Source organism: Streptococcus ovis DSM 16829 (genome assembly GCF_000380125.1).
GTDB classification, from domain to species: domain Bacteria; phylum Bacillota; class Bacilli; order Lactobacillales; family Streptococcaceae; genus Streptococcus; species Streptococcus ovis.
On the sequence record NZ_KB904562.1, the window covers coordinates 1 to 56,944 of the forward strand.

A 56,944-nucleotide genomic window follows, 5' to 3' on the forward strand; every position below is an offset into this window, starting at 1 on the left:
GTATAAGAGCATCTTTGTTCGTTTTTTGTTTTAGTGTTCAGAGTATGGTCCCTAGACCACTAGTTATGTTCTATATAAATCTGCTTCGCAATAGCATCGGGTATCGCTAACTGATGATTGGCATATTCAATGGTATGGGTTTGCGCAAACGAATCAATATCTGTTAATTCAATTTCAGTGCCAATTGTTAACTGGTGACCTTCAAGATATTTGAGGAGTTCAAATTCATCATGAACTCGACGAATGGTGAACTTTCCTAAAGAAGTTGCCTGAAAAAGCGTTTCATGATGTTTTTCAGCTAAGATTTCACCTTTCTTGGGAATAGTTCCGCCATGTGGACAAAAAGTAGGAAAACCAAGATTTTCTTCTAAGCGATCAATAAAGAAATTAGAAACGGTATGTTCTAGAATTTCTGCTTCTGTGTGAACTTCGTCAATGGTGTAGCAAAGTTGTTGCAACAGGAAAAGTTCAATAAGGCGATGCTTACGATAGAGATCGGACACTAGTAGGAGTCCAGCTTCAGTTAGTCGATAGCCTCGTGTGCCATTTTTTTCAACAAGCTTTTCTTGGAGTAATTTCTTTGTCATTTCAGAGACAGAAGGGGCAGAAACTTTCATCTTTTCTGCAATTTTTTTATTGCTGATTTTTCCCTCCATTTCTCCGATTTCGTATATAATTTTGAGATAGTCTTCTTTATTTGGTGTCATATGTGCTCCTTTTTCGTTCTCATTATATCAAAAAAATACAGAAATAGCTTGACAGGAAGACTTGAAAAGGATATACTAATCTTAAAATTATGGAAACCTAATAAAATAAAATTAAAAGGAGAAGAGATGAAAAAAATCTACACCCTATTAACCATGTTATTTCTTAGTTTATCACTTGCGGCTTGTGGCAGTTCACAAGCAAAAGATGATAGCAAATTGGATGTGGTTGTAACCAATTCGATTCTTGCTGATATGACAAAAAATATCGCAGGTGACAAAATTAATTTGCACAGTATTGTACCAATTGGACAAGATCCTCATGAGTATGAGCCGCTTCCTGAAGATGTAGAGAAAACAACCACTGCCGATCTTATCTTTTATAATGGCATCAATTTGGAAAATGGAGCTCATGCTTGGTTTACAAAGTTGGTCAAAAATGCTGATAAGAAGGAAAATAAGGATTACTTTGCCGTTAGTGATGGTATTGATCTGATCTACCTTGAGGGAGAGAGTGAAAAAGGTAAGGAAGATCCACATGCCTGGTTAAATCTTGAAAACGGGATTATTTATGCACAAAACATTGCCAAACATTTGAGTGAAAAAGATCCTGATAACAAAGCGACCTACGAAAAGAATGTTGCTGCCTATGTAAAAAAATTAACCACTTTAAATGAAAAAGCGAAAACAGCATTTGAAGCAATCCCTGAAAATAAAAAAGTGATTGTGACAAGTGAAGGTTGCTTCAAGTACTTCTCTAAAGCTTATGGTGTACCTTCTGCTTATATCTGGGAAATTAATACAGAAGAAGAAGGAACACCTGAACAAACGACTTCTTTGGTGAAAAAATTGAAGGCAGGCCCAACTCCATCAGCTCTTTTTGTTGAATCAAGTGTGGATGATCGCCCAATGAAGACAATTTCACGCGAGACTGGTATTCCGATTTACGCACAGATTTTCACTGATTCTATTTCAGAAAAAGGTGAAGAAGGAGATAGCTATTACGCAATGATGAAATGGAATTTAGAAAAAATTGCAGAAGGCTTAGCAAAATAATGTTAAAGTAGAGCAAGGAGTTTCCTTGTTCCGCTTTGTTTAGGAGGAAAATGAGATGATTAGACTGGATCATGTGACAGTAGCGTATTCACAAGAACGCCCTGCGTTACACGATATATCCTTGACCATAGAGGAAGGAAAAATTGTAGGAATCATCGGACCAAATGGAGCTGGTAAATCGACTCTTATGAAGGCTATTTTAGGGTTGATTGATTCTAAAGGGCAAATTGCTCAATGCGATGGTGATGAGGATTTACATGGGCGAATTGCCTATGTAGAACAGCGTAGCCAAATTGATATTCACTTTCCGATGACAGTCAAGGAGTGTGTCTCTTTAGGACTCTACCCTAAAGTAGGACTATTTCGCCGTTTAGGAAGAAAGGAATGGCAAGAAGTCGAGAAAGTTCTAGATACAGTAGGTCTCCTAGATTTGCAAGAACGCCCGATTACCGATTTATCAGGAGGTCAATTTCAAAGAATGCTCCTAGCTAGATGTTTGGTACAGGATTTGGATTATTTATTTTTGGACGAACCTTTTGTTGGGATTGACTCTGTTAGTGAACAGATGATGGTTCATCTCTTAAAGGATTTGAGTAAGAATGGCAAGACAATCGTCATTGTTCACCATGATTTGAGTAAGGTAGAAGAGTATTTTGATCAGCTGATTTTACTCAATACTAAATTGGTTGCGTATGGTCCAGTTCAAGAGGTATTTACACCGGATTACCTTCGGGCAGCCTATGGAGAATTGATTTTTTTAGATAGGAGTGGAGCAGCATGCGATTTATAGAGGGGTTAACTCAATATCATTTCCTCCAAAATGCCTTGATTACAGCAGTCATCATTGGAATTGTGGCAGGAGTATTGGGATGTTTTATCATTCTACGTTCAATGTCTTTGATGGGAGATGCAATTTCACATGCGGTATTGCCTGGCGTAGCACTCTCTTATATTTTTGGAGTTAGTTTTTTTGTTGGAGCCATACTTTTTGGGTTGTTAGCTTCCATCATCATCACCTTTATTAAAGAAAACAGTGTCATAAAAGGAGATACAGCTATCGGGATTACCTTTTCATCATTCTTAGCCTTGGGAGTGATTTTAATTGGTATAGCCAATAGTTCAACAGACCTTTTTCATATTTTGTTTGGGAATATTTTAGCAGTACAGGATAGTGATAAGTGGCTGACGCTGCTGGTGTCAGGCTTGGTGGTAGCAGTGATTACTTTCTTTTTTAAAGAATTACTTTTGACTTCTTTTGATCCTACTTTGGCAAAAACAATGGGAATGAAAGTCCAATTTTACCATTATCTGTTAATGACTCTACTGACTTTGGTAGCTGTGACAGCGATGCAAAGTGTGGGGACCATTTTAATTGTTGCTTTGTTGATTACTCCCGCTGCAACAGCTTATCTCTATGCTCATAGTCTAAAATCAATGGTGTGGATGGCTGCGTTTTTGGGAGCCTTTACCTCTGCTCTAGGCTTATTTATTGGCTACACATTCAACATTGCAACAGGATCTAGCATTGTGCTTACGGGGACTATCCTGTTTGCTATCGCGTTTGTTTGCTCACCAAAACAGTCATTTTTTAAGAAAATAAAATAAAAGACTTCGCTGCACGAAGCCTTTTTGTTATGACATTTTATCGGTATACTCTTCAAAGTGATCGACAGTATTGTTATCTGTCACAGCTACCACCCATTCATCCTCATTAAATATATAATCAGGAGTGAGTTGGATTTCTAAAACTTTTGTATATTTACTGCGGTAACCGATAATATTCATTAGGTAATTTTGGCGCAGTTTTAATTCTCCTAAAGATTTTCCAATCCATTTGGCTGGTGCGTTGAATTCAATAATAGAGACATATTCATCTAATTCAATGACATGGGTTGTATCATCATGAAGAAGATGTTTGGCTAGGGAAATTCCAGTCTCTCGTTCAGGTGAGATAACACGGTCTGCCCCAATTTTGAGTAAGACTTCTCTGGCAGTCTTGCTTTTTACTTTGGCTACTACTTTAGGAATACCGAGAGTTTTACAGTGAAGGACGGCTAGGACACTTGATTCAAGACTGCTTCCTGTTGCGACGACAACCGTATCACAGGTGTCAATTCCTGCTGCTCGAAGAAGGTCTTTATCAGTAATATCTCCAACGATCCCCCTTGTTAAGATTCCTTCTAGTTGGTTAATCTGGCTTTCGTGATTATCCACTGCGATGATGTCACAGTGGTATTTACAAAGGGTTTTGGCAATGCTGGTACCGAATACTCCCAGTCCCAAAATCCCGATAGTATGTTTTTGCATAATTGCTCCTTCAAATAGTTTTTAATAGATTGGAAATCGTCACCCTAAACGATCATGGAAGATTTAGCATATTGGAGGGCGGCTGATTTTGGTGGATTTTTTGCAGAGAGGCTAATAAGAATGGACATTGGTCCGATTCGGCCGAAGAACATGAGGGCCATGATGATAAATTGTCCTCCCATTGTTAAGGTAGGAGTCAAATTGGCTGTAACGCCGACTGTTGCGAGGGCGGACATGGTCTCAAAGATTAAAAATAAGAGAGGGGTTTCAGAGTCGGTAATACTGAGAGCAAAAAGACCTACTAAAAATGTCGAAATGAAGACAATAAAGACGGCTAAGGCCTTTCGTGTAGTAACAGTATCAATGGTCCGTGACATAAAATTGGTATGTGGAAGTCCCATGACCTCACTTTTCGCATAGAGAACAAGAGTCAAGAAGGCTGTGATTTTGATACCACCGGCTGTACCGCCAGGTGCTCCTCCTAGCATCATCTGAAAAATATATAATAACAAGCTAATGGGTCTTGCCTTCGTATAATCAATCGTTGCGAATCCTGCTGTACGCATGGTGACGGTTTGGAAAAAGCTGGCTAGAATTTTGTGGCCAAATGAAAAATTTCCAATTGTGTCAGGATTAGTGAACTCAGTGATGAGTGTTAACAGAGTTCCAATTGATAGGATAGCAGCTGTTAAACCAAGAACAACTTTTGTATGAAAACTTAATTTACGAACTCCGTCTTTCTTTCGCCATTGATTTTGGAAATCAAACCAAACGGAGAATCCGAGCCCTCCCATGATAATCAGGGATGCAATGACGAGATTGATATAGGGATTTTTTACAAAATCTACTAGACTAGATGCGCCTAGGTTATCAAATCCCGCATTACAGAAGGCGGAGATAGCTAGGAAAATGGATGTGAAGATTCCTTTTCCTAGACCTAATTGAGGGATGAAATGGAAAGAAAGAAGGAAGGCACCTAAACCTTCGATAAAAAAAGTAAAAGCAAAGACAGAAGTAATAAAACCCTTAAAATTTCGAGTATCTTCACGACTAAAACTTTCCTGAAGAGTCGCTAAGTTGATAAAGCTTAATTTGCGCTGGGCTTGCAGAGCGATTAACCCAATGAAACTAAGGAGACTGAGTCCTCCAATTTGAATTAAAATCATACAAAAGATTTGCCCAAGTGCTGTATAGGTGCTGGCAACGGGTACTGTGAAAAGTCCTGTTACACAAACCATGGAGACGGTCGTAAATAAGTGGTCCCAGTAGGTTGCTTCTGAGCTAGGCAGTTGTGAGATAGGAAGTGATAGCAATAGGGATCCAACAAAAATCACCCCAGCAAAGCTCCAAACGATTCGTTGAAGGGGCGTTAATGAAATGTTAAAAAAAGACATAAGCCTCTCTTTTCTCTAAAATAAAATATGAAAATATTGTATCACAAACTAGAAAAAAGAAAAGAAAAAACTGCTAAAAAAGCAGTTTTGACTGAAGTCTTAATCTTCAGAATGTTTTTGGCGCATTTTAACAACGATATGCATGAACAAACCGAAGAAAAATCCACTTATGAGGCTGCGAATCAATTGATAAGGATTTAGTAGAGTTGTTAAGAAATTGGTTCCATCAAACCAAAATTCTGTTAAACAAGCCCAAAGGTGCATGAAGCTTCCAAAGAAGAGACCACTCTTTAGCCCTGCGTACTGTAGTTTTTGCTGCTCTTTTTCAGTTAGTTCTTCTTTGTCAAACTCAGAAACTTGTGCTTGACGCCCTTTCCAAATCACAAATCCGAATAGTCCTATTAAAATAACTTCTAGTAGGATTGGATAGACGATAGCTATTGTTTTAGGATAACGATAACCTAGGATTAAGGCGATAGCATTGCCAATTAAGAGTAACCAACTCATCCAGATAAAGGCGATATTTCCTATTTTATCTACTTCACGGCGTTTGTATTCGTCTAAGGGACCCGTAATCCCATAAAAATGCTTGATAAGTTTATCTGTCACTGTTTCTTTTTTCATACTGTATCTCCTATTTTAATGATGCTTTACGCCTTGCGAATAACCCAATCAGCAGAGGAAGAAGGAAGTAGGGAAGGTAGGAACTTCCTAATAATCCAGTAATAGCTCCGGATGCTAGTCCTATGAGGCTACAAAATAGAACAGTTTTCATTGTTTCTTGTTTCATAATAGTTCTCCTATCAATTCCAAAATAAACTATTGAGATCGGTATCCAGAGATTCTGCCAGTTTGATACACAGGTCCAACGAAGGGTTGTACTTGTCATTTTCAATCATATTGATGGTCTGCCGAGAGACACCAATCTCTTTGGCAAGAGCAAGTTGGGACTTGCCTGTTTCTAGTCGAAATTCTTTGACGCGGTTCATCCGTCACCTCCGCTATGTCTATTATATGCGACACTTTGGTTTAAAATTTTTTGGCACGTCTGCCAAAAATGTCAAATATATTTGATAGATATAGTATAGCATATTTTTGGAGTGTGTCAATTATATCTGACACATTTTTTGAAAAAGTTTTCACCGATGAAATTTAAGGGAGTTTTTTTAAAATATGGTATAATGAATAGATATGACGAAAGAATTTAATCACACAACGGTTCTCTTACATGAGACAGTGGACATGCTAGATGTGAAACCAGACGGTATCTATGTAGATGCGACACTAGGTGGAGCGGGGCACAGCGAGTATTTATTAGGGAAATTAAATGAAAACGGTCATCTCTATGCTTTTGACCAAGATCAGACGGCAATTGATAATGCTCAAGTCCGATTAGCTCCGTATATTGAAAAAGGAATGGTGACTTTCATAAAGGACAACTTCCGTAATCTCAAATCGCGTCTAGGTGCATTAGGTGTGACTGAGATTGACGGAATTTGTTATGACTTGGGAGTGTCCAGTCCACAGCTTGATGAACGAGAACGTGGCTTTTCTTATAAAAAAGATGCGCCACTAGACATGCGAATGAATCGAGAGGCCACATTAACGGCTTATGACGTAGTCAATACCTACGATTATCATGATTTGGTGCGGATTTTCTTCAAATATGGAGAAGACAAATTTTCCAAACAAATTGCTCGCAAAATTGAACAGGCCCGTGACGTGAAACCGATTGAGACGACGACAGAATTAGCTGAGATGATTAAATCTGCTAAGCCTGCAAAGGAACTGAAAAAGAAAGGGCACCCTGCCAAACAGATTTTTCAAGCAATCCGGATTGAGGTCAACGATGAGCTAGGAGCAGCAGACGACTCCATCCAACAAGCGATTGATTTGTTAGCGTTGAATGGACGGATTTCCGTCATTACCTTCCATTCATTGGAGGACCGGTTGACCAAGCAATTATTTAAGGAAGCAAGTACAGTAAATGTACCAAAAGGGTTGCCTTTTATTCCAGATGATTTGAAGGCGCCGTTAGAGTTGGTTAATCGGAAGCCGATTTTACCAAGCGATGAGGAACTTGCGGCGAATAACCGGGCTCATTCTGCCAAACTGAGGGTAGCTAAAAAAGTTCATAAGCTAAATTCGCAACACTAATTTAAAAGAGGGACTTCCTATGTTACAAGACAAGAGACAGGATACAGCGATGCAATTGATTGAGGCAAAGATTAAAACCTTTAGCCGAATTGAAAAAGCATTTTATGGCAGTATTGTTCTGACAGGAATTATTTTAGCCGTGGGCATTGTATTTATGCAAACCCGCTTATTACAGGTCCAAACAGAGATGGCCCAAATCAATCAAGAAATCAGTGCCAAACAATTAGAACTCGATGATGCCAAACAGGCTGTTAATGAAATGGTGCGCAAGAGTCGTCTTCTTGAAATTGCGGAGAAGGCAGAGTTGACATACAATAATGATAACATTGGAGTGGCGGAATAAGATGGCCAGTAGAAAAAATAAATTTTTAAGATATGTCTTGAAAAACCGTAGGCTTCCGCATCAAAATAGAAGGCGTGTGGGCCAAAGTCTGATTTTATTGAGTGTGTTTACGTTCTTTGTTTTCTTGATTAACTTTGCAATTATTATTGGGACAGATAGCAAGTTCGGTCAAGATTTGTCAGAAGGCGCTAGAAGAGTCCATCAAACAACGATGACTGTGCAGGCGAAACGAGGAACGATTTATGATCGTACAGGGATTGCAATTGCTCAAGATTCAACGACCTATACGATTTATGCTATTATTGATCAAAATTATGTGTCTGAATCCAATGAAAAATTGTATGTCGAACCCAGTCAATTTGGTCAGTTAACAGATATCTTAAAGAAAAAATTAGATGTCGATAAAGAGTTTGCCCAAAAACAATTGAGCCAGAAAAATCTCTATCAAGTCTATTTTGGACCTAAAGGGAAAAATATTTCTTATAGTGACATGATGGCACTGCAAGAAGAGATGAAAAAAGCTGGGATTAAAGGGATTGGTTTTGATACACAACCAGGGCGGATGTATCCTAATGGGAACTTTGCAAGTTATTTTATTGGACTTGCACAGTTGACGGATAATCAAGACGGCAGTCAAAGTCTGCATGGACAAACCGGTGTCGAGGCAGCTTTGAATACGATTCTTTCAGGGCAAGACGGGAAAATCACTTATGAGAAAGATAGCTATGGGCGACTTGTTCCTGGAACAGAAAAAGTAGAAAAGAAAGTGTTAGATGGTCAGGATGTCTATACGACCATCTCAGCGCAGCTGCAGAGTTCCTTAGAAACCAATATGGATATCTTCTTTTCTGAGAAGACCAAGGGGAAATTTGCGAATGCTAGTTTGGTTTCTGCGAAGACTGGTGAGATTTTGGCAACGACTCAACGCCCAAGTTTTGATGCAGATACAAAGGAGGGGTTACAAGACAAGAACTTTAATTGGAGCACCTCACTTTTTCAAGGGAATTTTGAGCCAGGTTCGACTATGAAGGTGATGACACTGGCCTCCTCAATTGACATGGGGATTTTCCAACCTAATGAATATTATACAAACTCGACTTACACTATTGCGGATGCTAAATTTAACGACTGGTCTGTCAATGCAGGTCGTGATCCACAAACCATGACCTTTGCGAATGGATTTGCCTTTTCAAGTAATATTGGAATGGCGATGCTACAAAAGAAAATGGGGGATGAGACTTGGCTGAACTACCTTAGTAAGTTCCGTTTTGGTTACCCAACACGTTTTGGTATGAGTAGCGAATCCTCAGGCCTATTTCCTGCTGATAATATTGTGTCCATTGCTCAAAGTTCATTTGGACAGGGGATTTCTGTGACCAATGTTCAAATGTTGCGCGCATTTTCAGCTATAGGAAATAAGGGGGCAATGTTAGAACCAAAATTCATCTCTGCCATCTATGATGCTCAGAATCATGCAGCTCGTATTTCGAAACCAGAAGTAGTAGGGCATCCTGTTTCAGCAGAAGCAGCCGATGAGACATTGAAGTATATGATAACGGTTGGAACGGACCCCTATTATGGAACACTTTATGCTAAGGATGTCGGCCCTGTTATTCAGGTAGATGGATACGATATTGCCGTTAAGTCAGGGACAGCCGAGATTGCCAAGGAAGATGGAACAGGTTATAAGGAGGGAGCAAATGCGACGATTAATTCGGTTGTTGCAATGATTCCTGCAGAAGATCCAGAATTCATCATGTATGTCACCGTACAAGAGCCTGAATCATGGTCTGTTTTATATTGGCAAGACATCATCAATCCTGTTTTGAAGGAGGCGATGCTCTTAAAAGATAGTTTGAATTTAACTGAGCCTTCAAAGGATTTAGTAACTGTTGATACAGAAATCCCATACGCATTAGGGAATGTTGTTGGAGAGAATCCAGGCGATACGGCAGACGGGCTACGTAGACAGTTGGTACAACCAGTTATCGTTGGTAATGGAGATAAGATTAAGAAGGTTTCTGTTGAAAAGGGCTCGAATATTGAAGCCAATCAGCAAATTTTATTATTGACAAACCAACTGACTGAGGTCCCAGATATGTACGGTTGGACCAAGGCAAATACGGATAAATTTTCTCATTGGACAGGAATAGATATCACTTATAAGGGTGAGGGTGACAAGGTTGTCGCCCAGAGTGTAGACACAGGTTCTTCCATGGAGAAAACAAAAAAAATTACAATTACACTAGGAGAATAACATGCAATCTGCTATGCTAGCAGGAGCTGTTTCCTTTATAGGAACGGTTCTATTGATTCCAGTTTTTATTAAATTCTATCAGGCTAAACGTATCGAAGGCCAACAGATGCACGAAGATGTGAAGCAACATCAGTTTAAGGCTGGGACACCGACAATGGGTGGGACTGTATTTCTAGCAGTCTCAATCCTAGTCAGTCTCGCTCTTGCGAGTTTGTTCCACCAGCTGACGAGCGGTGTCCTTGCTATCCTCTTTATTTTGACCTTATATGGAGTGGTTGGATTCTTAGATGATTTTTTAAAGGTCTTTCGTAAAATTAACGAAGGGCTGAATCCCAAACAAAAACTTGCCCTGCAAATCGTTGGCGGCTTGGTTTTCTATTTTGCGCATGGTCATGCTTCTAGTGGCGGTAATTTGAATGTCTTTGGAATGGACATTCACTTAGGTGTTACCTATATCTTGTTTGTTTTGTTTTGGTTGGTTGGGTTCTCAAATGCAGTGAATTTAACAGATGGGATTGATGGTTTGTCTTCGATTTCAGTCGTTATTAGTTTAACAGCCTATTCTGTCATTGCGGTCATGCAGCAACAGTACGATATCCTTTTGGTTTGTATCAGTATGATTGGTGGTCTCCTCGGATTCTTTATTTACAACCACAAACCGGCTAAAATTTTCATGGGAGATGTAGGTTCTTTGGCGCTAGGTGGCATGTTGGCAACGATTTCCATTGCTCTTCACCAAGAATGGACCTTGTTATTAATTGGGCTGGTCTACGTTATTGAAACATCCTCTGTCATGCTCCAAGTAGCCTATTTCAAGTACACGAAGAAAAAATATGGAGAAGGTCGTCGAATCTTCCGAATGACCCCATTCCATCATCATTTGGAACTTGGTGGCTTATCCGGTAAAGGTGAAAAATGGAGTGAATGGCGAGTGGATGGTTTTCTATGGGGACTTGGCATTCTCATGTCTTGCCTGACCTTAGCGATTTTATATTTGTGATAGTAAACAGCAGTCATCTGCTGTTTTTTTTGATATAATGAACTGTACTAGAAAAAAGAGGAAATTATGAAATTTACAGAATTTACATTAAAAGAATACATTCAAGAAGCTCTAGCGGAGATTGGCTTTGTGTCAGCGACTGAGGTACAGGAAAAACTGATTCCCATTGTTTTAGCAGGACGGGGTTTAGTAGGGGAGTCAAAAACCGGTTCAGGGAAAACCCATACCTTTTTGATTCCGATATTCCAACAGTTGGATGAAAGTGTAGATCAGGTTCAGGCTGTGATTACTGCCCCATCGCGCGAGTTGGCAACGCAGATTTATCAAGCAGCACGCCAGATTGCGGAACATTCTGATATTGAAATTCGTGTGGCAAATTATGTCGGTGGAACGGACAAGGCACGTCAGATTGAAAAGTTGCAATCTAATCAGCCTCATATTGTCATTGGAACCCCGGGTCGTATCTACGATTTGGTAAAATCAGGTGATTTGGCTATCCATAAGGCAGGAATCTTTGTTGTAGACGAGGCGGATATGACCTTGGACATGGGCTTTTTGGAGACAGTGGATAAGATTGCTTCAAGCCTGCCTAAACAATTACAGTTTCTGGTCTTCTCGGCAACGATTCCGCAAAAATTACAGCCATTCTTGAAGAAATACCTGTCCAATCCAGTCATTGAACAAATCAAGACCCAGACAGTGATTTCAGATACCATTGCAAACTGGCTGATTTCGACCAAGGGTCGGGATAAAAATGCACAGATTTTGGAAATGACCAAACTCATGCAACCCTATCTGGCTATGATTTTTGTCAATACAAAGACGAGGGCAGATGAATTACACGCTTACTTGACAGCCAATGGTCTTCGCGTGGCAAAGATTCACGGAGACATTCCACCGCGTGAACGCAAGCGAATCATGAATCAGGTCAAGAATCTGGATTTTGAGTATATTGTGGCAACAGATTTGGCAGCGCGTGGGATTGACATTGAAGGTGTTAGCCACGTTATTAACGATGCTATTCCGCAAGATTTGAGTTTCTTTGTTCACCGTGTTGGACGGACAGGGCGAAATGGACTGTCAGGTATTGCCATTACCCTTTACCAGCCGAGTGATGATGCGGATATTCGCGAATTGGAAAAATTGAACATTAAATTCATTCCAAAAGAGATGAAAGACGGAGAGTTTAAAGATACATATGACCGTGATCGTCGTGTCCAACGTGAAAAATCACGAGAAAAATTAGATTTAGAAATGATTGGCTTGGTTAAAAAGAAAAAGAAAAAAATTAAGCCTGGTTATAAGAAGAAAATCAAATGGGCGGTTGATGAAAAACGTCGCAAGACCAAGCGTGTAGAAGCACGTGCTAAAGGACGTGCAGAGCGCAAGGCAAAACGCCAAACATTTTAAGGAAAAAGAGGGGCAAAAAGGCCTTTCTTCTTGCACGTATCCGGTCAGACTAAATTGTGTGCAAAAAAGACAAGATTTGGTAGACTATCAGTAGAAATAAGGAGTACTATGTTACAAACAATTTTAAGCCTCTATCTTCAAGGACTGGTCATCGCTACTCTTCTCGTCATTTTCCTCAGTGCTTGTTGGTTTATGATGCGAGTGGTAAAGGGGTTGGATAAAACAGTACGGGAGAGACGAGAAGCCCTCTATGATGTACTGATGATGAATGTTATGACAATCCCTATTGTTTCCTTTGGAATTGTTGGGATTTTGTTGATACTGAAGGCTTGGTAAATATTAGAATGGAGAAATAAATGTACGATACAATTATAATTGGCTCGGGTCCTGCTGGGATGACAGCAGCACTTTATGCAGCAAGAAGCAACTTAAAAGTTGCCCTACTGGAACGTGGAATCTATGGCGGTCAGATGCAAAATACAGCGGATATTGAAAATTATCCTGGCTATGCCAATATTTCAGGTCCAGAATTAGCAGAAAAAATGTACGAACCATTGGAAAAATTCGGCGTTGAACACGTTTTTGGACAAGTTGTCCGCATTGAGTCAGAAGGTTTGGTCAAGAAGGTCATCACAGAAGATGATACATTTGAAGCAAAGACCATTATTTTGGCGATGGGGGCGCAACACCGCTTACTTGGTGTTCCAGGAGAAGCTGAGTACAACAGCCGTGGCGTTTCTTACTGTGCAGTCTGTGATGGGGCCTTTTTCCGCGATCAAGACTTATTGGTTGTAGGTGGTGGGGATTCGGCTGTTGAAGAAGCGATTTTCTTGACTCGTTTTGCAAAGACTGTCACTATTGTGCATCGTCGTGATGAGTTGCGGGCACAAAAAGTTATTCAAGATCGTGCCTTTGCCAATGAAAAGATCAACTTTATCTGGGACAGTGTCGTCGAAGAAATCAAGGGTGATGAGCGTAAGGTTCAATCTGTGGTCATCAAGAATGTTAAGACAGGTGAAAAGGAAGAAAAAGCCTTTGGCGGTATCTTCATTTATGTGGGCTTAGATCCAATGTCAGAAGCAGTGGCAGATTTGGGGATTACAGATGCGCAAGGTTGGGTTGTGACCAATGAATTGATGGAAACGAGTCAGGCTGGTATCTTTGCTGTTGGTGACCTTCGTCAAAAGCATCTTCGTCAAGTGACGACTGCTGTTGGCGACGGTGCGATTGCAGGACAAGGTGTTTATGAATATTTAACACAATTGGAGGACTAAGATGGTTCAGTTTCATATTTATGACATTCAGAAGAACCCAGAAGGGATTGCTTTTGAGCAATTGCTAGACTTAAAAGCTGAGTTGACAGAGCGCAATCCAGAAATATTGGATGTAACTTCGATTAAGGCCGTAGGGAAAGTTCGTTTTGAAGCTGGTCTCTACTTTTTAGAATACCAACTCTCTTATAATTTGACGATGGCTTCTAGTCGTTCTCTCAAGCCAGTTCAGTGGTCTGAATCATACCCTGTCATGGAACTCTTTGCAACAGATGAAGATAGCCTCAAGGACCAGGAGTTGTTAGAGGCAGATATGGCGCTAGGTATTGAAGGAGAAACAATTGTTTTAGACGAAAGTGTCGCAGACAATATTTTGCTCAATTTACCTGTCAAAGTCTTGACCCCTGAAGAAGAAGCAGGAGATGACTTGCCGTCTGGAGAAAATTGGACAGTGATGATGGAAGAGGATTTTGAGGCTGCAAGTCAGAAAAAAAAGGAAGAAAATAGTCCATTTGCCCAATTACAAGGGCTATTTGATGAAGAATGAAACTGACAGAAAAATTGCAAAAACAATTGGTTCTGTGTATAATGAAGTAGATACGATATAAAGGAGAAATGATACATGACGAAAGCGAATTTTGGTGTAGTAGGGATGGCCGTGATGGGCCGTAATCTTGCGCTTAATGTAGAATCACGTGGCTATACAGTTGCGATTTATAATCGCTCAGCAAATAAAACAGAAGACGTTGTTGCTAGCAACCCAGGTAAAAAACTAGTGCCTAGCTATGATGTGGAATCTTTTGTACAATCGATTGAAACACCACGTCGTATTATGCTCATGGTGCAGGCAGGTCCTGGTACAGATGCAACAATCCAAGCGCTCTTGCCTCACTTGGATAAGGGCGATATCTTGATTGACGGAGGGAATACCTTATTTACAGACACAATCCGTCGTTCAAAAGAATTGGCAGATTCAGGGATTAACTTCATTGGTACAGGTGTTTCTGGTGGTGAAAAAGGAGCTCTTGAAGGGCCATCCCTCATGCCAGGTGGACAAAAAGAAGCATATGAGTTGGTGGCAGATGTTTTGGAAGAAATTTCTGCGAAGGCACCTCAAGATGGAAAACCATGTGTCACTTACATTGGCCCTAATGGTGCCGGTCACTATGTGAAAATGGTGCATAATGGTATCGAATATGGGGATATGCAATTGATTGCTGAATCTTACGACCTCATGCAACGACTACTTGGTTTGGATGCTGCTGAAATGGCTGACATCTTTACAGAGTGGAACAAGGGAGAATTAGACAGCTACTTGATTGAAATTACAGCCGATATCCTGACTCGTAAAGATGATGAAGATCAAGACGGCCCAATTGTTGATTATATCTTAGATGCTGCTGGCAATAAAGGAACAGGTAAATGGACAAGTCAGAATGCGCTTGATCTTGGTGTGCCATTGTCATTGATTACAGAATCTGTATTTGCCCGCTATATCTCAACTTATAAGGAAGAACGTGTTCATGCAAGCACGGTATTGCCTAGTGTAGAGTACAAGTATGAAGGGGATAAGGCTGAGTTGATTGAAAAAATCCGTCAAGCTCTCTACTTCTCAAAAATCATTTCATATGCACAAGGATTTGCGCAATTACGTGTAGCTTCTAAAGAATACGATTGGAATTTGCCATTTGCAGATATCGCTTCTATCTGGCGTGGTGGTTGTATCATTCGTTCACAATTCTTGCAAAAGATTACAGATGCATACAATCGTGAAGCAGATTTGGCCAACCTTTTGCTGGATGAGTACTTCTTGGATGTCACTTCTAAGTACCAACAAGCGGTACGTGACATCGTAACGATTGCGGTTCAAGCTGGTGTACCAGCACCGACCTTCTCAGCAGCGATTACTTACTATGATAGTTACCGTTCAGCTGATTTGCCAGCGAACTTGATTCAAGCACAACGGGATTACTTTGGTGCACATACTTACCAACGAAAAGATAAAGAAGGTACATTCCATTATTCATGGTATGACGAAAAATAAGCTATGGCGAAAAAGATATTAATAGCAGGAAAAGCACGAAATTTATCTCATTTTGTCTCTATGGAATTGCAAAAACAGGATTATATCGTGGATTATGCCTCTAACGGGGCAGAAGCTCTCCTGCTGGCACATGAGACAGATTTTGATCTGATTATCATGAGTTATCAGCTATCTGACATGACCAGTACTGCATTGGCCGAAGAATTAAATCGATTCAAGCCTGGAACTGTTTTGATCGTAGTGGTCGAAAGTGACGAAGCAAAAGAACACGGTCAAGAAATCGAAAAGTATGCGGTTTTCTACGTCATTAAACCCTTTGTCATTAGTGATTTAGTAGCGCAAGTGTCTGAAATATTTCGAGGGCGTGATTTTATTGATGAGACATGTAAACAAGTCAAATTGCATGCGGCTTATCGTGATTTGAAAATTGATTTTCAAAATCGGACGGTGTCGCGTGGACAAGAAATCATTAATTTAACGCGTAGAGAATATGACCTATTAGCAACTCTGATGGATAGTCAGGAAACGATGACCCGTGAACAGTTGCTGGAACGTGTTTGGAAATATGAGGCTGCAGCAGAGACGAATGTTGTGGATGTTTATATTCGCTATCTTCGTGGGAAATTAGATTTGCCTGGTCAAGAATCCTATATACGGACTGTCCGTGGTATCGGCTATGCTATGCGTGACTAGACAGCTAGAAACAAAAGAGGATTGGGAGACCAATTCTCTTTTTGCTAGTGCTAACAGTAATTCTTGGCTGACTTTTTAGGAAACATAAGGTATAATACCAAATAAGAAACTGGAAAATGGATGGAAGTATGAGAAGTTCAACGAAAGAAAAGTTCGTATTGATGATGTTTGCTGCAATTGTATTGCTGATTGTTTTAAATTACGATGGAGTATACAGTATACTTCAGACTGTTTTGGGAAGTATGAATTCTCTTTTTGTGGGAGCGATACTGGCCTTTGTTTTGAATGTTCCAATGAAAAAATTAGAAGAACAGGTTGGCAAAATTCGCATGTTAGAGTCTGCCAAGCGTCCGATTGCCTTGGCTGGGGTACTGGTGGCTTTTGCCTTGATTGTGACGGGAGTAGTCATGATTATTTTACCAACACTAACAGAAACGGTTTCTGAGATTGTCTCTGTTACCAACGAAGCCATTCCTAAATTAGCAGATGCTCTTCAAAATAGTGGACTTCTCTCCGATAAATTAGAAGCTCAAATCAATTCCTATATTTCTAAATTTACAGGTTGGAACAATCTATCTACTTACGTAACGGGCTTTTTATCTGGTTTGGTGACCAATGTAGGCGGTATTTTTTCAAATGTGCTAACAGTTGTTATGGCCTTCTTCTTTACCTTGGCCATTTTAACCAGTAAAGAACATCTGCAAGATATGACTATCAAGGTTCTTTATGCTCTCTTTCCTGAGAAGACAGTCAAAACTATCTGTTATGTGGGTGAAGTCATTATTGATACCTATGATAAATTTTTAATGAGTCAGATTGTAGAAGCCTTCATTATCGGTGTGTTGGTTTTTGTGTCTTATAGTTTATTTGGCATTCCTTACGCAGCCATGGCAGGGATTTTGGCCGGAGTTCTTTCTTTCGTTCCCTATATTGGTCCGCTTTCTGCCTGTTTGATCAGTGCCCTATTTGTTTCGGTGCAAAATCCTTTGCTGGCTTTAGGTTCTATTGTGTTGTTCCAAGTCATTCAGTTGATTGAAGGAAATGTCATCTATCCACGAGTAGTAGGACAGTCTGTTGGCTTGCCGACTTTATTCACGCTAGCAGCCGCCCTCATTGGGGGAAATCTCTTTGGACTATTAGGGATGGTCTTTTTCACTCCTATCTTTGCAGTGATTTATCGCCTAGTTAGAGAATGGACCTACAAACGTTTAGAAGAAAAATCTATTTCATTAGACTAAGACTGGGAGCATGCAAATTCCAACTTGCTCATACGGAAACTCAGTAAGTTAGCATCAGATTTATTCTGCGCGTGATAGCGAGCAAATAATGATACTTCCGCTGTGATGAAAATGTTAGAAATGTTGGATTTAAAACATGTCTGACATTCGGAATGTTTGAGACTTAAGGCTCAAACATTAGTCATGGAATTCCGTAGGAAGTCGCTGACGTCCGATATCACTTAAGAAAAGTATCAAAAACGACTTTTTTTGCAATCTGGGACTGGGAAACCAGTCTTTTTTGTCTGATTGCTCTTGCCTTTTCTTCTCTAACAAAGTATGGTACAATGAAGTGATAATGATAAAATGGGGGAGAGAAGATGCGTTGCCCGAAATGTAGTAGTTTAAAATCAAGTGTTGTGGATAGTCGGCAGGCAGAAGATGGCAATACCATCCGTCGGCGCAGAGAATGCGAAAATTGCCAATACCGCTTTACCACTTATGAACGGTTGGAAGAAAAAACACTGGTTGTTGTAAAGAAGGATGGCACTCGAGAACAATTTTCACGAGAAAAAATCTTTAATGGCATTATTCGTTCTGCCCAAAAACGTCCAGTTACAACTGCGGAAATTGAAGAAGTTGTCAACCGCATTGAGCAACAAGTGCGAGCACAGAGTGATGGCGAAGTCGAAAGCGATGTTATTGGGAATTTTGTCATGGAAGAATTGATGGATTTAGACGAAATTACTTACGTACGTTTTGCTTCTGTTTACCGTTCCTTCAAGGATGTCAGTGAGATTGAGAATCTCCTGAAACAAATCACTAAGGGCAACAGACAGAAAAAGCAGGATTAGCCAATGAGACCCAATCAAACGTATTCCTTTTTAGGAAAGGTGGCGATTGTTCCGGATGCTATCAGCCTCGTTCAATGTTACGAACCCATTATCGGACTGTCAGCCTTTGCTCTCTACCATTATCTTTGTGCAACGAATGATTCTGGAACTGGTCGCTATCGTTTTAGCTCAATTTTAAATCATCTGAATATCGGAATGCCTGTATTAGAGCAGTCCTTAGAAGTTCTGACGGCCATGAAGCTACTGAAGCTGTATCAGGCTGACGAGCATCTGACGATTGTGTTACAGGCTCCTCTTTCAAGCCAAGAATTTCTGAACAATGACCTTTATCGGGCGCTCCTTTCTAAGAAAATTGGGGAGTCAGCCGTCGAGCAAATGAAGGCTACTCTGCCAGATGCTCATCAAAATATTTCAAAGAATTTTTCTGATGTTTTTGATATCAAAGGGCAGGAACTAGGGAACCCTGAGTTTTCCAGTCCCCGTTTTGATATGGATGCCTTTCGTCAAATGATGGCTCGCCACCAATTACGCTTTCATGATGAAAATGAGGATACGATTGGTCTCTATCATTTAGCAGAGCAGGCGAATTGGACATGGCTGGAAGCTTACCAAGTGGCTAAAGAGACAGCTGTTGGACAAGAAATTTCTCTTAAGCGGATGAACGAAAGGTTGCAAAGCAAGAGTGAGCAACTAGCTTCAGCAGCATTTTCAGCAGGAGAACAAGCGCTGATTCGTGAAAGTAAGCGCCAAAAGCCATTAGAATTCTTAACCTTGATTAAGCAAGAGAAAAAGGCACATATACTAGCCTCTGAAAGAACCTGCTTGAAGGAACTGGCCATTTTGGGCTTGCTGGATGAGGTGATCAATGTCATCGTGTTCTATACATTTAAACAGGTGCAATCTGCGAATTTGAATGAGAAATATGCAATCAAAATTGGTAATGATTTTTCCTACAAAGAAATTCGGACTGCAGAGTCTGCTATTGAGGCTCTTCGAGAGAATAATCGACGTCCAAAAAAGCGGGCAACTAGTTCACAACAAGTAGAAGTAAGCAATGTTCCTGCGTGGAGCAACCCAAACTATAAGGATGTGACTACAGAGGATGATTTGTTAGAGCTGGAGAAAATTCAGCAGGAAATTTTAGCAAAGTTAGAGAAAGGAGAATGAGATGAAAGATATCCAAGACAATCTGAAGAGACAAATTGCCAGTCAGAGATCTTACCAAGAGCTGTGTCAAGAAATATTATCAGACACGGATATTTCTGATTTTATAAGTGAAAATCAGTTAACAGAAGAGAAAATTTCTTTGTCCATTTCTAGGTTCTTTGAGTATATTAAGGAGCGTGATAAGTTTTTAAGTCAAGACTCTACATACATTGCTAAAGGCTACAAGCCGATTTTGATTATGAACGAAGGATATGCGGATGTTTCATATGAAGAAACAGCAGAACTTATTGAGAATAATCGTCAGGAAGCTATCAAAAAACGTCTCAATCTTATTGAATTACCAACTAGTTTAAAGAATGCAACTTTAGTACCTAATCGACCTGATTCAGTTCATCTGACTAAGGCACGTACAGAAGTATTGTCTTTGGTAAGTGATTTTATTGGGAATATTGGGTCATATAACAATAAGGGATTTTATCTTTATGGTGATTTCGGTGTTGGAAAAAGTTTTATCTTAGCTGCTTTGGCTCATGATTTATCTGAAAAATATAGCTTAGCAACCACCATGATTCATTATCCTAGCTTTGCTGTCAATATCAAAAATGCTATTGCAACGAGCTCTGTCAAGGAAAAAATTGACGAGGTCAAGAAAGCTCCTATATTGATTTTAGATGATATTGGTGCAGAACAACATAGTTCTTGGGTCCGTGATGATGTTCTACAGGTCATCTTACAGTACCGGATGCAAGAAAATTTACCAACTTTCTTTACTTCCAATTTTTCTTTAGACGATTTGGAGAAACATTTTTCTTCAGGGAAATCGGGAGATGAAACGTGGCAGGCAAAGCGCGTCATGGAGCGCATTCGCTTCCTTGCAAAAGAAATTCATCTAGTGGGGGACAATCGTCGCCATCGTCCATAACAGTGAAAGATGGAGAAGTCCTGATGTTCACATGAGATGACCTACTATTTAGAAATGAAGAAATGGCTTGTTTTCAAACTGATAACAAGATGAATATTTAGAAAAAGGAGGAGCTATGGCTCTACCAACAATTGCGATTGTCGGACGTCCTAACGTCGGAAAATCAACTTTATTTAATCGAATTGCCGGAGAACGCATTTCAATTGTCGAAGATGTCGAAGGGGTGACCCGTGACCGCATTTACGCGACTGCTGATTGGCTTAATCGAAAATTCTCTATTATTGATACAGGTGGTATTGATGATGTTGATGCGCCTTTCATGGAGCAAATCAAGCACCAAGCTGAGATTGCTATGGATGAAGCAGACGTCATTGTATTTGTCGTATCTGGAAAAGAAGGCATTACGGATGCAGATGAGTATGTGGCTCGTATTCTCTACAAGACCCATAAACCAATTGTCTTAGCGGTCAATAAGGTAGATAATCCTGAGATGCGTAGTGATATCTATGACTTCTATGCTTTGGGACTTGGGGATCCTTATCCCGTTTCATCTGTTCACGGGATTGGAACAGGGGATGTCTTGGATGCCATCGTGGAAAATCTACCAACTGAATATGAAGAAGAAAATCCTGACGTCATTAAATTCAGTCTGATTGGACGGCCAAATGTCGGCAAATCCAGCTTGATTAATGCGATTTTGGGAGAGGAACGCGTGATTGCGTCTCCAGTGGCAGGAACAACGCGTGATGCCATTGATACCCATTTCACGGATAGTGAAGGACAAGAATTTACCATGATTGATACTGCAGGGATGCGCAAGTCTGGTAAGGTCTATGAAAACACCGAGAAATACTCAGTGATGCGTGCCATGCGTGCTATTGACCGCTCTGACGTTGTTCTCATGGTCATCAATGCCGAAGAGGGCATTCGCGAATACGATAAGCGGATTGCAGGCTTTGCCCATGAAGCGGGTAAAGGGATGATTATCGTCGTCAACAAGTGGGATACCCTTGAAAAGGACAACCACACCATGAAAAATTGGGAAGAAGATATTCGTAATCAGTTCCAATACCTGTCTTATGCACCGATTATCTTTGTATCCGCTCTGACCAAGCAACGCTTGCATAAGTTGCCTGAGATGATTAAGCAAATCAGCCAGAGTCAAAACACACGGATTCCATCAGCGGTCTTGAACGATGTCATCATGGATGCCATTGCCATCAACCCAACACCGACTGATAAAGGGAAACGCCTCAAGATTTTCTATGCGACACAAGTCGCAACCAAACCACCTACCTTTGTGGTCTTTGTCAATGAAGAAGAACTCATGCACTTCTCTTATCTACGCTTCTTAGAAAATCAAATCCGCAAAGCCTTTGTCTTTGAGGGGACACCGATTCATTTGATTGCAAGGAAACGGAAATAAAAAGGTCACATGACCAAGGAAAAAATCAAATGGTATACGACTCTGTTGATGTACTATTTATTGGTATATGGCGTGCTGCATTTAGTGGGTGCCATCACCTTATTAGTATTTGAACGTGGTTGGGGTGGTTTTGCCTATATCTGGGCTTTTTGGCTCCATGTTCCCTTGATGTTGTTAGGTGGTATTGTGTCTTTCCTAGGCAAGAAATTTCAGAACGCCTATATTTGGTTGCTAGCTTTAATTTGTTTTGTCCTGTCCAATGCTTGGTGGGTATATACAGTACTATACAATAGCGGTTCTACTAGACTGGTCTTGTTATTGGGGCTTACAACGATTATCCCGATAGTGGCCTCTTCCCAGCTATTTCGTCTAACAAATAAATAATCAATTCGCTATGAGAAAAAGAATTCTCATAGCTTTTTTCTGCCTTTTAAGTATGCTATAATAGAGGGATAGATTGGGGAGTAAATATGAGTAGATTAATGCCTGGTCGTATCCGACAAGAAGGAATTGAACTCTATGAAGCAGGGAAACTGGCTGTGGAAAAGGTGAAAGATCAAACAGTCTTTTTTGTTATAGCAGATGAGACGTTTCACTATAGTTTGGATGACAAGGAACTTGCCTGTTCCTGTATCATTTTTTCTCAAAAAGGCTATTGTCAACATCTTGCTGCCATAGAGTATTATTTACGTAATGATTCGAAAGGGAAAGAACTTATTGCTAGTCTGAAAGAAGAAGGTGAAATTCACCAAGAAACGGTTCGTAGAACCTATTTTGGTGGTCTGTTTCTTGATGCTCTGCTAAAACCTTTTTCGCCATTCGAAACAAAGTATCAATTAGGTGCAGAAGGGGCTATTGGACCTTATGATGAACAGATCGATTGGACACTGACCATTCGCCGTTTGCCTGATCAGCGTTCCTATATTGTGCGTGATATTGGAGCATTTTTAAAGGTTGTTCGTCAATCTGAAAATTATCAGATTGGGAAAAATTATTATGAGCCAATTTCGTTTGAAACGTTTGACGAGCCCAGTCAAGAGCTACTAGAATTTTTATTTCAACTTTTGCCAGAAAAATCAGTCATAGACCATGATGTCTTGTCCTATGGTGGAAGAACCTTGCGCTTGCCTTTGGCCTATTTTGAAGAAGGAGTGGATTTGCTTCAGGGACTGTCAAGTTTCCAATTTTCAAACCAACTGCACAACTATGACCACTTATCTATTTCACCTTACGATCCTCAATTGGGCTTTTTATCTTTTGGGGTCAAGGTGCATACACAGATGATTGAGATGGAAATTGTTGAGAAACCGACTCGTCTGGTCCTGCATGGTCAGTATATGCTGGTGAAAAATCGCTTGTATCGTCTGAGCCGAGTAGAGCAGTTATTGTTGGCGCAAATCAAAAAATTAGATGCAACAGGAGCTGGAACAAGAAAGGTTCAAGTTGATTTTCAAGATCAAGAAAAATTAGCCCTGTCTCTGTCGGAACTTCAAATCTTGGGTCCTGTTCAGGCACCTAAAAAATTTACCATTCGTGACTTTCAAGCACATTTCTACCTTTCTTTGGAGAAAACAGGATTGGAATTACAGACAGTGCTGAATTTTGACGGCTTCCGTGTTCGGGAGGAAGAGGTCCTTGAGAATCTTCCATTCACGCCTCATTACCACCATTTAGAAGAAATTTTTTCAGTTATAGAGGCAATTGGTTTTACTGGGAGATTGATAGCCCGGCGTCCTGCCCTAGACTCCAAAGAAATTTATTCGTTCTTCACCGCAAGCTTACCACGTCTACAGGCATTGGGAACGGTTGAACTTTCTGCTGAAATACAAGGACTGTACGTAGAAGAAAAGCCTCAAATTACTGTTGAACAATCCGCCTCTTTATTGGATATTACGTTTGATTTTGCAGGAATTGCAGATGATGAGGTGGCAGATGCGATGGCTGCTTTGATGGCGCAAGAAAGTCACTTTACAAGTAAGATGGGCTGTGTCCTAGTCTTTGATGACGAAACGAAAAAAATCAGCCAAACCCTGCAATTTTTAAGGGTGAAGCATGGGGGAAAGGGGCAGCTTCAACTTCATAAATTCGCCTCCTACCAGCTAGCACAAACGGTAGGAGATTACGGCAATATCAACCTATCAGAAGAATTTCAACAGATGGCCTATGATTTAACGCATCCAGAGCAGTATCCATTTCCTGAAGTGGAGGTAGCTGTTGCACTTCGAGACTATCAGCAACTAGGGGTCAAATGGCTTTCTATGTTAGATAAATATGGATTTGGTGGGATTTTAGCGGATGATATGGGGTTGGGAAAGACATTACAAACCATTGCTTTCTTGACCAGTCATTTGGAGGCCCAGTCACGTGTTTTGATTTTGGCGCCGGCAAGTCTCATCTACAATTGGCAAGAAGAATGTCAGCGATTCGCTCCGCAATTAGATGTAGCAGTGGTGTATGGGAACAAAGCTGAGCGGGAGCACTTGATTGCTGAAGACCATCAAGTGTTAGTGACCAGTTACGCTTCCTTCCGTCAGGATGTGGAGAGCTATAAGAAAACAGTCTATGATTACTTGATTTTGGATGAAGCCCAAGTCATGAAAAATGCTCAAACCAAGATTGCTCAACAGCTCCGCGATTTTGAAGTGAAAAATACCTTTGCTTTGTCTGGAACACCGATTGAAAACCATCTGTCAGAGATTTGGTCTATTTTCCAAATCATTATGCCGGGGCTCCTTCCAGACAAACACCAATTTGGGAAATTATCTGCTAGTGAAGTAGCTCGCACCATCAAACCTTTTATCCTCCGTAGACGAAAAGAGGAAGTATTGGTTGAACTACCTGACTTAATTGAAATCAATGTCCTAAATGAATTATCTGATGCACAAAAGGCGATTTATCTTGCCCAATTACAACAAATGCAAGCTTCCATTGCTGGTGCAAGTGAGGCAGAAATTAATCGTCGTAAAATCGAAATTTTATCTGGTATCACCCGATTGCGACAAATCTGTAACACGCCAAAATTATTTATGGATACCTACACTGGTACGAGTGGAAAACTGGATAGCTTGCGGGACTTGCTGCTACAGCTCAAAGAAGGAAATCATCGAGTGCTAATCTTTTCACAGTTTCGAAATATGTTGGACTTGATTGAAGAAGATTTAATCCATTTGGGCCTAAGCAGTTACAAGCTCACAGGCTCGACACCAGCAAGCGAGAGACAAGAAATGACGCGCGCTTTTAATGCAGGAAGTCGCGATGCCTTTTTAATTTCGCTGAAGGCTGGAGGAGTCGGATTGAACCTGACAGGTGCAGATACAGTTATTTTAGTGGATTTATGGTGGAATCCAGCAGTAGAAGCACAGGCCATCAGTCGTGCGCATCGAATGGGGCAAACGGAAACTGTTGAGTTTTACCGCTTGATTACCCGAGGAACCATTGAAGAAAAAATTCAAGCTTTGCAAGAGACGAAGAAAAATCTTGTTACAACGGTTTTAGATGGCAATGAAAGCAGAGCCAGCATGAGTGTTCAAGAAATCAAGGAGATTTTAGGGATTTCTTAGAAGAATACAGACCAAACGCTTGAAATATGCTATAATAATCTTTTGAAAGGAATACTTATGAGAAGAACAATATTTCCATTAGTAGCGGATGATGAGTTTGTAATTGGAGAAAATCCTCATATGGACTTGTATGATGAATCCGACCTCATTAGCAATATAAAAGGTCCTTATCAGGAGAAGGAGTATACATCTGTAGCACCCCGTCAGTCACATCAAATAAGGGATAATCATGTAAAAACATTAGAAGAAGATTTGTTGCCTCCTCTTTTTCAAGCAGAGGCAACGTCCTATTCTAGACGAAACAGGAAGCAAAAATCAAATCGTTCTCCATTTGTTGAGAATCGACCTTCTACTCAAAAAACACAAGGTCAATTGGCTCGTGAGCAAGCGCGTGAGGATTTAAAGAAAAAACGGTCCGCTGCGTATCTGAAAGATGACAATCCGACTCCTGTTAGAAGTCATCAGCATGAACCAACAGCATTTTTGATAAAGGATAAACCAACACATTGGATGGAATTGGCGAATCGTCTAAGACAGACAAGCTATATCTTAGCTGATTTACCAGCAACATATCCTTTAGAGAAAGAAGAACGGGAAAAAGAACCAGCGGTTCGTAAAAATTCCTATGATTTCTTGAAAACAAGTCAGGTCTATAATTATCCTGAACGCAAGATTCATCAGGAGCGACAATTCGCACAAGAATTAAATCTAACACATATGGAAGAGGAATAAACATGACTAAAACCTACCATTTCATCGGGATAAAGGGGTCAGGAATGAGTGCACTTGCGCTCATGTTGCATCAAATGGGACACCAAGTGCAAGGAAGTGATGTGGAGAAATACTACTTCACTCAACGTGGCTTGGAACAGGCAGGCATCACGATTTTGCCTTTTGATGAAAAAAATATTGGACCAGATGTTGAACTGATCGCAGGAAATGCTTTTCGTCCTGATAATAATGTTGAAATTGCCTATGCGGATGCGAAAGGGTATCCTTACAAGCGATACCATGAATTTTTGGGAGAATTCATGCGCCAATTTACCAGTCTAGGAGTAGCTGGAGCACATGGTAAAACGTCAACAACAGGTCTTCTTGCACATGTCATGCGAAATATTACAGATACTTCCTATTTGATTGGTGATGGGACAGGGCGTGGTTCTGCCAATGCGCAATATTTTGTCTTCGAATCGGATGAATATGAACGTCATTTCATGCCTTATCATCCTGAATATAGCATTATCACCAATATTGACTTTGATCATCCAGATTATTTCACTAGCCTCGAAGATGTGTTTGATGCTTTTAATGATTATGCGAAGCAAGTTAAGAAGGGGTTGTTTGTGTACGGAGAGGATGAACAACTTCGCCAGATTACTGCTCAAACGCCTATCTATTATTATGGTTTTTCAGATAACAATGATTTTGTAGCTTATGATTTGAAGCCATCTACGATGGGTTCTCAATTCAAAATTCGTCATGGAGAAGAAGAATTAGGAGAGTTTCGAATTCCAACATTTGGCAAACACAATGTCCTTAATGCGACAGCAGTGATTGCCAATCTATATGTTGCTGGCTTTGATTTGGCCTTAGTAGCAGAGCACTTGCCAACATTTGGCGGAGTGAAACGTCGATTTACTGAAAAAATTGTCAATGACACGGTTATCATTGATGACTTTGCTCATCATCCAACTGAAATCAGCGCAACAATTGATGCTGCTCGTCAAAAATACCCAAGCAGAGAAATTGTTGCGATTTTCCAACCCCATACTTTCACACGGACGATTGCTCTCTTGGATGATTTTGCAACAGCTTTGAATGATGCGGATGCGGTCTATCTTGCTCAGATTTATGGTTCAGCACGTGAAGTTGACAAAGGAGAAGTCAAGGTAGAAGACCTAGCTGCTAGAATTCATAAAAAAGGTGGGTTGGTAACAGTCGAAAATACGTCACCATTATTAGACCATGACAATGCTGTTTATGTCTTTATGGGGGCTGGAGACATCCAATCATATGAATATTCTTTTGAGCAACTTCTGGCAAATTTAGCCCATAATGTTCAATAAAAAATAGTAGCATCAGGCTACTATTTTTTATGGGTGAGAAAAGGCTTTCTTTTTTAAATAAAAAATGCTGGAAAAGCCTATAAAACAGGGAAATTCTTGCTTTTATATCGCTTTTAAGATATAATGAAAAGTAATTGTGTGAAAGGAGTTTTGTGTTAGTGAAAGATTTAGAATCAAAAGACACACAATCCCTCAGCTTTCGAGATCAGATATTGAGAGAGTTGGAAATGGGGAAAGAAAAAAGAGCTAAGTCGTTGTCCTCAACTGATGAGCCATTGGAAGTTAGTGAGGTGAATACAGAAGCGCAAACTACTGAAAAAGCACCTCTGAAAGAAGAAGTTTCTCCTAAAGACGAGACATCACATCCGATTGAGTTGCTCATTCCATCCTTCAGTCCTGCAGTTCCGAAGGAAAGGGAGCAAGAAGAAGATGGTGCAACCAGTCCCACCCTTCCAACGATTGATCCAGCTGACACAGAAGAGGTGGATTTGGAAGAAACAAGGGTTGAAACCAACTGGTCGCTAGAACCTCAAGAGCATCCATTAGAGGATACCATTGCAGCTCCTATTGTGACAACTGTGAAGGAGAGTCCTAGTTTGGATTCGGATGAAAAATTGGAGCGTCGTCGCCGTAGCCAACTCCATAAAAACAAACAAGAATCAGCTGCTAATCGCATCGTGATGACAGTTGTCGTTATTGTCCTATTTGCCCTAGCTTTTACAGGCTATGCAGGCTATTCATATGTAAAAGCCAGTCTGAATCCGATTGATTCTACAGCAACAAAAATAATTCAAGTGGAGATTCCAGAAGGCTCAACAACCAAGGAAATTGGCGATATCTTAGTAAAAAATAAACTCATCAAAAATGCAACGATTTTTAATTATTATGCAAAATTGAAGAGCTACAATAATTTTCAAAGTGGTTTTTATAATCTGAAACAGTCCATGTCGGTGGATGATCTAGCAAAGGCCCTGCAAGAAAGTGGGACAGCTGCTCCACAGGAACCAGTTGAAGGGAAAATTCTCATTATCGAAGGGTATACAATAGATCAGATTGCACAAGCAGTAACGGACAATGCCCAGACAGACAAGAAAAATGATAAGACACGTTTTTCAGCTGAAGAATTCTTGGCAACTGTTAAAAATCCAGATTTTATTGCGAGAATGACAGCAGCCTACCCAAGTCTGTTTGCCAGTTTACCAGCTGCTGACAGTGGTGTGAAATACCAATTAGAGGGCTACCTTTTCCCAGCGACTTATGAGTATAGTGAGAGCACAACCATGGAGCAATTGGTTGAAAAAATGATTGCTGCGATGGATGCGAATCTTCAAGGTTATTACGAGCCTTTGGCTGCAAAAGGTCTGACAGTTAATCAACTCTTAACCTTAGCCTCACTAGTCGAAAAAGAAGGATCAACTGATGAGGATCGTCGCAATATTGCAAGCGTCTTTTACAATCGTTTGAATATTGATATGCCTTTGCAGTCTAATATTGCTATTTTATATGCGATGGGCAAGCTTGGCGACAAGACTACCTTAGCTGAAGATGCAGCCATTGACACAAACATTGATTCGCCGTATAATATTTACGTGCATACAGGCTTGATGCCTGGGGCTATTGCAAGTCCAAGTTTGGCGGCTATTGAAGCAACGGTCAATCCAAATCAGACAGATTATTACTACTTTGTTGCTGATGTTACGACTGGCACGGTGTATTACTCAGCTACTGCTGAAGAGCATCACCAAAATGTTGAACAATATGTCAATAGCAAACTAAATCAGTAGAACTGGACCCAAAATTATGTGGTGGTGGCCACATAATTTTGTTTTAGTACTCATCATAAAAATAGAAATGGAAGAAAAAATTATGGCAGAAAAAACCTATCCAATGACTCTTGCAGAAAAGGAGCAATTGGAACAAGAATTAGAGACATTAAAATTAGTGCGTCGTCCTGAAATCGTTGAACGTATTAAAATTGCGCGTTCATATGGCGACCTTTCAGAAAACAGTGAATATGAGGCAGCAAAAGATGAACAAGCTTTTGTGGAAGGACAAATTTCAACACTCGAAACGAAAATTCGTTATGCTGAAATTGTAGACAGTGATGCTGTTGCTAAAGATGAAGTGGCAATTGGCAAAACAGTTACTATTCAAGAAGTCGGAGAAACTGACAAGGAAGTCTACCACATTGTAGGTGCAGCCGGAGCGGATGCATTTGCGAATAAAGTTTCTAATGAAAGTCCAATTGGTCAAGCTTTAATTGGGAAAAAGACAGGAGATACAGCTACTGTTCAAACTCCAGCAGGCAGCTATGACGTCAAAATTATCAAAGTTGAAAAAACAAAATAAGAAAATGGACTGGAGGGGACTTCAGTCTTTTCGATATTGAATGTAAAAATAGACAAAAATCATGAGTGAACAGAGGTTTTATGAAATTTAAAAACTATATCCATATTCCAGCAATGCTATCGCTGCTCTCTTCAATCACATTGGGGCTTCCTATCTCCGTAAAGGCTACTCAGACAACGGATCTACCATCATCAGCAGTTCTCAGTACTCCGACTTCCTCTCCACAGACAACTATTGCGGCACAGGGACAGCCTACTGAGAATCCGGCGGAGTACCTAGAGGTTACTAATGAGGGAATTATTGATTCTGATGACCAATTTCCAGTTCCAGATGTCAGCAAAACACCCTACCGGCAAATTGTGCACTTAAATGTCTTGCATGAAGACGGGAACTGGTATGTTGGTTCGGGTGCGATGATTGCGCCCAATTTGATTCTGACAGCTGCACACAATGTATATGATCGAAAAACTGGGAAATGGGCTACTTATGTGAAAGCCACCCCTAGTCGAAATGGTGGTGATAGGCTTCTATATGGGTCCTATGAAGCTGACAATTATGTTATTTTTGATGAGTATCGAACTCAATCACAAGAGTTAAGCGCAAATCAATACGATATGGCTGTCATTCGATTAAATCAAGCTGTCGATTCGCGTGTTGGTGAATTGCGCATTGCTAAGACATCGGCAGTAGGGCAGTATGTTCAGATTCCAGGATACCCATTTGAGAGTCCTCAAAAATTTGGTGTAATGTACACGATGTTTGGAGAAATCGAGCATATCGATCGTAAAGTTTTGCGCTATCGTATTGATACAGAGGCTGGTCAAAGTGGATCACCTGTTTTGAATGATGATGGTGACATTATTGGCGTGCACATTGCTGGATTTAGCTATGGTTCGGTTAATATCTATAATGGGGCACGAAAAGTAGATGAAGATACAGATGCGTTAATTGAAGCAGTCCATACTGGAATAGAAGTTGAAGGAGTAGCCAGCTATCAGCCCCTAGCTCCAAGGACTCCACCAACGACAACAGCAATGACCACTGAATTAACGACAAAAGTTACAACGACAAGTAAGTTGCAGACTGAGCCCTCTACAACTCAGTCTATGACAAGCGTGACCACTATAAGAGGAACTAAGGTTCCAACCACTGCAACTAAACCGACGACTTCTAGTCAATCAAGTACACCCCCAACTACAAGTCGGTTGACAAATGTTGTAACAACAGTAACAAGTCCAGCATCTAAATCGACTACACTATCAATTAGCAAGACAACATCGACGACGCAACTTCCAACAACAACGAGATTAAGTACTCAAGTAGCAACAAAACGTCCAAGTAAAGCTACGACTAAATTAGGCACAGTAGTAACTACAGTAACTACCAAACCGATAAGTAGGACGACCTCAAAAGTTGCTACAAAACCAACTACAAAAAAAACAACCACGACTGTGGTTCGTCCAAGCGTGAAAACTGAAGTGGTTTATCGCCTTTACCATTCCGGTATCAAACGTCACCTTTATACCAAGAGTTCTTATGAGGCCAAAGTCCTTTCTGGCCGTGGTTGGCGCTTTGAAGGGGAGAAATTCCAAACAGCGACGAAGGGAATCCCTGTTTATCGTCTCTACCATAGTGGCACTCGTGAACATCTCTATACGACGAGCACAAACGAACGTGATACCCTAAAAACTCGTGGTTGGCGTTATGAAGGGATTGCTTGGTATTCAACCGGACAAACACCAATTTACCGCCTTTACCACGAAGGACTAAAAGTTCACCTATTTACAGCAGATACGAATGAGAAAAATACCTTAAGTAAGCGTGGCTGGATATACGAAGGAATTTCTTTCTATGTGAAATAAAAGGGTTTGAGCCTACTCAAATCCTTTTTTTAGTAAAAAATTGAGGTTTTGCTTTAAAAATATGATAAAACTGTTATAATAATGTACGAGGAGGGTTTTAATATGAAATTGAAAAAATCTTTGAGTTCAGTACTATTGCTATCAGTAGTGAACTTGGGAACAGTTGCTGCTCCAATTGCTTATGCAGCGGAGACGACAGTAACAAGTTCAGGTGATGTGCAAACAACACAGGTAACGGAAGTGCCTACTACTGTTGACGTTTCGAGTACGGAATCGCCTACTACATCAGAGGAACCAGTAACAACTGTTGGACCTGTTGTGATAACGGAAGTACCAACGACAACAGAAGCTCCAACAACAACTTCCTCATCCACTACGAAATCTACTTCTACTGCAGAAGATAAAGAAGCCGCAAAGCTTCGTTTGGAACAAGAAGCGCTGGAACGTGAGTTTGGTATTGGATCAAATGTACTGGAAGGGATTATTGGGGATGATAATCAATATCGTGTCAAAACCACTACAGCAAATCCATACAGAAAATTTGTGCGTCTTGAAATGAAATTTCCAGATGGTTGGTATGTTGGATCTGGTGTGATGATTGGTCCGGATACCATTTTGACGGCTGCTCATAATGTTTACGATGTTGAGACTGGCAAATGGGCTAGTTCTGTTACAGCAGCTCCTGCTCAAAATGGATCAAGCAAGCCATATGGATCATATACTGCAAGTAATTACTATGTCCTACGTCGTTGGAAAACTTTAAGAGATGAAACCGATACGAGTTACGATACGGCTGTCATCAAATTAAGTCGTAAAGTAGATTCACGAGTAGGTTATTTGAGTGTTTCGACAAGTCAAAGTATGAATCAACGGATTCAGGTGCCTGGCTATCCTGTAGCAACATCCACTAAAAAAGGATTTATGTATACCATGTTTGGCTCTGTAACAGATATGACGCCAACATTAATGGGGTATACTGTTGATACAGAAGGTGGTCAAAGTGGTTCTGGTGTCTTAAATAATAAAAATCAAGTCATCGGAGTCCATATCAAAGGATACCGTAAAAATGGTAAATATTTTATAAATGCTGCTCGACGCGTTGCAGCAGACACACTTAGCATGATTAAGGTCGCTCAAGGCAATCAAGCACCAACAATCGATGTGGCAAGTTATCGCACATCAGATACAAAAAATGTATCCTATCGTCTCTACCATCCAGGTATTAAACGTCATTTGTATACGCAAAGTTTAGATGAGGCTTCTGTTTTAACGACACGTGGCTGGAATTTTGAAGGTCCTAAGTTTAGAACAGCCTCTAAAGGAATTCCTGTTTATCGTCTCTATCACAGTGGCACTCGTGAACATCTCTACACGACGAGCACAAACGAGCGTGATACCCTAAAAACTCGTGGCTGGCGTTATGAAGGAATTGCCTGGTATTCAACTGGTAAGAAACCAATTTACCGCTTGTACCATGCTGGTTTGAAAGTTCATCTCTACACAGCTGATGCCAATGAGAAAAATGTATTAAGCAAGCGTGGTTGGCGTTATGAAGGTGTTGCCTTCAACGTCCAATAATCATGTGATCTGAAACCTTGAGTTGTCAGACTCAAGGTTTTTCTAATAAAAAAATTCCTTAATCCAGTAGACTAAGGAATTTTCGTTTTTATTTACCGTGAACGTTGTTTACCAGCGTTTCGTTTTGATTGTTTTTTAGGTTCTACGATAGCAGACGCTGGAATTGGAGTAACATCTTTTGCCCGACCAGCTTTTGCCTTCATGACTTTGGGAGGATTCTTTTCAAATTCTTCCTTGATTTGTGCACGAATCCGTGGCTTGATGATGAGATTTGTAATAGCTTGTTGTATGATCCCAAAGACACCACCGACAACCCAGTACAAGGTAACGCCAGCTGGTGAACTCCAAGAGAAGAAGACAATCATCAATGGGTTCATCAACATCATTGACCGCATTTGTTTCTTTTGAGCCTCATCCATACCCACTTGCATAAAGAGTGATTGGGCAAAGTAAAGCAGTCCAGCAATAGCAACAAGAATCAGACTACGACTTCCCAAGTCAATACCGAGGAATTTAGCTTCTGAAATTCCCTTAGTGAAACGGGCTGCAAAGAAGAGTGCTTGGAAGAATGGCAACTGGATGAGGAGAGGCAGACATCCCATGCCTCCCAACATATTCACGCCGTATTCTTTTTGGACAGCAAAATATTCTTGTTGGGCCGCCATTTGTTCTTCTTGTGTGCTTGCATTTCTCATTTTTTCTTGGATAGGATCCAAGATTGGTTTGAGATATTGCATTTTTTCAGATTGGTAGCTGGCCTTCCATGATTGGTAAATTCCTAATGGCAAAATCAAGAAACGGACAATCAGGGTCACCAAAATGATGGCGAGACCAAAACCGAGGCCTTGATTTTCAGCTAAGTAGGTTACGACATTTCCCATAGGTGCAACAAGGAACTTGTAGACCCAACCTTCACCTGTTGGTACACCGTTTTTTGTCTGAACACAGCCAGATAGGAAGAGAAGACTTGATAGGGCAAGACCTACTAGTAGATAACGTTTATTTTTTTTCACAATTTGATTTCCTTTTTTCATGATAAATTCTATTTTACTTTTTTTTAATGAAATATACAAGTCAGACCTAGTTGCTGACACGAAAATCATCAAAATCCTCGAAATTTGCCATGGTGACATCGAGGTAGGTCACCTTTGCCATGCGAGAAGGGCCTTTGCGAATCCCGTGAATAAACTTACTCAATTTCTCAGGGTTTTCCGATTGGGCGAGAATACTGACGGTACCGTCATCATTGTTCCAAACACGTCCATAAATATCGCCGATTTCCATGGCAAGGTATTGGACAGACCAACGAAAACCAACTCCTTGAACAAGACCAGAGGCAATCATTTTTACCTTTCTCATGCGATTCTCCTTTTGACAAGACCTTTACTTTATTATATCATGGTTGGGAAAGAAAGAAAACGGGGAAATGCATGGAAATCATACGTTCAAAGGCCAATTCATTGATTAAGAATGCCAAAAAATTGCAACAAAAAAAACACCGTAAACAGTCCTATTTAATTGAGGGCTGGCATTTACTGGAAGAAGCGCAGGCTTCGGGAGCAGAAATTGAAACTATTTTTGTGACGGAAGAGAGTTGGGAGCGCGTGCGAGAGTTTGATGGGGTTCGTGTGGTCAGTCCAGAAGTTCTTGCAGAATTATCGGATAGTGTGAGTCCGCAAGGAGTAGTGGCCCAACTTCGGATGCCTTCTTATAGGATTCCGTCAACCTTATCCGGTAAGTATCTGGTCTTAGAAGATGTACAAGATCCAGGAAATGTAGGAACCATGATACGCACAGCAGATGCAGCGGGCTATGATGGAGTATTTCTCTCTGATAAGTCAGCAGATGTCTACAACTTGAAAGTGCTTCGCTCCATGCAGGGAAGTCATTTCCATCTTCCTATCTATCGATTGCCAATAGAGGAATTAGTTGCATGTTTCAAAGAGACCCATACGCCAATTTTTGCAACGACTCTGTCTAAAGACTCTGTGGATTATAAGGAGGTTAATGTCCCAAATAGTTTTGCTCTAATAATGGGCAATGAAGGAAAAGGGATTTCTGATTTTATAGCAGAAAATGCAGATCAGTTAGTGCATATCACCATGCCAGGTCAAGCGGAGAGTCTAAATGTAGCAGTGGCGACAGGTATTTTACTTTTTAGCTTTCTTTAAGCCCACTTTGCTAAACTATGATATAATAGAATCAGGAATGAGGTGATTGTCATGGTTCCTTATACACACGATGAGGAATATATGCGCCATGTGGGACACTTAATTGATACTCCAAAAGTGCAGAAATTAGGAAACATTACCCACCATTACCACTCAACCCGCCTGGAGCATTCAATTAATGTATCTTACACGAGTTACAAATTAGCGAAAAAATTTGGCTGGGATGCTCGTTCAACTGCCCGTGGAGGCCTCTTGCATGATTTGTTTTTCTACGATTGGCGTGATACCAAATTTAAGAAAGGCCATGCTTGGACGCATCCACGAATTGCTGTACGAAACGCTCAAAAAGTGACGTCTCTCAATCATATCGAAAAAGATATTATTGTGAAGCATATGTTTGGAGCGACCATTGCTCCCCCTCGCTATAAAGAGTCGTGGATCGTGACCTGCGTGGACAAGTATTGGGCGGTGCGTGAGGCCACCCTTCCCTTGCAACACAAGTGGAAGAATCGGAAGATTCTTCGCTTGAAATTACCCTAGTTTATCGAAAAGGAGATTTTTATGAACGATAATCCATTTATTTATAATCAAACCGATACGGGAGCTCTTAATCGCTTCTTTGCAAAAATCTACGGCTTTGTGGCTGCAGGTATTGGTGTATCGGCGGTGACAGCTTTCTTGGCATTGACAGTTTTTCAAGAATTAACATTTAACCTCTTACTTCGGGGTGGCAGTATCTTCGTGTGGGCCATCATGATTGCTGAGATTGCCTTGGTTTTTGTAGCTTCGGGTGCTGCGGCAAAAAATAGTCCAGCTGCCTTGCCCCTCTTCTTGGGGTATTCTGTTGTCAATGGTTTTACGATGAGTGTTGTCCTCTTGGCTTATACAGGACAAACCGTTCTAACAGCCTTTCTATCCGCTGTTGGGATGTTTGCTGTGATGGCAGTGATTGGAATGACAACGAAGAAAGATTTATCTGCGATGGGTCAGGCACTGATTGCCGCTTTGGTTGGTGTCATCATTGCGAGTCTTGTTAATCTGTTCTTGCAAAGTTCTGGCATGAGTTTTCTGATTTCAATTATTTCTGTTTTGATTTTCTCAGGCTTGATTGCTTATGATAATCAACGCATCCGCTATGTTTTCGAAGAAACAGGCGGTCAGGTGAGCCAAGGTTGGGCGATTTCGATGGCCTTGCAGCTCTATCTAGATTTTGTCAACTTGTTCTTGAATTTGCTTCGTATCTTCGGAAGTCGCGATTAGGATTCGAAAAAATAAAGAAACCAGCTCATATGAGTTGGTTTCTTTTAGTTCCTTACTTGCTAGCGAGTGCGCCCATTGGATCCCAAGGAGCGAGAACAGTAGGTTCTGCTTCATAAGCAGCTAATTCTTCTGGTGTGAGGAATTCTTTGCGGACAACGATTTGGTAGGTGTATTCGTCCATCCATTCATCAGAAGCGACAAAGTAACCTTTTTGACCGACCTTGTCCCCCCATGAATTTTCAACTTTCCATTTGGTAGACTGACCATTTTCATCCAAGTCAACCCCTGTCAAGACCATTGCATGAGTCATGAGGCTTTCACTATAATCTAAGCGTCCAGCCTTGTCTTGGTTGAAGGAGATGTCCATACTAGATGTGAAATCATAGGTATTAAGGGCCATGATTCCTTTTTGGCGGTCTGAAAGTTGGCCAACATCACAACCAAACCAGACAGTTTCTCCAGCCTGCATTTGTGCAATGGCAAGTTTTTTGAAACGATCCATCGGTAGATTGATGTAGCGAACATCACGGCTGCCAACGACATTACCAAGCATGTCAACGGTATAGGACTTGCCATATGGTTTGTCAGCTGTTGGTGCATTGATGACAGAGACGTAATCTGCTAGTTTGAGACCAACATATTTTTCATAGAAGGCTTGTGGTGTGATGTTCTTCTCTACTTGGTATTGGTCATCTTTATCGCGATAAGCAAAGTCAAACTGACGAGGTGGCAAACCAAGGTTGATGGCGAGGAAGTTGAAGATTTCTTGAAGAAGTTCTTCTTTCTTAGTTTGGACAGCCTCTTTGGTAGCTCCGCTATTAACCAACTCACGCAAGATTTGTGCATCTTGGCGGAGAAGTTTATTGAGGTATTGGTTGAGCTCCCGACTAGCACTTGATGAAATAGATTCTGGGTAAACAGATTTTGGTACGACGCCGTATTTTTCAAAAAGAGCGACGACCATATCCCATTGTCCACCGTCTTGTTGAGGGGTGTCGAGGAGGAATTTCACCTTCCGGCTTCCGAGTTCTTGATCAGCCGTTGCAATGACTTGTTCCATAAACCAGTTTGATTTTTCATATTTATCCCAGAAGAAGGTGTGAGCCTGTGACAATTCAAAGTTTTCCAATTTGAAGTCTGAAATCAATTTGTGGCGGAAGGTATTCAATGCCGCAAACATCCAGCAACGACCAGAAGCTTTCTGGTTAGCCACTTCATCCTTGGTTAAATCAATAGAGAAAGCATAGCTATTGTCAATTTCACTTTGGCGAGTTTCTAATGATTTAAGTAGCCCGTTGTGGGTAACAGCATTTTCAACTGCATGGTACTTGGGGTTTGCTTCATATGTTGCAAACAAACGATCTGTAAATTGTGATTGTAATTCAGTCATAGAAGTCTCCTTACTGTTATTTATAACTTTCATTATAAAACTTTGAAAATAGAAATCAAGTCAGAGCTGACCTTTGTAAGAAAGAATCCGAATATTTCGTAAGTATGATGACGGGTAAAGTGGCAGGTTCTGAAAGAAATGGTGCTGCATGTAACTGGAATGTGATTGGAAATTGTCAAGTGGGTAAAAATTTGGTATAATGAGTAGACTAAAATCTAAGGAGATAGTAGAAAAATATGAATCCTGTTCTTGCAATTTTATTGATTGTTTTAGCCTTTGTAGGTGGTGTAGCGTTAGGGATGTACTTGTCACGTAAGCAAGTTGAAAAAATGCTGATGGACAAGCCAGTTCTTGATGAAAATGCTCTTCGTGTGATGATGAGCCAAATGGGTCAAAAACCAAGCGAAGCAAAAGTACAACAAGCATTCCGTCAAATCAAAGCGCAACAAAAACAAGCTATAAAGAAAAAATAAGAATAATGGGACTGGGGATCACTCCCAAGTCCTTTTTTAGAGCATGGAGGTGAGTAGAGTGTCTTTGCCTCACTTCAGCTACCCTTTTAGAAAGAATACGTCCTTTAGACGCTCTATCTTTTTTTGATAGGCCTGATGGACGTTGACACTAGATATTATGGATAATCGACCAATTGGTTTTTTGGATTCTGGCGTAGGTGGATTGACCGTCGTACGAGAGTTAATGCGCCAATTGCCACATGAAGAAGTGGTGTATATTGGGGATTCAGCACGGGCACCCTACGGACCGCGTTCTGCTGAGCAAATTCGAGAATTTACTTGGGAATTGGTTCGCTTTCTGTTGACAAAAGATGTGAAAATGATTGTTTTTGCTTGTAATACAGCAACTGCTGTTGCTTGGAAAGAAGTCAAAGAAGCATTGGATATTCCTGTGTTGGGTGTAGTCCTTCCGGGGGCTTCAGCAGCTATCAAAGCGAGTCAGACAGGAAAAATTGGTGTCTTAGGAACACCGATGACCATTCAATCAGATATTTATCAGCAAAAGATTCAGGCGCTGTCGCCTGAGATGAAAGTGGAAAATCTAGCTTGCCCTAAGTTTGTACCCCTCGTAGAGTCAAATAATTATCAATCCAGTTTGGCTAAAAAAGTAGTCTACGAGACATTAGGAAGCATAAGAGGAAAGGTAGATACAGTGATTTTGGGTTGCACCCACTATCCGCTGCTTCGTCCAATTATTCAAAATGTGATGGGCAAAGATGTCAAACTCATTGATTCAGGTGCGGAATGTGCGCGTGATATTTCAGTTCTATTGAATTACTTTGAAATTAACCGCAGTAGGACAACGGAATCCCTTCACCATACTTTTTATACAACTGCTAGTCCAGCAGCTTTTCGAGAGATCGCGGAAAGTTGGCTGGATATGGATATAACAGTGGAGCATGTAACATTATGACAGAAAAAATTTATGAATATAAAGATAAGAATAACTGGTTTATCGGAACATGGGCTGGCTTTAACTATTTTACCTGCTTTGGAGACGATGAGGTGTTTGAAGCTGTACACAAGGAGTTTCATCATTTCTTGAACCAGTTGCAACTCACAGGTCTGCAAATGCATGTTGTTTCCTACCAGTCTCGCTATCAATTATGGACATTCCTTGTTGATATGATTAAAGACAAGACTGGACGCTCTTTGTCTGTCATACAACAAGCAGGAGCAGTCTTGGTGTTAGAGGGGGACAATGTCGTAGCAGTCCAATTACCTGAATCGGGCGTGTCGGTAACTGAATTTTTTGGAAAAAAAGTTGGTCAAGTGTCTGATTTGGGAGATACCATCTTAATTGCAACAAAAAATGAAGGAAAGACCAGAGAATTTCGTCAATTTTTCAATCGACTAGGCTATCGGGTTGAAAATTTGAATGACTATCCAGACTTACCAGATGTGGAAGAAACGGGGATGACCTTTGAGGAAAATGCTCGTCTGAAGGCAGAAACCATTGCTCGTTTAACAGGAAAGATGGTCTTAGCCGATGATTCAGGTCTAAAGGTTGATAAATTAGGTGGCATGCCTGGTGTCTGGTCTGCTCGTTTTTCTGGTCCAGATGCGACAGACGATCGTAATAATGCCAAATTATTGCATGAATTAGCCATGGTGTTTGAACTGAAAGATCGCTCTGCTCAATTCCATTGTACATTAGTCATCGCAGCACCAGACAAAGCCAGTTTAGTTGTTGAAGCGGATTGGCCAGGCTACATTGGTTTTGAGCGAAAAGGTGAACATGGATTCGGGTATGATCCACTCTTTTTGGTCGGAGAAACAGGAAAGACTTCTGCTGAATTGACAGTTGAGGAAAAAAATAGTCAGTCACACCGTGCAAGAGCGCTAGAAAAATTAATGGAGGCATTTCCAGTATGGCAGAAGGAAGCAAACAAACCATCCTAGTCATGAGCGATTCTCATGGGGATCGTACCGTGGTGGAACAGATTAAACAACACTATTTTGGAAAGGTGGATGCCATCTTTCACAATGGTGATTCTGAGCTGGCAAGCGATGACCCCATTTGGGAAGGAATTCAAGTCGTCTGCGGAAATTGTGATTATTTTGGAGGCTATCCAGACAGTTTAGTGACAGAAGTGGGGCCAACTCGTGTTGCTCAAACGCATGGACATCTCTATCGGATTAACTTTACTTGGCAGAATTTGGACTATTGGGCTCAGGAAGTGGGGGCAGATATTTGTCTCTATGGTCATTTACATGCAGCAGCTGCAGAAGTCAGAGGGAAAACTCTCTTTCTCAACCCAGGCTCAGTAACGCAGCCACGGGGGTTGATTCAAGAAAAACTCTATGCTCTTATCACCATCACGGATGCAGCATTTCAAGTGCGCTATTATACTTTAGATCACCAAATCTATCCACCACTGACAAAGGATTTTTTAAGATGATTTCACCAAATATTGAAGCCTTTTTACTGGACCACGAAGATACCTTCTTGACGCCAGCTGATAAATTGGCAGTGATTATTGATACGCATAATATGGATCATGCCAAACTATTGTTGAGCCACATGACCTACTCACGGGTTCCTGTTGTGACAGAAGACAACCATTTTTTTGGAACGATTAGCTTACGTGAAATTGTACAATATCAGACAGAAAATGGCTTATCAGATGAGGAGTTACAGCAGGATATTGCCTTGATTGCAAAACGTGATGTGGTTACGGTCAGCGAGCATTATGATTTGGCTGAAGTCTTACGAAAACTGGTAGATGAATCCTTCCTGCCCGTCTTAGGTGAAGAGGGAGAATTTCTAGGAATCATCACACGGAAATCAATTCTTAAAGCCATCAATGCGCTTGTCCATAACGTTGAAATGGTTGTGAAAAAATAGGTACTATGAAGGAACAAATTGAATATTTTCTACAAGAAAAACAATTGAGCAAAAATTCCTATCAGTCTTATTGGTACGACTTGCAGCAATTTGTGGAATTATGCCAGGGACAATTGACAGAGGCAAAGTTAACCATATACCGTGCCTTTTTGCAAAATGCCAAGCCAAGTGTACAACGGCGGAAAATTTCTGCTGTGAACCAATTCTTATATTTCTTATATGAGAAGGAGCAGATAGACCGATTTTACAAATTAAAGGCAGTCAAATCTACTCTTCCTTCTCTCAGCCAGAGGCCTCCGTTGGAAGATTTCACTGTCATGTGGCAAGAAACAAACCAAAAACAGGGACAACTCATCGCTCTGATGATGGTGACGATGGGCTTGCTTCCCAGTGAATTGGCCTTGTTGCGTCAAGAGGATATCAATCTGAATTTTGAAATCCTTACTTTGGGGCAAGAAAAAGAGAGACGGGTTATACCTTTGCCAAAAGAGTTGCTTCCTTTCTTAGAGAAGCAAGAAAAAGGTATATTTCTCTTTGATAAGAAAGGAAAACCGTATTCACGTCAGTGGTTTTATAATCGGTTGACAGATTTTACGAGGTTACTTGGCAAAAATGAATGGACGGCGCAGAAACTCAGAGAGCAGTATATTCTTCGCCAATTGTCTGCTGGGAAGCCCATCGATGACTTAGCGAAAGAACTAGGACTCACATCAAGGATGAGTTTAGAAAAATACAGACAATGGATATAAAATTAAAAGATTTTGAAGGGCCACTTGACTTGCTTCTCCATTTGGTCTCCAAATATCAGATGGATATTTACGAAGTTCCCATTACAGAGGTCATTGAACAATACTTGGCCTATATTGCGACGCTTCAAGCCATGCGCCTTGAGGTTGCTGGTGAATATATGCTGATGGCCAGTCAGCTCATGCTGATTAAGAGTCGCAGGCTCCTGCCAAAGGTAGTAGAAGAAATGCCTGAAGAAGAAGACCCTGAGCAATTATTGCTGAGTCAGTTGGAAGAATATCGACGGTTCAAGCTGATTAGTGAAAGAATGGGAGAGCAACATGAGGAGCGTTCCCAGTATTTCTCAAAACCCAAATTAGAATTGGTTTTTGAAGATGTCACCTTGGTACAAGACAAGTCTACCATTGACCTGTTCTTAGCCTTTTCAAAGGTGATGACAGAGAAACAAGCTGAATTACGTCAATCCCATACGACTATTGCCAGAGATGAGTACAAAATAGAAGAAGTGATGGATTTTGTTCGTCAGAAATTCGTCCAAACTCCTCGTCTGCAGTTGGGAAAACTTTTCCTAGAGAGTCGGAATATGAATGAAGTGATTACGATTTTTCTAGCTACTTTAGAACTGGTAAAGGTACAAGAAGTGACCATTGAACAGGAAGAAAACTTTGGAGAAATTTACCTGATAAGGAGAGAAAATGAGTCATTTAGCTGAGATTGAAGTTCTATTATTTGTAGCAGGAGAAGATGGCTTGTCTGTTCGAGAGTTGGCAGAGATGACCCAACTGCAACCATCTGCTCTCATGCAGCAATTGGAGAAATTGAGTGAGAAATATACTACAGACTTACAATCAGGATTGGACCTTGTCGAAACTTCCCACCGTTACAAATTGGTGACAAAAAAAGAGTATGCTGAGTTGCTTCGTACATACTCCCGAACACCAATTAATCAGTCCATGTCCCGTGCCTTGTTGGAGACACTCTCCATCATTGCCTATAAGCAGCCGATTACACGGATTGAAGTAGATGATATTCGCGGGGTGAATTCGAGCAGTGCCATTAGCAAGTTACAGGCTTTTGATTTGATCCAAGAGGCAGGTAAGAAAGAAGTATTGGGGCGTCCCAATCTCTACACTACGACGGAATATTTTTTGGATTATATGGGAATCAATGATTTATCTGAACTTCCAGATGTTTCAAGCCTCGATATTACTGATGAAGAGACAGAATTATTTGTGGAAACGTCAGAAGAATAGTATAATACCTAGTGAAGCAATTACACGGTTGTGAAATCGAGAAAGGAAGGGGAGACCTGTCATTAGTGATAATAGGACGGTCGTTCCCTAAAAAAAGAATATGCGAATTAATAAATACATTGCTCATGCTGGAGTGGCAAGTCGCCGCAAAGCAGAAGAGTTTATCAAGCAAGGCCTAGTAACGGTCAACGGTCAAGTTGTTCGTGAACTAGCGACAGATATCAAATCTGGCGATAAAGTAGAAGTAGAGGGGCAACCTATCTACAATGAAGAAAAGGTCTATTATCTCCTCAATAAGCCACGAGGGGTTATTTCCAGTGTATCAGACGATAAGGGACGTAAAACGGTTGTTGATTTGTTGCCGCAAGTCAGAGAACGGATTTATCCAGTGGGGCGTTTGGACTGGGATACGTCGGGATTATTACTCTTGACCAATGACGGGGATTTCTCTGATGAGATGGTCCATCCACGAAATGAAATTGACAAGGTCTACGTTGCGCGTGTCAAAGGGCTGGCCAATAAGGAAAATCTTCGTCCATTGACACGAGGGATTGTGATTGATGGGAAGAAAACGAAGCCAGCTGTCTATGAAATTATAAAGGTGGATCCTGTCAAAAATCGTTCCGTTGTCCAATTGACCATTCATGAGGGGCGGAATCATCAGGTGAAGAAAATGTTTGAAGCAGTAGGATTGCAAGTTGATAAGTTATCTCGTACTCGCTTTGGTAATCTTGACTTGACAGGTCTACGACCAGGAGAAGCAAGACGTCTTAATAAAAAAGAAGTCAGTCGTCTTCATACTTTAGCAGTAACGAAGAGCAAATCATGAGCAGGTTTTTAATTTGGCTAGTGCGTCTTTACCAACGTTTTATCTCCCCTTTGTCCCCTCCTTCTTGCCGTTATCACCCTACTTGTTCTCAGTATATGATAGAGGCCTTGCAAAAACATGGCGCAAAAGGATTTTTGATGGGACTGGCTCGAATTGGTCGTTGCCATCCTTTTGTCGAAGGAGGAGAAGATCCTGTGCCAGATGTTTTTTCATTGCGGCGAAATCCTGCGCCTAGGAAATAAGTTGGTCATTGGAAAAATGAGAAAAAACTGTAAAATTGCGTGAAAAACGAACATTTCTAATCCTTTTTTCTTGCCTTTCAAGAAAATTGTGATATACTTAGAATGTAAAATTCATTTATTTAAATCAAACCTGTTGTGATTTAAGTGAATGAGTCTTCATTCACCATGCTGTTTGCTGAGCTTGACTCCAGGCAGCGTGGCTATTTTTTTGTCTGAAAGAGTTAATGTTATTGGAGAAGTTATGAATATCGAAGAATTATCCTATCAAGAAGAACAATCTCGAAATCATGTTGTATTATTTGAACCACAAATTCCACAGAATACGGGGAATATCGCTCGTACTTGTGCTGCAACGAACAGTCCCTTACATATTATTAAACCAATGGGATTCCCAATTGATGATCGTAAAATGAAACGAGCTGGATTGGATTATTGGGACAAGTTGGACGTTCGATTTTATGAATCCATTGAAGAATTTATGGAGAAGGTTCAGGGAGGGCGTGTCCATTTGATTTCTAAATTCGCCGATAAAACCTACTCTGATGAATCGTATGATGATGGACAGGTTCATTATTTTGTCTTTGGTCGTGAGGACAAGGGACTGCCGGAGGAATTTATGCGTCGCCATTCTGAAAAAGCGTTGCGTATCCCGATGAATGATGAACATGTCCGTAGTTTAAATGTTTCCAATACAGTTTGTATGATTGTATATGAAGCGCTACGTCAGCAGAATTTTGCTGGTTTAGACTTGGTTCATACCTACGAGTCTGACAAGTTGAAATAATGGAATGTCATTTAGAGCTTGAGAGAAAACCCTTGCACATGCAAGGGTTTTTTGATATGATAAGGGTGTCTTCAGGGCAGGGTGAGATTCCCGACCGGCGGTGACAAAGGCGACGTTTTTTACGAGACGAGGCAGCGAGTCGAAGATAATACTGGTGTATATCAAGATGAGCTAACGAAGTTTTGTGGAAAAAAGAGACCCTTTGAAGTCCGCGAGCGCAAGCTGATGTGGTGAAATTCCACAACCGACAGTACAGTCTGGATGGGAGGAGACGAAAAGGCATTTGCCGCTTTTTTACGTCTCTAATTTGTAAAAAATTGGAGGAACCCTATATGACAAACACACGCAAGATGGCTTACATAGCCGTCCTCTCAGCAATTTCATTTCTGTTGATGTATGTACAGTTTCAGATTTTACCAGGCGTCGACTTTTTAAAATTGGATTTTTCAATTATTCCAATTTTGATCGGCCTAGTCATTCTGGATGTAAAGAGCTCGTTTATCATTCTCTTGATTCGTTCTGCTTTACAGCTGTTGCTCAACAATAACGGTCCGTCTTCTATGATTGGGATGCCGATGAATGTGATTGCCTATGCGTTTTTTATTTTGGCCTTGGCCTATATTTGGAAAAATCAACCAACTATCAAGAGTTACGTTGGAGCAGTATTAACAGGAACAATAGTGTTGACCTTGGCTATGTTAGTCCTAAACTATATTTATGCGATGCCGATGTATGCAGCGTTTGCAAACTTTGATGTTGCTAAATTTATTGGGACAAGCCGCTATCTTTTTGCAATGGTATTGCCTTTTAACTTCTTGCAGGGACTGATTTTTGGACTTGTTTTTTACCCAGTGTATCGCGCTTGTCAGCCTATTTTAAAGAAATTTTAATGATTTTTTGATACAATGTGTGTATGAAAAATAAACAAACACATTATAGAAATGCTTCTTTTTTGGCTCTTTTCTTCGTAATATTGGGCTATGTGGTCAAATTTTATCCTGAACAAGTCAGGGGATTTGATCATGTGATACAGATGACGGTTCGAGGCAGTTTGCCACCATTGGTCACAGCCTTTTGGTCGCATATCACAAAGTTAGGTGAGATGGTCACTGTTATCCTATTCGTAGGTCTGATTGCCCTCTTCTTTTATTGGAAACGATGGAAAGCAGAAGCTCTCTTGATAATCGGAAGTTTGGTCTTGTTGGGTGGAGCATCTACAGCCCTGAAGCTCCTCTATCAGAGACCTCGACCAACGATTGAATGGTTGGTGCATACGATCGGCTTTTCCTTTCCCAGTTGGCATACGGCTTCAACCATGTTGCTTGCAGGGGTCTTAGCTATAGTTGTTTACCAGAGAATTGCAGCTCCTACACTGCGCTATATCTTACAGGGAGGACTTATCCTAATGGCGGTTTTAGTAGCCATTTCACGGATCTATGTGGGAGTCCATTACCCAACAGATATTATTGGTGGTTGGCTATTAGCGCTTTTCATACTGGAACTATGCTACCCACTATATGACCGTATTCGCTTTACTTGGCGCTTTCAGAATAAACAAAAATGAGTCTGAGACAAAATAGTTCTCAGTCACAAAAAAGCTAGAGTTTCCCAATAGAGGAACTCTAGCTTTTTAATTTTGACTCGATCTCATTTGTGTTTATTCTGAAGTTGTCTTTTGATCTTTTCCTTCATTTTTGACAGGTTTATCTTTAACCATTTCTAGTGCTTCCTGAATAGCTTGGGTGTAAAGGGTTCCCCCTTCAGCAGTTGTATCCTGATCGAATCCAAAATGAATATAGTCACTGCCAGTCCATATTTGAGGATTGGCTTTTGCGATTCGATTCCAGTCTGCGATGGCAATAAAGTCATATTTGTCTGCCAGCTTATACACGTATTGTGCGTGCTTTTCTGCGACAGGATCATCATATTGAGCTGAGTTACCATCGTATGGTGTCAGTAAAATTAAGTGATGGCCATTTGGTAGGTCTTCAATAATTTTGTTTAGCTCTTCTTCGTAATTGTAGATGATATTGACTCCAGTCGCAATGACCACATCTTTTAGCAGTGTCCCGTTCTCAATGTTGGTCTTCAAGAGTTCATAAGCTTGTTGTGTATTACGGCTTCCTTGGGCGTCAATCAATGCGTCAGGAAGGGCAGCTTGTAGCTGAGGAGTGGCACGTAGGGTCACAGAATCCCCAATGATATTGACGCCCTCAGCAATTTCATAGGCAGAAGCTTTTCCTTTTTCTGCAAAGGTATATGTCTGTTGCATCCGGGTATCGGCTTGTCTGAGTCCATTGACCAATAGGTCTGTTTCAAAGGCTCCAACCTTAGGAGCAAAGAAAGAAATACCAATTGTAGCGAGGGTCAGTAGGCTTGTTATAGCTATCAATCCAGTCTGGTAAGGCGCCAGAGAAATCGTCCGTCCTGCAAAATGTCCTTCTTTTCCACTAAGATAGGGTTCCAAGATATAGAAGGAGAAAGTTGCCAATAAGATGGAAAGAATGGTTGTTAGGATAACGGAGATTGTGTTTCCAAATAGTTGGTTGAAGATAATATACAGTGGCCAATGGAAGAGATAGACACTATATGAAATATCCGATAAATAAGTGATGAAAGCAGGTTCTTGCCTATCAGAGAACCGTTCATGAAGAATACGGCTGCAATAAATCAAGACTGCTGTCGCGATACTTGAAAGTAAAAAGCCTACCAAATAAGTCCAGATACTATTAAAGTTCAAGAAGAGTAATAAAAAGGTGAGGACTGCTAAAGCTGAAGCAACCGCGATAAATACCTTTTTCAACTCAACATGGCTACTGATTCTCTTGAAAGCATTGGTTGTATTTTGAATTCCAACGAGAGTTGATAAACTAGCCCCAATAAAGAATGGGAAGATATGTGTCCAGCTAGAGAAATAAATGCGGGAAAATTCTTCTACAAAGAAGCTAGAAATAAACATGGAAAGGAAACTAGCAAGCGCGATAGCTCCAGAGGAAAGGAAAATCAGCCCCCGCAATTGTCCAATGGATTTGGATACCTTAGCCATGTACCAAACGGCCAATGCCCATAAGATATAGAAATGGACTTCAATAGCCAAACTCCAAGTGTGGACGAAGAGATGGGGAGTAAATTGATTTTCGTAAGAGCTCCCAGCTAAGATTTCGAAATAATTGGTCACGAAACCAAGTGCTGCAGTGATCTGATGACCGATGTTCGCGATAAAATCGTTTCGGACGAACAAGGCTAAGGGCATGGTGACCAGAATGGTCAGAGTGAGTGGTGGGAAAATACGATAGAAGCGACGTCTGAAAAATCCAGCTAAATCAATTGATTGACGGCGTGTGTATTCATCAATCAAGAGTGCTGTGATGAGGTAGCCTGAAAAGGTAAAGAAGACATCGACTCCAAGAAATCCACCAGGGAAAAACTTCACAAAAAAGTGGTAGAGCAGTACCCAAAGAAGGCCGATTACGCGAATAAAAGAAAACCATTTAATCTTCATGTTGATAAATCCCCTGTTTGAATGTTCCTTGGTAAACGGCTTTAGTTTTGGTTGTTAATTTTCCTTTACCATGTGCTTGACCTTGTTTAAAATCACCAACATAGATCCAACCGTCTTTGGAGGTGAAGGTGCCTTTTCCATCAAAAATCCCGTTTTTAAACTGACCGGTGTAGGTATCGCCATTATCAAATGTCAATTTCCCTTTTCCATTCATTTTATTGGCTTGAACATATCCATGGTAAGTTATTTTTCCTTGGTCTAAGGTCAGTGTCTTTTGAGTGGAAGCGCGTCCGGTAAATAGTGTCAGTGCACACAAAACAATAAGAACCAGGCTAGCCAGTTCAGCATTTTTTCGTGTTAAAAAAGGTTGGATCTTCGTTAAAAGACTCTCATTGTTCATTTCCATCTTGTGTATTATCTTTCTTCAATTTCATTACGGCTATTTTACCATTTTTTATAGGAAATAGTCTACTAATCATATTGGTCATTTAAAAATTCTAACCATTTCTGACAGCCTTTTTGGACTTGCTGATAGGTATCTTCAAATCGTCCTGTATAATAAGGATCGGGGACATCTACTGTATCAAAGGCTACGATTTTTTCCTGACAATCTTTTGGCGCCATCGCTTTTAAATCACGGATGTTCTGACGATCCATTCCTATTAAGTAGTCAAAGTAATAAAAATCTTCTTGCGATAAGGGAGTGGATTTTTTTGTAGTATCATAAGGTATATGATATTTTTCAAAAATGCCTTTTGTTCCACGATGTACGGGGTTGCCATGCTCCCAAGTGGAGGTTGCTCGACTTTCGATAATCACTTGATCCGTTAGTGATTTCATGACGAATTCGGCCATGGGGCTCCGGCAAATATTTCCTAAGCAGACAAAAGCAATTTTCTTCATCGTACCCTACTTCCTTTCTATTACTACTATTATACCTTACTGCGGAGCCAAGTTCAATGACAATAAAATGAAAAACAGCCGAAAAGCTGTTTTGTCTATTTGAAGGTGTAATCTTTGATGATTTCAATATCGGTGATTCGAATATCTGTTTTAGGTTTATCCTTGTCATCTGTTTCAACGCTAGCAATCTGATCAACAATTTCCATCCCTTCAATGACCTGTCCAAAAACAGTATAGCCACCGTCAAGGCTTGGGTTTCCGCCATTTTTATAAGCTTCGATGATTTTGTTTGGATACTTTTCAGTAGTTAGTTGAGCGGAGGCGTCTGCTGGGTTTTGGTTGATGAAAAATTGGCTACCATTTGTATCTGCACCAGCATTGGCCATGGCAAGAGCGCCACGGATATTGTATAAAAAGGCTGATGGCTCGTTTTTGAATCCTGCCCCTGAGTCCTTACTTTCATCTTTGCCAGACCAGATGGATTGGCCGCCTGTTCCGTTTCCATCAGGGTCTCCTCCTTGAATCATGAAGTTGTTGATGACGCGATGGAAGAGGACATTATCGTAATAGTTTTCTTTGGCATGCGTCAGAAAGTTTTCAACAGCTAGCGGTGCTTCTTCTGGGAAGAGTTTGATGGTGATGTCGCCTGCAGTCGTTTTTAATTTGATAGCAGCTTCATTTTCAGCAATCTCTGTCGAGAGCTGCGGGAAAGTAGCATCTGGGTTATTAATGGCATAAGCTAGATCCTTAGTGTATTGGCTTGAACTAGTCGTATCACTGTTACTAGTTTGAGTACTACTAGTAGTACTAGTCTTAGTGTCTTTGTTGGTGTCAGTTGAGCAGGCTACTAATAAAAAACTAGCAGCAAGGGTAGCAAATACAAGTGTTTTTTTCATAAAAGACCTTTCTGGATAAAATAAGAATCTGATAAGAGTTATTATACCATAAATGTAGTAGATTATGGTATACTGGGAGAACTGAAAAACATAGGAGATGATGAGATGTACGAAGACTATGCTGTAAAGCCTTATATTTCACCAGAACGAGACCTTGCGACAGAAGATTTTAAACCCGTTCCGAAACGGAATATGGAGCCACTAGCTGATGGTTTGCTAGCAGGTGACATCATACTTTTGTGGCGCATTCAATTTGGCACTTTTACCAATGAAACCTGGTATCCGAAATATTTTGAATATACTTATGGAATTGATGCCCCTAAGCGGCTAGAAAAATTGCTAGCAGAAGGACATGCTATTGTCGAATCTGCCTTTGATTCATTGGATCATGTCACTGGGACGATGAAAAAGAAAATTTTGAAAGAAAAGGGAGTAGCTGGACTTTCTAAAATGAAAGTAGCTGATCTGGATCATGCCTTGCATCGTCATGTAACAGAAGAAGAACTAGGAGCATACTTTACTGTTCGAGGAATTGCCCTAACAGAAAAAGGTGAGGATACGATACAAGTCCATTCAGACATTATTAAACGGCATCCCCAAAAGAAATACTGATAGTCAGTATGGATTTTTTCTCTATTAAGACAGGACACAGCAAAAGGCATAGAAGATCTAAATCTATGCCTTTTTGGAGTGCTAATTTTTTGTCTAGCCTCGATTTGATGACGAGTTTTTCTTTTTATGTCTAAGAATCAGGTAACTAATTACACCGAGTGCTACAACTCCCCCAACAATGAATAAGTTATTAAGTGTAGCGGGTTCTTCTTTTGTGGTTGGAGAAGTCATCTTAGTCGTTTCTTTAGGTAGTTTTGCAACCATCTCTTTTTCCAATTCCTGCATTTGTTTGAATAAGGTTTCTGAGCGTTCCAAGGAATCCTTTGTAACTTCTTGGCTGGCTTCTTGGCTCGATAAATGAGCTGTTGCGTAGTGTGCATCCTGCTCTTTTTGAGTGGCAATCATGTCTTTTTCTAATTGTTGGAAGTAAGCCAATGTTTTGCCTCCAAACAATTCAGGGTGATCCATGGTCATCTCATCGATGTGTTTTGCGACCCAGTACCAAGATTCTTTGTCATACTCAGGAGATTGAGGATGGAAAGCCTTGTAAGTTTCGGTAATGTTCCCATAAAAAGGAATAAAAGGAGTATTTCTGGAAGTCCCCAGATTCAACCAAACGATGCCTCCAAATTCTTTTGGTAGGTCTGGCTTGATTTGGTAAATATGGGCATCAATGACATTTTCATTCCCGAGAGGGTATTTATAAACAGCTTCTTCTTCAGCTGTTTTTGTTACACGGCGTCCTTTTTCACCACGTTCTAAAAGATCCAGAGGTTTGAATTCTGGCATGTTTTCAAACCGATCCCGTTGCAGAGCCATGGCATCTTCGATGGTAAATTTTCGAGAAGAATCAGATGGGGAACGAAGGAGATCAAATGTTTCGTCATTATATGTGACAGAAGAATCAGGATCGAGGAGCTTGATACCAGCGTAGATACGGGAACGGTCTCCTTCATCATAGTTACTTGGTCCGTAAGATTTAGCGATATGGAATTTTCCATTAACTTCTTTATAGGTCTTTGCTTCTCTAGCAACCTTTTCAAGGTCTTTGGAGGCAATGACGTGTTCTGTATCGGTTACGTCAACATGACCCAAGAAATAGGTATTTGGAAAGACAGCATACTTATCGTCTGGAAATTTGATGGCCGCATATTGGTGACCAGATAAAATTTCCATGTACCATATTTCCTTTTGGTCAGCTATGACTATGATATTTCCTTCTGCTGAGCCCTTTTCATCGATGACTTTTGCAACATACTCTATTCCTTCTCTTGCTGATTTGACCCGTGGTAAAACTAGAGATGTCAAAATAGCTTCGGCCAAGCCATCTTTGACCAAAGGATCCACTGCCAAAACTTCGTCGTTTGGGATAGCAGTAACAGTGGCTGTCATAGAAACACCATGTTCATTGAATCCATGAGCATCATAAATTCCTTCCCCGGTCCCCCGACTAGCATCTGGAGCAGAGATATATTTATATTCTTGTGCTTGTCTTGGATAGGAAAATCCATTGGATTCATCCTCAATCATATCCCCTTCTTGATAGGTTTTAGCTGGTGTCACGATGAAGTTCTTGTTGTGGTAGCCAGTGACAACTTCGCCGTTTAGTTCAACAGGAAAAGGGTAGTCTTCTGTGCGACCGTAAAGGACGGAACCGTCTTCTGTTAAATCTTTGCCAATGATAAATGCCGAACAAGCAAAAGCAGTAGAAGAACCAGTTGACAACAGTAAGATAGTCAATAAGGCAAGCGCTAAGTTTCTTTTTTTCATAAGAAAGACCTCCGATTTTTTCTTACTTTTATTATAGCGCTTTCAAGCAAAAATACTCTCGAAAATTTAGCAATTCAAATGCGAAAAATTCGACAAAATGGGAAACACATCCTATCTTTGCCCTTCAAGAACCAAACAGTTCACAAAGCAATCGGTAGTTATTTCATGAAAGATAAGACATTGGGCTAGTCTCCTTGCTAGTTAGAAAAGGAGAAAAAAATACAATAGCAACTTTTAGGAAGAAGATTTAAGGAGGTAGAATAGAACTCTATTGTATTATTGTGCTATAAAATTTTAGAAAATAATAGACTTGTTTTTTCATCATTTTTAAGGTATATTCTACTTGAAGATGATAAAAAGATGCTTTTAGTGTTTAGATACAAAGTAGGTTTACTATGAAAAAATGCTGATTGCTTTTAGTTTATTTTTATTTACTTTAATTAGCTACTCTACTGTTATTCAAGCAAATGAACTAGATTCCGAACTACCTGTCGAGTTTCAGGAGATTTTCTTAGAATTAGATAGAGTTACTGAATATGACGAAGGAGGTAATGTCTATATAAATTTGAAAGAGGCACATAACCAAGGATTAAGTCAGGAAACCCTAGTTGTTGGTGATGCGATTACTGACTTGAGTATGACTGTTAAGACAGAGGGAACAGGAGTAGCGTTTAGACGAGTATTCTTCGGTTTTTATGGAAATTATTGTGGAAAAGGTAATAAAGGATGGAATATCCCTCCGAAGGATGATTTAGATTATGCTTGTATGCGGCATGATATGTGTTTTACTGGTTCTTTTAGTAAAAATGATTCTTGTAACAGGGAGTTCCTGAAACGTCTTCTTCCTATTATTCAAACCACCCCTGCTTTAAGTAGTAAAGGTGCCGTTGCGATTGCAGCTTATAGATTGTTTTCATTATGATAAAAATAAAAGTAGTTTCTCTTATCCTTTTTATTATCCTATTCTGTACTCTTTTAGGATTACTTTTTAACTGGAAATCACTGAAAATACATTTTGTATGGAAGTTACTTTTATTTGTTGGATTTCTAGGTGTACTGTGGTTTCTTTTTATCATTATAATATTAGGTTATAACTCTTAAAAAATTAAAATACCAAGAAAAAAACGACTAAATTGCAAAAGGAGAGTGGGACAAAAATCGGTCATTCGTAAGAATTCGATTTCCCTCACCCGTCAAATGTCTAGGGTTCGAGCTGTCCAGTCTCCCAGACTGTTTTCGACACTTGCTTCGCAAGCTTTATTTCCTGATTAATAAGGTCTCCCAGAGCTTTTTAACTCACCACAGCATAACTCAAACAGTCAGGGAAGTGACTGTTTGAGGTTGGAAATGAAGGAAACATGTTCCCCGCATTCGGTAGGGCTGTATAAGCTGATGAAATCGGCATATTCGAGCGCACTCAACAGTGGGGCTCATTGGTGCTAAAGCACCTAATAATCTGTGCAGGGGTAACACTTAAACGGGCAAAGCCAATATTGTCCCTTTTCAATTTCTAGGAGACAAGCTCCTAACCACTGTGTCTAGCTTGATAAATCAACAACAAATTGAGAGGCAAGGACTTTAGTCCCAGCCTCTTTTAGTCTCTGAAAAAAATACAAAAATGTGGTACAATAAAACGATGATGATAAAAAGAGGGAAATATGGCTACGAAAAGAAAAAAAGGAAAGTCAACGCGGCGTCCAACGAAGGCCGAATTGGCTCAACGTCAGAAGATCCAATCGGTTATTGTTAAACTTCTTTTGCTGTTGGTGCTTGTTTTTGCATCAGCACGAATGGGTGTGTTGGGGGTTACAGGCTATAATGTATTGCGCCTGATTGCTGGAAGTGCAGCCTATTTGCTGATTGTTGGCTTGGCCGTTGCGATTTTATTTTGGAAATGGTTAACGCAGCATGAAGGAATGATTTCAGGCTATCTCTTGTTCTTCTCGGGGATGCTATTGGAATTTCAGGCTTATCTAGACGTATCGTATAAAGGAAATCAATTGTTTCAGCATACCTTGAATCTCCTGTTGCGCGATTTGAAAGGAATGCAAGTCAAGGAATTTGTGGGAGGTGGTCTCCTCGGGGGCGCTTTCTATCAGCCTGTCGTCTTTTTGTTTTCTACGATTGGTGTTTTTTTCATCGGGGCTTTATTGATTGCCTTTGGTCTCTTTTTTATGAGTCCATGGACAGTTTATGACTTAGCAGATGGTTTTTCTTATTTACGTGAAAAACATCAAGAAAAACAAGCCTTACGAGCTGAAAAACGAGCTATCAAGGAGGCCGAAAAAGCTGCTCAGCAAGCTATAGAAGCAGAGCGTTTGGCTCAGGAGGCAGCTGCTCAAACCCTGTTAGCAGATGAAGCAATTCGGGATATTCCTGTGGCGGAACAACCTTTTCTAGTAGATATGGAAACAGGAGAAATGTTGGACAGAGAGCCGCTTGTCGACCAGATTCCTGTCAGCATGGAAACTGATCAACCAGATGAAGAAGATGAGTTTCCCATTCTTTTGGCGGAAGAAGAAGTACAATCGCAAGAAGAGGTGGCAGATGAAGAGGTTGAGATTGATTTCAAACCAAAACATCGTCTCGCTTATCAGTTACCGACCGTTCAGCTACTGACACCAATTCAAACCAAGAGTCAGGCCAATGAAAAGAAAATTGTTCGTCAAAATATTAAGGTCTTGGAAGATACCTTTGCTAGTTTTGGGATAAAAGTTAGCGTCGAGAGGGCAGAGATTGGACCATCAGTTACCAAATACGAGGTAAAACCAGCTGTCGGAGTACGGGTTAATCGTATTTCTAATCTAGCAGATGATTTGGCATTAGCTTTGGCCGCTAGAGATGTCCGTATTGAGGCCCCTATTCCAGGTAAATCCTTGGTGGGTATTGAAGTACCAAACTCTGAAGTAGCAACCGTTCCATTTCGTGAACTATGGGAGCAATCCAGAACCAATCCTAACAATTTGCTAGATATCCCGCTTGGTAAAGCTGTCAATGGATCTGTTCGTTCCTTTGATTTGACGAAAATGCCTCATTTGCTGGTAGCAGGTTCGACTGGTTCGGGGAAATCCGTTGCAGTCAATGGCATCATCGCTTCTATCTTGATGAAGGCAGGACCTGATCAAGTCAAGTTCATGATGATTGACCCGAAAATGGTGGAGCTCTCTGTTTACAATGATATTCCACATCTTCTCATTCCTGTCGTGACGAATCCGCGTAAGGCTGCAAGAGCTCTGCAAAAGGTTGTAGATGAGATGGAAAAACGCTACGAGCTCTTCAGCCATGTCGGCGTTCGGAATTTGGAAGGCTACAATACCAAAGTAGAAGAATTTAATAAGCAATCTACTGAAAAACAAGTTCCACTGCCATTGATTGTGGTGATAGTGGACGAGTTGGCTGACTTGATGATGGTAGCCAGCAAGGAAGTAGAAGATGCGATTATTCGTCTGGGACAAAAGGCACGTGCAGCTGGAATTCACATGATCTTGGCAACGCAGCGTCCGTCTGTCGATGTTATTTCTGGTTTGATCAAGGCCAATGTACCATCACGGATTGCCTTTGCTGTTTCATCAGGAACAGATAGTCGTA

General features: G+C 40.6%; 59 protein-coding genes and 1 riboswitch (1 of these 60 cut by a window edge). Of the genes, 45 read left to right on the forward strand and 14 right to left on the reverse strand.

Annotated features, from left to right (window positions below):
* Positions 1–59: 59 nt before the first annotated feature.
* Positions 60–707 carry a metal-dependent transcriptional regulator gene (locus A3I9_RS0100005; protein WP_018377023.1) on the reverse strand — a complete coding sequence of 216 codons (648 nt, stop codon included), beginning with the start codon at positions 705–707 and terminating at the stop codon, positions 60–62.
* 126 nt (positions 708–833) lie between these two features.
* Between A3I9_RS0100005 and A3I9_RS0100010 the strand changes: the two genes are divergently transcribed.
* From A3I9_RS0100010 to A3I9_RS0100020, 3 genes are read left to right on the forward strand one after another with little or no spacing between them, the layout of a single operon-like run.
* Entirely contained in the window at positions 834–1,760 is a 927-nt protein-coding gene (locus tag A3I9_RS0100010; RefSeq protein WP_018377024.1) for a metal ABC transporter substrate-binding protein, read from the forward strand.
* A 55-nt stretch (positions 1,761–1,815) separates the two neighbouring features.
* On the forward strand, positions 1,816–2,550 hold the full coding sequence (locus A3I9_RS0100015) for a metal ABC transporter ATP-binding protein (protein WP_018377025.1): 735 nt from the start codon (positions 1,816–1,818) through the stop codon (positions 2,548–2,550).
* Positions 2,538–3,365 carry a metal ABC transporter permease gene (locus tag A3I9_RS0100020; protein WP_018377026.1) on the forward strand — a complete coding sequence of 276 codons (828 nt, stop codon included), beginning with the start codon at positions 2,538–2,540 and terminating at the stop codon, positions 3,363–3,365. Before A3I9_RS0100015 ends, A3I9_RS0100020 begins: the two co-directional genes overlap by 13 nt.
* A gap of 27 nt (positions 3,366–3,392) precedes the next feature.
* Here A3I9_RS0100020 and A3I9_RS0100025 read toward each other — a convergent pair whose 3' ends face one another.
* The 5 genes from A3I9_RS0100025 to A3I9_RS0100045 form a co-directional block, all read right to left on the reverse strand.
* Positions 3,393–4,067, reverse strand: coding sequence for a potassium channel family protein (locus A3I9_RS0100025; RefSeq protein ID WP_018377027.1), 675 nt, complete (start codon positions 4,065–4,067; stop codon positions 3,393–3,395).
* A 44-nt stretch (positions 4,068–4,111) separates the two neighbouring features.
* Positions 4,112–5,461, reverse strand: coding sequence for a TrkH family potassium uptake protein (locus tag A3I9_RS0100030; RefSeq protein WP_018377028.1), 1,350 nt, complete (start codon positions 5,459–5,461; stop codon positions 4,112–4,114).
* 99 nt (positions 5,462–5,560) lie between these two features.
* Positions 5,561–6,085: a DUF3278 domain-containing protein gene (locus A3I9_RS0100035; protein WP_018377029.1), complete on the reverse strand. Its 525-nt coding sequence runs from the start codon at positions 6,083–6,085 to the stop codon at positions 5,561–5,563.
* Positions 6,086–6,095: 10 nt separating this feature from the next.
* On the reverse strand, positions 6,096–6,251 hold the full coding sequence (locus A3I9_RS13300) for a hypothetical protein (protein WP_018377030.1): 156 nt from the start codon (positions 6,249–6,251) through the stop codon (positions 6,096–6,098).
* Between the two features lie 13 nt (positions 6,252–6,264).
* Complete coding sequence (locus A3I9_RS0100045) at positions 6,265–6,450, reverse strand: helix-turn-helix transcriptional regulator (RefSeq protein WP_018377031.1); 186 nt, start codon at positions 6,448–6,450, stop codon at positions 6,265–6,267.
* A 202-nt stretch (positions 6,451–6,652) separates the two neighbouring features.
* Here A3I9_RS0100045 and rsmH point away from each other — a divergent pair, with 202 nt between their 5' ends.
* The 23 genes from rsmH to A3I9_RS12940 all read left to right on the forward strand — a co-directional run bounded on the left by rsmH (position 6,653) and on the right by A3I9_RS12940 (position 33,637).
* The gene (rsmH, locus tag A3I9_RS0100050; protein ID WP_018377032.1) at positions 6,653–7,618 is read left to right on the forward strand and encodes a 16S rRNA (cytosine(1402)-N(4))-methyltransferase RsmH; all 966 of its coding nucleotides are present in this window, start codon (positions 6,653–6,655) and stop codon (positions 7,616–7,618) included.
* A 19-nt stretch (positions 7,619–7,637) separates the two neighbouring features.
* Complete coding sequence (ftsL, locus tag A3I9_RS0100055) at positions 7,638–7,961, forward strand: cell division protein FtsL (RefSeq protein ID WP_018377033.1); 324 nt, start codon at positions 7,638–7,640, stop codon at positions 7,959–7,961.
* 1 nt (position 7,962) lies between these two features.
* The gene (gene pbp2x / locus A3I9_RS0100060; protein WP_026217257.1) at positions 7,963–10,218 is read left to right on the forward strand and encodes a penicillin-binding protein PBP2X; all 2,256 of its coding nucleotides are present in this window, start codon (positions 7,963–7,965) and stop codon (positions 10,216–10,218) included.
* A 1-nt stretch (position 10,219) separates the two neighbouring features.
* Positions 10,220–11,218 carry a phospho-N-acetylmuramoyl-pentapeptide-transferase gene (mraY, locus tag A3I9_RS0100065; protein WP_018377035.1) on the forward strand — a complete coding sequence of 333 codons (999 nt, stop codon included), beginning with the start codon at positions 10,220–10,222 and terminating at the stop codon, positions 11,216–11,218.
* Between the two features lie 66 nt (positions 11,219–11,284).
* A complete protein-coding gene (locus A3I9_RS0100070; RefSeq protein WP_018377036.1) occupies positions 11,285–12,628 on the forward strand; it encodes a DEAD/DEAH box helicase in 1,344 nt (447 codons plus the stop codon).
* Positions 12,629–12,736: 108 nt separating this feature from the next.
* Positions 12,737–12,964, forward strand: a complete 228-nt coding sequence (locus A3I9_RS0100075; protein WP_018377037.1) for a DUF4059 family protein — start codon at positions 12,737–12,739, stop codon at positions 12,962–12,964.
* 20 nt (positions 12,965–12,984) lie between these two features.
* Complete coding sequence (trxB, locus tag A3I9_RS0100080; RefSeq protein ID WP_018377038.1) at positions 12,985–13,902, forward strand: thioredoxin-disulfide reductase; 918 nt, start codon at positions 12,985–12,987, stop codon at positions 13,900–13,902.
* A 1-nt stretch (position 13,903) separates the two neighbouring features.
* Positions 13,904–14,446, forward strand: a complete 543-nt coding sequence (locus tag A3I9_RS0100085; protein WP_018377039.1) for a YceD family protein — start codon at positions 13,904–13,906, stop codon at positions 14,444–14,446.
* 75 nt (positions 14,447–14,521) lie between these two features.
* The gene (gndA, locus tag A3I9_RS0100090) at positions 14,522–15,943 is read left to right on the forward strand and encodes an NADP-dependent phosphogluconate dehydrogenase (protein ID WP_018377040.1); all 1,422 of its coding nucleotides are present in this window, start codon (positions 14,522–14,524) and stop codon (positions 15,941–15,943) included.
* Positions 15,944–15,946: 3 nt separating this feature from the next.
* Positions 15,947–16,636: a response regulator transcription factor gene (locus A3I9_RS0100095; protein ID WP_026217258.1), complete on the forward strand. Its 690-nt coding sequence runs from the start codon at positions 15,947–15,949 to the stop codon at positions 16,634–16,636.
* A gap of 128 nt (positions 16,637–16,764) precedes the next feature.
* Complete coding sequence (locus A3I9_RS0100100) at positions 16,765–17,874, forward strand: AI-2E family transporter (protein WP_026217259.1); 1,110 nt, start codon at positions 16,765–16,767, stop codon at positions 17,872–17,874.
* Positions 17,875–18,233: 359 nt separating this feature from the next.
* Positions 18,234–18,707 carry a transcriptional regulator NrdR gene (gene nrdR / locus A3I9_RS0100105; RefSeq protein WP_018377043.1) on the forward strand — a complete coding sequence of 158 codons (474 nt, stop codon included), beginning with the start codon at positions 18,234–18,236 and terminating at the stop codon, positions 18,705–18,707.
* A 3-nt stretch (positions 18,708–18,710) separates the two neighbouring features.
* Positions 18,711–19,874 (forward strand): replication initiation and membrane attachment family protein, encoded by a 1,164-nt coding sequence (locus A3I9_RS0100110; protein WP_018377044.1) that lies wholly within the window; start codon positions 18,711–18,713, stop codon positions 19,872–19,874.
* 1 nt (position 19,875) lies between these two features.
* The gene (gene dnaI / locus A3I9_RS0100115) at positions 19,876–20,796 is read left to right on the forward strand and encodes a primosomal protein DnaI (RefSeq protein ID WP_018377045.1); all 921 of its coding nucleotides are present in this window, start codon (positions 19,876–19,878) and stop codon (positions 20,794–20,796) included.
* Between the two features lie 115 nt (positions 20,797–20,911).
* Positions 20,912–22,222: a ribosome biogenesis GTPase Der gene (gene der, locus A3I9_RS0100120; RefSeq protein ID WP_018377046.1), complete on the forward strand. Its 1,311-nt coding sequence runs from the start codon at positions 20,912–20,914 to the stop codon at positions 22,220–22,222.
* A 9-nt stretch (positions 22,223–22,231) separates the two neighbouring features.
* Positions 22,232–22,606 carry a polysulfide reductase NrfD family protein gene (locus A3I9_RS0100125; protein ID WP_018377047.1) on the forward strand — a complete coding sequence of 125 codons (375 nt, stop codon included), beginning with the start codon at positions 22,232–22,234 and terminating at the stop codon, positions 22,604–22,606.
* Between the two features lie 86 nt (positions 22,607–22,692).
* Positions 22,693–25,782, forward strand: a complete 3,090-nt coding sequence (locus A3I9_RS0100130; RefSeq protein WP_026217260.1) for a pilus expression-regulating Snf2 family helicase — start codon at positions 22,693–22,695, stop codon at positions 25,780–25,782.
* Positions 25,783–25,839: 57 nt separating this feature from the next.
* Positions 25,840–26,514 carry a divisome accessory protein ZapJ gene (zapJ, locus tag A3I9_RS0100135; protein WP_018377049.1) on the forward strand — a complete coding sequence of 225 codons (675 nt, stop codon included), beginning with the start codon at positions 25,840–25,842 and terminating at the stop codon, positions 26,512–26,514.
* 2 nt (positions 26,515–26,516) lie between these two features.
* Positions 26,517–27,848: a UDP-N-acetylmuramate--L-alanine ligase gene (gene murC, locus A3I9_RS0100140; protein WP_018377050.1), complete on the forward strand. Its 1,332-nt coding sequence runs from the start codon at positions 26,517–26,519 to the stop codon at positions 27,846–27,848.
* Between the two features lie 227 nt (positions 27,849–28,075).
* Positions 28,076–29,632, forward strand: a complete 1,557-nt coding sequence (gene mltG, locus A3I9_RS0100145; RefSeq protein ID WP_083903899.1) for an endolytic transglycosylase MltG — start codon at positions 28,076–28,078, stop codon at positions 29,630–29,632.
* 82 nt (positions 29,633–29,714) lie between these two features.
* On the forward strand, positions 29,715–30,197 hold the full coding sequence (gene greA, locus A3I9_RS0100150; protein ID WP_018377052.1) for a transcription elongation factor GreA: 483 nt from the start codon (positions 29,715–29,717) through the stop codon (positions 30,195–30,197).
* Positions 30,198–30,277: 80 nt separating this feature from the next.
* The gene (locus tag A3I9_RS12935) at positions 30,278–32,059 is read left to right on the forward strand and encodes a trypsin-like peptidase domain-containing protein (protein ID WP_018377053.1); all 1,782 of its coding nucleotides are present in this window, start codon (positions 30,278–30,280) and stop codon (positions 32,057–32,059) included.
* A gap of 102 nt (positions 32,060–32,161) precedes the next feature.
* On the forward strand, positions 32,162–33,637 hold the full coding sequence (locus A3I9_RS12940) for a trypsin-like peptidase domain-containing protein (RefSeq protein WP_018377054.1): 1,476 nt from the start codon (positions 32,162–32,164) through the stop codon (positions 33,635–33,637).
* A 92-nt stretch (positions 33,638–33,729) separates the two neighbouring features.
* Here A3I9_RS12940 and yidC read toward each other — a convergent pair whose 3' ends face one another.
* Entirely contained in the window at positions 33,730–34,650 is a 921-nt protein-coding gene (gene yidC / locus A3I9_RS0100165) for a membrane protein insertase YidC (RefSeq protein WP_026217261.1), read from the reverse strand.
* Between the two features lie 67 nt (positions 34,651–34,717).
* Complete coding sequence (locus A3I9_RS0100170; RefSeq protein WP_018377056.1) at positions 34,718–34,996, reverse strand: acylphosphatase; 279 nt, start codon at positions 34,994–34,996, stop codon at positions 34,718–34,720.
* 71 nt (positions 34,997–35,067) lie between these two features.
* On the opposite strand from A3I9_RS0100170, the gene A3I9_RS0100175 reads away from it, so the two are divergent.
* The 3 genes from A3I9_RS0100175 to A3I9_RS0100185 are packed head-to-tail and all read left to right on the forward strand — an operon-like array spanning position 35,068 to position 37,068.
* Positions 35,068–35,808: a TrmH family RNA methyltransferase gene (locus tag A3I9_RS0100175; RefSeq protein ID WP_018377057.1), complete on the forward strand. Its 741-nt coding sequence runs from the start codon at positions 35,068–35,070 to the stop codon at positions 35,806–35,808.
* Positions 35,809–35,859: 51 nt separating this feature from the next.
* Entirely contained in the window at positions 35,860–36,348 is a 489-nt protein-coding gene (locus A3I9_RS0100180) for an HD domain-containing protein (RefSeq protein WP_018377058.1), read from the forward strand.
* 21 nt (positions 36,349–36,369) lie between these two features.
* Entirely contained in the window at positions 36,370–37,068 is a 699-nt protein-coding gene (locus tag A3I9_RS0100185) for a Bax inhibitor-1/YccA family protein (RefSeq protein WP_018377059.1), read from the forward strand.
* Positions 37,069–37,120: 52 nt separating this feature from the next.
* Here the strand turns inward: A3I9_RS0100185 and pepC are convergent, their stop codons facing one another.
* Positions 37,121–38,458: an aminopeptidase C gene (gene pepC / locus A3I9_RS0100190; protein ID WP_018377060.1), complete on the reverse strand. Its 1,338-nt coding sequence runs from the start codon at positions 38,456–38,458 to the stop codon at positions 37,121–37,123.
* A gap of 236 nt (positions 38,459–38,694) precedes the next feature.
* Here pepC and A3I9_RS0100195 point away from each other — a divergent pair, with 236 nt between their 5' ends.
* The 13 genes from A3I9_RS0100195 to A3I9_RS0100250 all read left to right on the forward strand — a co-directional run bounded on the left by A3I9_RS0100195 (position 38,695) and on the right by A3I9_RS0100250 (position 47,237).
* Positions 38,695–38,931 carry a YneF family protein gene (locus tag A3I9_RS0100195; protein ID WP_018377061.1) on the forward strand — a complete coding sequence of 79 codons (237 nt, stop codon included), beginning with the start codon at positions 38,695–38,697 and terminating at the stop codon, positions 38,929–38,931.
* Between the two features lie 157 nt (positions 38,932–39,088).
* On the forward strand, positions 39,089–39,883 hold the full coding sequence (racE, locus tag A3I9_RS0100200; protein WP_026217262.1) for a glutamate racemase: 795 nt from the start codon (positions 39,089–39,091) through the stop codon (positions 39,881–39,883).
* Positions 39,880–40,872: a nucleoside-triphosphate diphosphatase gene (locus A3I9_RS0100205; RefSeq protein ID WP_018377063.1), complete on the forward strand. Its 993-nt coding sequence runs from the start codon at positions 39,880–39,882 to the stop codon at positions 40,870–40,872. The genes racE and A3I9_RS0100205 overlap by 4 nt, the downstream gene beginning before the upstream one ends.
* Positions 40,842–41,372 (forward strand): metallophosphoesterase, encoded by a 531-nt coding sequence (locus tag A3I9_RS0100210; RefSeq protein WP_018377064.1) that lies wholly within the window; start codon positions 40,842–40,844, stop codon positions 41,370–41,372. Before A3I9_RS0100205 ends, A3I9_RS0100210 begins: the two co-directional genes overlap by 31 nt.
* On the forward strand, positions 41,369–41,818 hold the full coding sequence (gene cbpB, locus A3I9_RS0100215) for a cyclic-di-AMP-binding protein CbpB (protein ID WP_018377065.1): 450 nt from the start codon (positions 41,369–41,371) through the stop codon (positions 41,816–41,818). Before A3I9_RS0100210 ends, cbpB begins: the two co-directional genes overlap by 4 nt.
* Positions 41,819–41,823: 5 nt before the next feature.
* Positions 41,824–42,567 carry a site-specific tyrosine recombinase XerD gene (gene xerD / locus A3I9_RS0100220; RefSeq protein WP_018377066.1) on the forward strand — a complete coding sequence of 248 codons (744 nt, stop codon included), beginning with the start codon at positions 41,824–41,826 and terminating at the stop codon, positions 42,565–42,567.
* A complete protein-coding gene (locus A3I9_RS0100225; RefSeq protein ID WP_018377067.1) occupies positions 42,558–43,277 on the forward strand; it encodes a segregation/condensation protein A in 720 nt (239 codons plus the stop codon). Before xerD ends, A3I9_RS0100225 begins: the two co-directional genes overlap by 10 nt.
* The gene (gene scpB, locus A3I9_RS0100230; RefSeq protein WP_018377068.1) at positions 43,261–43,818 is read left to right on the forward strand and encodes an SMC-Scp complex subunit ScpB; all 558 of its coding nucleotides are present in this window, start codon (positions 43,261–43,263) and stop codon (positions 43,816–43,818) included. The genes A3I9_RS0100225 and scpB overlap by 17 nt, the downstream gene beginning before the upstream one ends.
* A gap of 100 nt (positions 43,819–43,918) precedes the next feature.
* Positions 43,919–44,647, forward strand: a complete 729-nt coding sequence (locus A3I9_RS0100235) for a pseudouridine synthase (protein ID WP_018377069.1) — start codon at positions 43,919–43,921, stop codon at positions 44,645–44,647.
* Entirely contained in the window at positions 44,644–44,889 is a 246-nt protein-coding gene (yidD, locus tag A3I9_RS13090) for a membrane protein insertion efficiency factor YidD (RefSeq protein ID WP_211207792.1), read from the forward strand. The genes A3I9_RS0100235 and yidD overlap by 4 nt, the downstream gene beginning before the upstream one ends.
* 241 nt (positions 44,890–45,130) lie before the next feature.
* A complete protein-coding gene (locus A3I9_RS0100240) occupies positions 45,131–45,673 on the forward strand; it encodes a tRNA (cytidine(34)-2'-O)-methyltransferase (RefSeq protein WP_018377070.1) in 543 nt (180 codons plus the stop codon).
* Positions 45,674–45,736: 63 nt separating this feature from the next.
* Positions 45,737–45,950, forward strand: a riboswitch (FMN riboswitch).
* A gap of 55 nt (positions 45,951–46,005) precedes the next feature.
* On the forward strand, positions 46,006–46,563 hold the full coding sequence (locus tag A3I9_RS0100245) for an ECF transporter S component (protein ID WP_018377071.1): 558 nt from the start codon (positions 46,006–46,008) through the stop codon (positions 46,561–46,563).
* A gap of 23 nt (positions 46,564–46,586) precedes the next feature.
* Positions 46,587–47,237: a phosphatase PAP2 family protein gene (locus A3I9_RS0100250; protein ID WP_018377072.1), complete on the forward strand. Its 651-nt coding sequence runs from the start codon at positions 46,587–46,589 to the stop codon at positions 47,235–47,237.
* Positions 47,238–47,330: 93 nt separating this feature from the next.
* Here the strand turns inward: A3I9_RS0100250 and A3I9_RS0100255 are convergent, their stop codons facing one another.
* The 4 genes from A3I9_RS0100255 to A3I9_RS0100270 all read right to left on the reverse strand — a co-directional run bounded on the left by A3I9_RS0100255 (position 47,331) and on the right by A3I9_RS0100270 (position 50,974).
* Positions 47,331–49,175 carry an acyltransferase family protein gene (locus tag A3I9_RS0100255; protein ID WP_018377073.1) on the reverse strand — a complete coding sequence of 615 codons (1,845 nt, stop codon included), beginning with the start codon at positions 49,173–49,175 and terminating at the stop codon, positions 47,331–47,333.
* Complete coding sequence (locus A3I9_RS0100260) at positions 49,165–49,581, reverse strand: MORN repeat-containing protein (protein WP_018377074.1); 417 nt, start codon at positions 49,579–49,581, stop codon at positions 49,165–49,167. The genes A3I9_RS0100255 and A3I9_RS0100260 overlap by 11 nt, the downstream gene beginning before the upstream one ends.
* A 65-nt stretch (positions 49,582–49,646) precedes the next feature.
* Positions 49,647–50,078, reverse strand: a complete 432-nt coding sequence (locus A3I9_RS0100265) for a low molecular weight protein-tyrosine-phosphatase (RefSeq protein ID WP_018377075.1) — start codon at positions 50,076–50,078, stop codon at positions 49,647–49,649.
* Between the two features lie 95 nt (positions 50,079–50,173).
* Positions 50,174–50,974, reverse strand: coding sequence for a peptidylprolyl isomerase (locus A3I9_RS0100270; protein WP_018377076.1), 801 nt, complete (start codon positions 50,972–50,974; stop codon positions 50,174–50,176).
* 105 nt (positions 50,975–51,079) lie between these two features.
* On the opposite strand from A3I9_RS0100270, the gene A3I9_RS0100275 reads away from it, so the two are divergent.
* Positions 51,080–51,586 (forward strand): hypothetical protein, encoded by a 507-nt coding sequence (locus tag A3I9_RS0100275; protein WP_018377077.1) that lies wholly within the window; start codon positions 51,080–51,082, stop codon positions 51,584–51,586.
* Between the two features lie 93 nt (positions 51,587–51,679).
* Here A3I9_RS0100275 and A3I9_RS0100280 read toward each other — a convergent pair whose 3' ends face one another.
* Entirely contained in the window at positions 51,680–53,356 is a 1,677-nt protein-coding gene (locus A3I9_RS0100280) for a C69 family dipeptidase (protein WP_018377078.1), read from the reverse strand.
* A 403-nt stretch (positions 53,357–53,759) separates the two neighbouring features.
* Between A3I9_RS0100280 and A3I9_RS13665 the strand changes: the two genes are divergently transcribed.
* Positions 53,760–54,278, forward strand: coding sequence for a phospholipase A2 family protein (locus A3I9_RS13665; protein WP_018377079.1), 519 nt, complete (start codon positions 53,760–53,762; stop codon positions 54,276–54,278).
* A gap of 736 nt (positions 54,279–55,014) precedes the next feature.
* Positions 55,015–56,944, forward strand: the 5' portion of a protein-coding gene (locus A3I9_RS0100290; protein ID WP_018377080.1) for a DNA translocase FtsK. Its footprint extends 422 nt past the window's final position; 1,930 of the gene's 2,352 nt are visible here — the first part of the coding sequence; it begins with the start codon at positions 55,015–55,017; its stop codon lies off the right edge, out of view.

Bases quoted from the DNA above. Each gene is read 5' to 3' on its own strand.
- A3I9_RS0100005 (WP_018377023.1), bottom strand. From the start codon at position 707: ATGACACCAAATAAAGAAGACTATCTCAAAATTATATACGAAATCGGA.
- A3I9_RS0100010 (WP_018377024.1), top strand. From the start codon at position 834: ATGAAAAAAATCTACACCCTATTAACCATGTTATTTCTTAGTTTATCA.
- A3I9_RS0100015 (WP_018377025.1), top strand. From the start codon at position 1,816: ATGATTAGACTGGATCATGTGACAGTAGCGTATTCACAAGAACGCCCT.
- A3I9_RS0100020 (WP_018377026.1), top strand. From the start codon at position 2,538: ATGCGATTTATAGAGGGGTTAACTCAATATCATTTCCTCCAAAATGCC.
- A3I9_RS0100025 (WP_018377027.1), bottom strand. From the start codon at position 4,067: ATGCAAAAACATACTATCGGGATTTTGGGACTGGGAGTATTCGGTACC.
- A3I9_RS0100030 (WP_018377028.1), bottom strand. From the start codon at position 5,461: ATGTCTTTTTTTAACATTTCATTAACGCCCCTTCAACGAATCGTTTGG.
- A3I9_RS0100035 (WP_018377029.1), bottom strand. From the start codon at position 6,085: ATGAAAAAAGAAACAGTGACAGATAAACTTATCAAGCATTTTTATGGG.
- A3I9_RS13300 (WP_018377030.1), bottom strand. From the start codon at position 6,251: ATGAAACAAGAAACAATGAAAACTGTTCTATTTTGTAGCCTCATAGGA.
- A3I9_RS0100045 (WP_018377031.1), bottom strand. From the start codon at position 6,450: ATGAACCGCGTCAAAGAATTTCGACTAGAAACAGGCAAGTCCCAACTT.
- rsmH (WP_018377032.1), top strand. From the start codon at position 6,653: ATGACGAAAGAATTTAATCACACAACGGTTCTCTTACATGAGACAGTG.
- ftsL (WP_018377033.1), top strand. From the start codon at position 7,638: ATGTTACAAGACAAGAGACAGGATACAGCGATGCAATTGATTGAGGCA.
- pbp2x (WP_026217257.1), top strand. From the start codon at position 7,963: ATGGCCAGTAGAAAAAATAAATTTTTAAGATATGTCTTGAAAAACCGT.
- mraY (WP_018377035.1), top strand. From the start codon at position 10,220: ATGCAATCTGCTATGCTAGCAGGAGCTGTTTCCTTTATAGGAACGGTT.
- A3I9_RS0100070 (WP_018377036.1), top strand. From the start codon at position 11,285: ATGAAATTTACAGAATTTACATTAAAAGAATACATTCAAGAAGCTCTA.
- A3I9_RS0100075 (WP_018377037.1), top strand. From the start codon at position 12,737: ATGTTACAAACAATTTTAAGCCTCTATCTTCAAGGACTGGTCATCGCT.
- trxB (WP_018377038.1), top strand. From the start codon at position 12,985: ATGTACGATACAATTATAATTGGCTCGGGTCCTGCTGGGATGACAGCA.
- A3I9_RS0100085 (WP_018377039.1), top strand. From the start codon at position 13,904: ATGGTTCAGTTTCATATTTATGACATTCAGAAGAACCCAGAAGGGATT.
- gndA (WP_018377040.1), top strand. From the start codon at position 14,522: ATGACGAAAGCGAATTTTGGTGTAGTAGGGATGGCCGTGATGGGCCGT.
- A3I9_RS0100095 (WP_026217258.1), top strand. From the start codon at position 15,947: ATGGCGAAAAAGATATTAATAGCAGGAAAAGCACGAAATTTATCTCAT.
- A3I9_RS0100100 (WP_026217259.1), top strand. From the start codon at position 16,765: ATGAGAAGTTCAACGAAAGAAAAGTTCGTATTGATGATGTTTGCTGCA.
- nrdR (WP_018377043.1), top strand. From the start codon at position 18,234: ATGCGTTGCCCGAAATGTAGTAGTTTAAAATCAAGTGTTGTGGATAGT.
- A3I9_RS0100110 (WP_018377044.1), top strand. From the start codon at position 18,711: ATGAGACCCAATCAAACGTATTCCTTTTTAGGAAAGGTGGCGATTGTT.
- dnaI (WP_018377045.1), top strand. From the start codon at position 19,876: ATGAAAGATATCCAAGACAATCTGAAGAGACAAATTGCCAGTCAGAGA.
- der (WP_018377046.1), top strand. From the start codon at position 20,912: ATGGCTCTACCAACAATTGCGATTGTCGGACGTCCTAACGTCGGAAAA.
- A3I9_RS0100125 (WP_018377047.1), top strand. From the start codon at position 22,232: ATGACCAAGGAAAAAATCAAATGGTATACGACTCTGTTGATGTACTAT.
- A3I9_RS0100130 (WP_026217260.1), top strand. From the start codon at position 22,693: ATGAGTAGATTAATGCCTGGTCGTATCCGACAAGAAGGAATTGAACTC.
- zapJ (WP_018377049.1), top strand. From the start codon at position 25,840: ATGAGAAGAACAATATTTCCATTAGTAGCGGATGATGAGTTTGTAATT.
- murC (WP_018377050.1), top strand. From the start codon at position 26,517: ATGACTAAAACCTACCATTTCATCGGGATAAAGGGGTCAGGAATGAGT.
- mltG (WP_083903899.1), top strand. From the start codon at position 28,076: ATGGGGAAAGAAAAAAGAGCTAAGTCGTTGTCCTCAACTGATGAGCCA.
- greA (WP_018377052.1), top strand. From the start codon at position 29,715: ATGGCAGAAAAAACCTATCCAATGACTCTTGCAGAAAAGGAGCAATTG.
- A3I9_RS12935 (WP_018377053.1), top strand. From the start codon at position 30,278: ATGAAATTTAAAAACTATATCCATATTCCAGCAATGCTATCGCTGCTC.
- A3I9_RS12940 (WP_018377054.1), top strand. From the start codon at position 32,162: ATGAAATTGAAAAAATCTTTGAGTTCAGTACTATTGCTATCAGTAGTG.
- A3I9_RS0100170 (WP_018377056.1), bottom strand. From the start codon at position 34,996: ATGAGAAAGGTAAAAATGATTGCCTCTGGTCTTGTTCAAGGAGTTGGT.
- A3I9_RS0100175 (WP_018377057.1), top strand. From the start codon at position 35,068: ATGGAAATCATACGTTCAAAGGCCAATTCATTGATTAAGAATGCCAAA.
- A3I9_RS0100180 (WP_018377058.1), top strand. From the start codon at position 35,860: ATGGTTCCTTATACACACGATGAGGAATATATGCGCCATGTGGGACAC.
- A3I9_RS0100185 (WP_018377059.1), top strand. From the start codon at position 36,370: ATGAACGATAATCCATTTATTTATAATCAAACCGATACGGGAGCTCTT.
- pepC (WP_018377060.1), bottom strand. From the start codon at position 38,458: ATGACTGAATTACAATCACAATTTACAGATCGTTTGTTTGCAACATAT.
- A3I9_RS0100195 (WP_018377061.1), top strand. From the start codon at position 38,695: ATGAATCCTGTTCTTGCAATTTTATTGATTGTTTTAGCCTTTGTAGGT.
- racE (WP_026217262.1), top strand. From the start codon at position 39,089: ATGGATAATCGACCAATTGGTTTTTTGGATTCTGGCGTAGGTGGATTG.
- A3I9_RS0100205 (WP_018377063.1), top strand. From the start codon at position 39,880: ATGACAGAAAAAATTTATGAATATAAAGATAAGAATAACTGGTTTATC.
- A3I9_RS0100210 (WP_018377064.1), top strand. From the start codon at position 40,842: ATGGCAGAAGGAAGCAAACAAACCATCCTAGTCATGAGCGATTCTCAT.
- cbpB (WP_018377065.1), top strand. From the start codon at position 41,369: ATGATTTCACCAAATATTGAAGCCTTTTTACTGGACCACGAAGATACC.
- xerD (WP_018377066.1), top strand. From the start codon at position 41,824: ATGAAGGAACAAATTGAATATTTTCTACAAGAAAAACAATTGAGCAAA.
- A3I9_RS0100225 (WP_018377067.1), top strand. From the start codon at position 42,558: ATGGATATAAAATTAAAAGATTTTGAAGGGCCACTTGACTTGCTTCTC.
- scpB (WP_018377068.1), top strand. From the start codon at position 43,261: ATGAGTCATTTAGCTGAGATTGAAGTTCTATTATTTGTAGCAGGAGAA.
- A3I9_RS0100235 (WP_018377069.1), top strand. From the start codon at position 43,919: ATGCGAATTAATAAATACATTGCTCATGCTGGAGTGGCAAGTCGCCGC.
- yidD (WP_211207792.1), top strand. From the start codon at position 44,644: ATGAGCAGGTTTTTAATTTGGCTAGTGCGTCTTTACCAACGTTTTATC.
- A3I9_RS0100240 (WP_018377070.1), top strand. From the start codon at position 45,131: ATGAATATCGAAGAATTATCCTATCAAGAAGAACAATCTCGAAATCAT.
- A3I9_RS0100245 (WP_018377071.1), top strand. From the start codon at position 46,006: ATGACAAACACACGCAAGATGGCTTACATAGCCGTCCTCTCAGCAATT.
- A3I9_RS0100250 (WP_018377072.1), top strand. From the start codon at position 46,587: ATGAAAAATAAACAAACACATTATAGAAATGCTTCTTTTTTGGCTCTT.
- A3I9_RS0100255 (WP_018377073.1), bottom strand. From the start codon at position 49,175: ATGAAGATTAAATGGTTTTCTTTTATTCGCGTAATCGGCCTTCTTTGG.
- A3I9_RS0100260 (WP_018377074.1), bottom strand. From the start codon at position 49,581: ATGGAAATGAACAATGAGAGTCTTTTAACGAAGATCCAACCTTTTTTA.
- A3I9_RS0100265 (WP_018377075.1), bottom strand. From the start codon at position 50,078: ATGAAGAAAATTGCTTTTGTCTGCTTAGGAAATATTTGCCGGAGCCCC.
- A3I9_RS0100270 (WP_018377076.1), bottom strand. From the start codon at position 50,974: ATGAAAAAAACACTTGTATTTGCTACCCTTGCTGCTAGTTTTTTATTA.
- A3I9_RS0100275 (WP_018377077.1), top strand. From the start codon at position 51,080: ATGTACGAAGACTATGCTGTAAAGCCTTATATTTCACCAGAACGAGAC.
- A3I9_RS0100280 (WP_018377078.1), bottom strand. From the start codon at position 53,356: ATGAAAAAAAGAAACTTAGCGCTTGCCTTATTGACTATCTTACTGTTG.
- A3I9_RS13665 (WP_018377079.1), top strand. From the start codon at position 53,760: ATGCTGATTGCTTTTAGTTTATTTTTATTTACTTTAATTAGCTACTCT.